Origin of the sequence: Reinekea blandensis MED297, assembly GCF_000153185.1 — a bacterium.
Taxonomy (GTDB): Bacteria; Pseudomonadota; Gammaproteobacteria; order Pseudomonadales; family Natronospirillaceae; genus Reinekea; species Reinekea blandensis.
This window is the reverse complement of the sequence record NZ_CH724149.1, coordinates 57672-115342: the sequence shown is the minus strand read 5'-3', so window position 1 is coordinate 115342 and position 57671 is coordinate 57672. Positions and strand designations below refer to the sequence as shown.

The 57671-nt window shown below is 52.8% G+C and carries 37 protein-coding genes (2 of these 37 cut by a window edge); 16 read left to right on the top strand and 21 right to left on the bottom strand.

What is annotated here, in order from left to right:
* Together argB and slmA are read left to right on the top strand one after the other, a co-directional pair.
* Positions 1 to 698: the 3' portion of an acetylglutamate kinase gene (gene argB, locus MED297_RS00640; RefSeq protein WP_008041409.1), read on the top strand. 208 nt of this gene lie to the left of the window's left edge; 698 of the gene's 906 nt are visible here — the last part of the coding sequence; its start codon lies off the left edge, out of view; the stop codon is at positions 696 to 698.
* A 2-nt stretch (positions 699 to 700) separates the two neighbouring features.
* A complete protein-coding gene (gene slmA / locus MED297_RS00635) occupies positions 701 to 1297 on the top strand; it encodes a nucleoid occlusion factor SlmA (protein ID WP_008041407.1) in 597 nt (198 codons plus the stop codon).
* A 7-nt stretch (positions 1298 to 1304) separates the two neighbouring features.
* Here slmA and MED297_RS00630 read toward each other — a convergent pair whose 3' ends face one another.
* Positions 1305 to 2330: a hypothetical protein gene (locus MED297_RS00630; protein WP_154650799.1), complete on the bottom strand. Its 1026-nt coding sequence runs from the start codon at positions 2328 to 2330 to the stop codon at positions 1305 to 1307.
* Positions 2331 to 2440: 110 nt separating this feature from the next.
* Between MED297_RS00630 and MED297_RS20930 the strand changes: the two genes are divergently transcribed.
* Positions 2441 to 3328: a GGDEF domain-containing protein gene (locus MED297_RS20930; protein WP_008041401.1), complete on the top strand. Its 888-nt coding sequence runs from the start codon at positions 2441 to 2443 to the stop codon at positions 3326 to 3328.
* A 24-nt stretch (positions 3329 to 3352) separates the two neighbouring features.
* Here MED297_RS20930 and MED297_RS00620 read toward each other — a convergent pair whose 3' ends face one another.
* Entirely contained in the window at positions 3353 to 4783 is a 1431-nt protein-coding gene (locus MED297_RS00620; protein ID WP_008041400.1) for an aspartate kinase, read from the bottom strand.
* Positions 4784 to 5382: 599 nt separating this feature from the next.
* Here MED297_RS00620 and MED297_RS00615 point away from each other — a divergent pair.
* Positions 5383 to 6081 carry an EAL domain-containing protein gene (locus MED297_RS00615; RefSeq protein ID WP_008041399.1) on the top strand — a complete coding sequence of 233 codons (699 nt, stop codon included), beginning with the start codon at positions 5383 to 5385 and terminating at the stop codon, positions 6079 to 6081.
* A 4-nt stretch (positions 6082 to 6085) separates the two neighbouring features.
* Here MED297_RS00615 and MED297_RS00610 read toward each other — a convergent pair whose 3' ends face one another.
* The 6 genes from MED297_RS00610 to MED297_RS00585 all read right to left on the bottom strand — a co-directional run bounded on the left by MED297_RS00610 (position 6086) and on the right by MED297_RS00585 (position 12328).
* Positions 6086 to 7297, bottom strand: coding sequence for a hypothetical protein (locus tag MED297_RS00610; protein WP_008041394.1), 1212 nt, complete (start codon positions 7295 to 7297; stop codon positions 6086 to 6088).
* Positions 7298 to 7362: 65 nt separating this feature from the next.
* A complete protein-coding gene (locus tag MED297_RS00605; protein ID WP_008041392.1) occupies positions 7363 to 7884 on the bottom strand; it encodes a disulfide bond formation protein B in 522 nt (173 codons plus the stop codon).
* A gap of 152 nt (positions 7885 to 8036) precedes the next feature.
* Positions 8037 to 10139 carry a RelA/SpoT family protein gene (locus MED297_RS00600; RefSeq protein ID WP_008041390.1) on the bottom strand — a complete coding sequence of 701 codons (2103 nt, stop codon included), beginning with the start codon at positions 10137 to 10139 and terminating at the stop codon, positions 8037 to 8039.
* Between the two features lie 216 nt (positions 10140 to 10355).
* Complete coding sequence (rpoZ, locus tag MED297_RS00595; protein WP_008041389.1) at positions 10356 to 10565, bottom strand: DNA-directed RNA polymerase subunit omega; 210 nt, start codon at positions 10563 to 10565, stop codon at positions 10356 to 10358.
* 98 nt (positions 10566 to 10663) lie between these two features.
* The gene (gmk, locus tag MED297_RS00590; protein ID WP_008041388.1) at positions 10664 to 11287 is read right to left on the bottom strand and encodes a guanylate kinase; all 624 of its coding nucleotides are present in this window, start codon (positions 11285 to 11287) and stop codon (positions 10664 to 10666) included.
* 144 nt (positions 11288 to 11431) lie between these two features.
* Entirely contained in the window at positions 11432 to 12328 is an 897-nt protein-coding gene (locus tag MED297_RS00585) for a glycerophosphodiester phosphodiesterase family protein (RefSeq protein WP_008041387.1), read from the bottom strand.
* Between the two features lie 201 nt (positions 12329 to 12529).
* Here MED297_RS00585 and MED297_RS00580 point away from each other — a divergent pair, with 201 nt between their 5' ends.
* The 5 genes from MED297_RS00580 (at position 12530) to MED297_RS00560 (ending at position 24319) form a co-directional block, all read left to right on the top strand.
* Entirely contained in the window at positions 12530 to 13903 is a 1374-nt protein-coding gene (locus MED297_RS00580) for an MATE family efflux transporter (RefSeq protein WP_154650798.1), read from the top strand.
* A 74-nt stretch (positions 13904 to 13977) separates the two neighbouring features.
* Positions 13978 to 16647: a TolB family protein gene (locus tag MED297_RS00575; protein ID WP_008041382.1), complete on the top strand. Its 2670-nt coding sequence runs from the start codon at positions 13978 to 13980 to the stop codon at positions 16645 to 16647.
* A gap of 370 nt (positions 16648 to 17017) precedes the next feature.
* Positions 17018 to 22153, top strand: coding sequence for an Ig-like domain-containing domain (locus MED297_RS00570; protein WP_154650797.1), 5136 nt, complete (start codon positions 17018 to 17020; stop codon positions 22151 to 22153).
* Positions 22154 to 22205: 52 nt separating this feature from the next.
* The gene (locus MED297_RS00565) at positions 22206 to 22688 is read left to right on the top strand and encodes a hypothetical protein (protein WP_008041378.1); all 483 of its coding nucleotides are present in this window, start codon (positions 22206 to 22208) and stop codon (positions 22686 to 22688) included.
* Positions 22689 to 22933: 245 nt separating this feature from the next.
* The gene (locus MED297_RS00560) at positions 22934 to 24319 is read left to right on the top strand and encodes a PPC domain-containing protein (protein WP_161599252.1); all 1386 of its coding nucleotides are present in this window, start codon (positions 22934 to 22936) and stop codon (positions 24317 to 24319) included.
* Positions 24320 to 24654: 335 nt separating this feature from the next.
* Here the strand turns inward: MED297_RS00560 and MED297_RS00555 are convergent, their stop codons facing one another.
* From MED297_RS00555 to MED297_RS00525, 7 genes are all read right to left on the bottom strand, one after another.
* Positions 24655 to 26232 (bottom strand): hypothetical protein, encoded by a 1578-nt coding sequence (locus tag MED297_RS00555; RefSeq protein WP_161599251.1) that lies wholly within the window; start codon positions 26230 to 26232, stop codon positions 24655 to 24657.
* Between the two features lie 131 nt (positions 26233 to 26363).
* The gene (locus tag MED297_RS00550; protein WP_008041373.1) at positions 26364 to 27929 is read right to left on the bottom strand and encodes a hypothetical protein; all 1566 of its coding nucleotides are present in this window, start codon (positions 27927 to 27929) and stop codon (positions 26364 to 26366) included.
* Positions 27930 to 27931: 2 nt separating this feature from the next.
* Positions 27932 to 31855, bottom strand: coding sequence for a hypothetical protein (locus tag MED297_RS00545; RefSeq protein ID WP_008041371.1), 3924 nt, complete (start codon positions 31853 to 31855; stop codon positions 27932 to 27934).
* On the bottom strand, positions 31852 to 32409 hold the full coding sequence (locus MED297_RS00540; protein ID WP_008041368.1) for a DUF4150 domain-containing protein: 558 nt from the start codon (positions 32407 to 32409) through the stop codon (positions 31852 to 31854). The genes MED297_RS00545 and MED297_RS00540 overlap by 4 nt, the downstream gene beginning before the upstream one ends.
* A gap of 263 nt (positions 32410 to 32672) precedes the next feature.
* Positions 32673 to 33536 (bottom strand): YicC/YloC family endoribonuclease, encoded by an 864-nt coding sequence (locus tag MED297_RS00535; RefSeq protein ID WP_008041358.1) that lies wholly within the window; start codon positions 33534 to 33536, stop codon positions 32673 to 32675.
* A gap of 1 nt (position 33537) precedes the next feature.
* Complete coding sequence (rph, locus tag MED297_RS00530) at positions 33538 to 34257, bottom strand: ribonuclease PH (RefSeq protein ID WP_008041353.1); 720 nt, start codon at positions 34255 to 34257, stop codon at positions 33538 to 33540.
* An 81-nt stretch (positions 34258 to 34338) separates the two neighbouring features.
* Positions 34339 to 35895, bottom strand: coding sequence for a hypothetical protein (locus MED297_RS00525; RefSeq protein WP_161599250.1), 1557 nt, complete (start codon positions 35893 to 35895; stop codon positions 34339 to 34341).
* A 154-nt stretch (positions 35896 to 36049) separates the two neighbouring features.
* On the opposite strand from MED297_RS00525, the gene MED297_RS00520 reads away from it, so the two are divergent.
* The 7 genes from MED297_RS00520 (at position 36050) to MED297_RS00490 (ending at position 48299) form a co-directional block, all read left to right on the top strand.
* Positions 36050 to 38098, top strand: coding sequence for a M3 family metallopeptidase (locus tag MED297_RS00520; protein WP_008041349.1), 2049 nt, complete (start codon positions 36050 to 36052; stop codon positions 38096 to 38098).
* A 328-nt stretch (positions 38099 to 38426) separates the two neighbouring features.
* On the top strand, positions 38427 to 39671 hold the full coding sequence (locus tag MED297_RS00515) for an AGE family epimerase/isomerase (RefSeq protein ID WP_008041348.1): 1245 nt from the start codon (positions 38427 to 38429) through the stop codon (positions 39669 to 39671).
* Positions 39672 to 39691: 20 nt separating this feature from the next.
* Positions 39692 to 42142, top strand: coding sequence for a glycoside hydrolase family 94 protein (locus MED297_RS00510; RefSeq protein WP_008041345.1), 2451 nt, complete (start codon positions 39692 to 39694; stop codon positions 42140 to 42142).
* A 425-nt stretch (positions 42143 to 42567) separates the two neighbouring features.
* The gene (locus MED297_RS00505; protein ID WP_008041343.1) at positions 42568 to 44631 is read left to right on the top strand and encodes a methyl-accepting chemotaxis protein; all 2064 of its coding nucleotides are present in this window, start codon (positions 42568 to 42570) and stop codon (positions 44629 to 44631) included.
* Between the two features lie 149 nt (positions 44632 to 44780).
* Positions 44781 to 45785 carry a LacI family DNA-binding transcriptional regulator gene (locus tag MED297_RS00500; RefSeq protein ID WP_008041341.1) on the top strand — a complete coding sequence of 335 codons (1005 nt, stop codon included), beginning with the start codon at positions 44781 to 44783 and terminating at the stop codon, positions 45783 to 45785.
* Between the two features lie 152 nt (positions 45786 to 45937).
* Complete coding sequence (locus tag MED297_RS00495; protein ID WP_008041338.1) at positions 45938 to 47302, top strand: MATE family efflux transporter; 1365 nt, start codon at positions 45938 to 45940, stop codon at positions 47300 to 47302.
* 19 nt (positions 47303 to 47321) lie between these two features.
* Complete coding sequence (locus MED297_RS00490) at positions 47322 to 48299, top strand: SDR family oxidoreductase (protein ID WP_008041337.1); 978 nt, start codon at positions 47322 to 47324, stop codon at positions 48297 to 48299.
* Positions 48300 to 48307: 8 nt separating this feature from the next.
* Here the strand turns inward: MED297_RS00490 and MED297_RS00485 are convergent, their stop codons facing one another.
* The 6 genes from MED297_RS00485 to MED297_RS00460 all read right to left on the bottom strand — a co-directional run.
* Positions 48308 to 49558, bottom strand: coding sequence for a DUF1552 domain-containing protein (locus tag MED297_RS00485; protein ID WP_008041335.1), 1251 nt, complete (start codon positions 49556 to 49558; stop codon positions 48308 to 48310).
* 14 nt (positions 49559 to 49572) lie between these two features.
* Positions 49573 to 52863 (bottom strand): DUF1592 domain-containing protein, encoded by a 3291-nt coding sequence (locus tag MED297_RS20925; protein ID WP_008041334.1) that lies wholly within the window; start codon positions 52861 to 52863, stop codon positions 49573 to 49575.
* Positions 52864 to 53190: 327 nt separating this feature from the next.
* Positions 53191 to 54735, bottom strand: a complete 1545-nt coding sequence (locus tag MED297_RS20920) for a carbohydrate-binding protein (protein WP_008041332.1) — start codon at positions 54733 to 54735, stop codon at positions 53191 to 53193.
* A gap of 523 nt (positions 54736 to 55258) precedes the next feature.
* A complete protein-coding gene (locus tag MED297_RS00470; RefSeq protein ID WP_008041330.1) occupies positions 55259 to 56155 on the bottom strand; it encodes a porin in 897 nt (298 codons plus the stop codon).
* Between the two features lie 567 nt (positions 56156 to 56722).
* Positions 56723 to 57352, bottom strand: a complete 630-nt coding sequence (locus MED297_RS00465) for a hypothetical protein (RefSeq protein ID WP_040556358.1) — start codon at positions 57350 to 57352, stop codon at positions 56723 to 56725.
* Between the two features lie 2 nt (positions 57353 to 57354).
* Positions 57355 to 57671: the 3' end of a LacI family DNA-binding transcriptional regulator gene (locus MED297_RS00460; RefSeq protein WP_008041328.1), read on the bottom strand. It continues 685 nt past the right edge of the window; 317 of the gene's 1002 nt are visible here — the last part of the coding sequence; the start codon falls outside the window, past its right edge; its stop codon occupies positions 57355 to 57357.

Below are 57671 nucleotides of genomic sequence, written 5' to 3'. Positions count from 1 at the left end.
CTCAGATTGGCTCCCTGCTGGAAAAACTCAATATTAAAAGTGAGTTTGTCGATGGTCTTCGGGTCACCACGTCCGAAACCATGGATGTGGTTGAAATGGTACTCGGCGGTCTGGTGAACAAAGAAATTGTGTCGCTGATCAATCAGGCCGGGGGTAAAGCCTATGGCATTACCGGTAAAGACGCGCACTGCATCAAAGCCCGTAAGCTCAAGGTGACTCGGGATAACCCGGGGCTGCAAAAATCCGAGATCATCGACATCGGCCATGTCGGTGAAGTCGAAACCATTGAACGCGAGTTCATCGAACGCATGAGCCAGGGTAATTACATTCCGGTTATTGCGCCCATCGGTGTCGGTCATGACGGCGCGTCCTACAACATCAACGCCGATCTGGTGGCGGGGAAAATGGCGGAAGTCTTGGAAGCCGAGAAACTGATTCTGCTGACCAACATTGCGGGGCTTCAGGATAAAGACGGTAAGGTGCTGACCGGGTTGTCGACAACGCAGGTCGACGATCTGATCGCCGATGGCACCATTTACGGGGGCATGCTGCCCAAAATCCAATGCGCGCTGGATGCCGTTCACAGCGGCGTGACCAGCGCTCACATCATCGATGGCCGCGTCTCTCACGCCACCTTACTGGAAATCTTTTCCGATCGCGGTGTCGGTACTCTGATCACCAACGGTCTGGAGGTCTGAGCATGGCGGATATTCAGGCGGCCACCTCACGTCGAGATCAGATTCTGCAGGCACTGGCACAGATGCTGGAGTCGAACCCCGGCCAGACCATTACCACCGCCAAGCTGGCGAAGCAGGTTGGCGTGTCGGAAGCAGCGTTGTATCGACACTTCCCCAGTAAAGCGAAGATGTTCGAAGGGCTGATTCTGTTCATCGAAGAGACACTGTTTTCGCGGGTTAAGATGATCATGCAGGAAGAAGAGGCCGTCTTGCCTCGCTGCGAAGCGATCATCACCCTGTTGCTGGCGTTTTCTGAACGCAATCCGGGCATGTGTCGTATCCTGATGGGCGATGCTCTCGCCGGTGATGTAGAGCGGCTACGTGGACGGGTAATACAGGTATTTGACCGTTTGGAAATGCAGATTAAACAGGCCATTCGCGAAGCTGAAATCCGCGAAGGGCTGCGCCCGAGCCTGACACAAACCCAGGCGGCCAATCTGTTATTGACCTACGCAGAAGGCCGCATCAATCAGTTTGTGCGCAGTGAGTTCAAGCGCAAGCCGACCGACGACTGGCCCGCCCAATGGAAGGTCCTGTCTCAGGCCATCTTTCCGTCCTGAATCCGGTTTAAAAGCCCAGCGACGCCCCCGCGCCTGTGTACAGAGTAAACGCGGGGGTTTCAGATTCCCACTTGGCTTCAGCAAAGCCGTACAATGAAAACGATTCGGACATCACCACCTGATTCACCAAGCTGCTGTAAAACGCCAGCCGACGTTCATCATCCTGATCCACAAAGTGATTTGCAGACAGCGTAAGTTTTAAGCGCTGAGATTGCTCACCGAGCGACCAGGGGTGCTGACTGTAGAGCATCACGGACTGACCCTGAGCCTCCGTCAACGTATTGTGGGTGGCCTGCAATAACAGTCCGAGCGTGAACGCCTCACTGCGGTACTCGTTAATCCAGCGACCCAATTGTGCATTGCCATAAGCACCATTCAACTCAATGCCGGCAAGGCTTCGAAAGTGTTCACCGAGCCACGACAGCGTAACGCTGTAGCCGGTTTCCCCACCTATCTGTTCCGCGGGCATCAACGCGCCACTCAGTTGAACCCGGCTCCCCACCAGCGGTGTTCGATAGCGCAGGCCATCAACAGCCGTGACTCCCTGCGGTAAACGCAGCGGGCTGGCGCCGGCAAAGTCCAGCGCCAGGGGCAGGTTATCCGGGTCTTGATGCATGAGCGTCAGCCATTGATTAGTTTCCGATAACGGTGTCTCGCCATAAAACAGTGCCACCGTTCCCCAGCGACCCTCTAAGGACAAATCACCGCGCCGCATATAGGGGCTCCAGCTGTCCAACAGGTTTAACCCGAGGTTCAGATCAAAGCCGGCTTTGAGCTCTGGCGTCACAGGTGTTGAGTTACGAAATCCCAGTTCGGTCAGATAACCCGTCACTTCCAACGCGGTGCCGTCACTGACCGTACGGGTCTGAGCAAAGCCATTGGCGTAACCATAGAGTCGGGTATTGGCCTGCGCGGACAAGGCCACGCACAGGCACAGAAGGCAAAAAGTTAGGTGCTTGATCAAAGGTTGTCGTCCCCGGTCGTTCACGCTGAAGCAGGCATCCAGCATAGAGGGTTTGACGTCAGAATTCACGATTCACCGGATTCAACTCCGTGATTCCCGTTTCGATCGACTCCGGTTCAGCTATACTGTGAACTGAATCTAAAAGTCGCGTCGACACCAAAGAAATGAAAGGCACTACTATGGCTCAGCTCTCCAATCACCCTGACGACGCCATGATGTCCACAACCGATGTAGCGGGCCTCGCCCGACTGACTCTGGATGGCCAGGCCCGAATCACCGAGGCCAACACCCAAGCCAAAATCTGGTTTCCAGAACTGGTCCCCGGCCAATCACAGCTGTGCGACGCTTGGCTGGTCGGCCAGGATCTGCAGATCATTGACCGCAACTATCGCCCGATACATCTGCCTTCTCTCGTACAGGGAGAACTGGCTGAACCCTACCTAGGCCTGGCCGGTGCGCGCGATACCCAATGGGTGCAATGGCATCATCATCGCCAAGGGCGAAAAACGATTCTGACGTTGGTGGACGTCAGCCCGTTAATGAACGAACTGTTCACAATGCAGGATTCCTTCGAAGAAGCCAGCATCCGCGATTACGCCACCGGCCTGTACAACCGACGCTATGCCATGGAACGCTTGGAGCAGATGTATCTGCATGCCAAGCGTTACCACAACCCGTTTACCATCGCGTTGGTCGACGTCGATCATTTCAAGCGCATCAACGACACCTTCGGCTATGCGTTCGGCGACAACGTCATTGAGCAACTGGCCGGAGTGCTGGTCCGAAGTCTGCGTGAAACGGATATCTGTGCACGCTACGCTGGCGAAGAGTTCATGGTGTTGATGCCGGAAACGGAAACGCAGGAAGCAATCCTGTCGCTGGATCGACTGCGTCAGCAGGTTTCGGAATTAAAATGGACCAACATGCAAAGACCGGTCACGGTCAGTTCCGGCGTCATTTCGTGGCAACCGAACAAGTCGGTCGAACAACTGATGTTTTTAGCCGATCAGCGCTTATCAACGGCTAAAAAAGCGGGGCGGAATCAGGTATGTGGTGACCTCGTCTGAGGCCACCTCGTTTCAATCTGGTTTTCAGGCGACGCTGACGTCGTACTGGTGCCCTTCAATCAACGCCTGGTGCAGAGCCATGATTGTGGTTTCATAATGATCTTCTTCCACCACGACGCGCACGTCCACCTGACGGATGCTTTGGTAGATGGCCATAACATTGATGTTCCGTTCGGCCAGCGCCGTCGACAGGTTGGCTAAAATCCCCGGGACGTTCATATCCGACCCGATGACCGACACCATCGACACTTTTCGACTGGTCATTTCCGCATTCGGGAAGTGCCGCTCCAACCGAGCCTGAATCCGCTCAACCACTTTTAAGCCCGTATCGAGATACAACGTTACCGTATTGGCATTGTGCTCCTTAGCGAGCAACGGAACATTAAACTCCTGAACCAACTGCTGAATCTCCAGGAACTGATGCGGTTCACCCACCATGTCCTGATCGAACACATTCAGGGCATAGACGTGTCCGATGCCGGCAATGATTTCAACACGCGGTGTAGAAGATCGGTACTCCGTGGTAATCAACGTGCCGTCGTGATCCGGTTCGAAGGTATTTTTCACACGCAACGGAATGTTCTTTTTGCGCAAACCTTTAGCCGCTTTCGGGTGAATCGCTTCCATACCAATCAGTGACAACTGATCGGCCACATCGTAGTTAGTTCGCCCAATCGGCTTCACATTCTTTTCACCGACGACACTCGGGTCAGCCGTCGACAGGTGGTATTCCTTATGGATGACAGCCTCACGGGCCTCGGTCAGTTCCGCAATTTTGGAGAAGGTGATTTCGGAATAGCCGCGATCAAAGGTCTGCATCAGGCCTTCGGCACATTGGGTATAACCCGTAACAATCGGCATTTCATTGGCGACATCGTAGCGGGAAAATACCGTCCGGATCTTATCATCGAGTGGCAGATTATCCGGTTCGCGCCAGCCGGACAAATCTACAAAGCGGGCATTAATGCCTTCGGATTGCAACAGCAACGCGGTGTTAAACGCACTGTGCGCTTCACCAACACCCGCCAGCATTTCACGTACCGTGGCCAGATGCTCATTGATCTGAAAGTGGCCGTAGGAACAGACGCGTTGTAAATCGAGCAGGCAGGAACGCACCCCTTCCATGCGCTCGGTAATGAACTGATCGGCCTGCTTCAGCAAATGCGGCTGTTCAAAAAGCGTCGCGTTAAAGGCACGCATGGCTTTGGCCGTGTCGGTCAACGCCTCGCTCCACTGCCAGTCTGAATCGTTATTGGCAAACAAGGCATACACACCCGGTTCACGGGTTTTCTTGTGCTCCAGCAATCGGTTGGTCATGCCACCATAGGCCGAGACAACAAAAATTCGATTGTACATTTGGGCCTGCGAACGGCTCGTTTGAATAATGTTGTCCCTGACGGCCGGATAGTTCGTCATGGACGTTCCGCCGATTTTCTCTACTGTATGCAATGCCATGGTTGTGTCTGTTCCAAGCAGTTCCGGGGTTGGCCGGAGGTAAGTCTGTTGCCGACAAAAATCGACAGGAGTTGGGATCGCAGGCCGGTTATGGCCCGGCACGAGGCTGAAAGTGTACGGTTTTTAATAGTCAGCGCAATTGAGGAAGGTCTAACCTTAGATGGTTTTTACGCAAGATGATGTTGAGTATTTTGCGACTGTTCGGCGTTCGACGCCCGTTCAATCCTTCGCCTTGCGACGGCTACCGCTGAGACCCCGGTTTCAGACAACAAGACATAGGGTTTCGAAACATCTTTTTGACGGCCGGCTATAAAGTTGTGCAAAAGTGTAACGCGACCTTCCATTTTGGGGTTTTACGGCTACCTTTCAGGAGTCAGTCAGGAACTTAAAGGCTGACAACCTGTGATGGGGACCACCCCAATAAGGGCGCGCGGGCTGGCTGCCGCAGTGACGCTTCGGTGCATGCGGCACCCGGCGCCCTAGCTTACACCGGCAAATCATGACTTCTGCCCAAACCCCGACTAGGCTTATAGGATATGCCCTTAACGGAATCTTAAGCTTGTATGTCTGCCCGTTGTCCCTGTCATCAAGATTTGCCTATGGCCATTGCCATGGCCTTTCAGCCCATAGTGAACTGCCGAGATCATTCCATTTTTGCCTACGAAGCGCTGGTTCGTGGCCCAAAAGGTGAGTCTGCCGGGAGTATTCTGAATCAGGTCACCGAAGGTAATAAGTACAGCTTCGATCAGGCTTGTCGCGTTGAAGCCATAAAAACCATGGCAGGTTTGGATCGATCGGCACGGCTCTCGATTAACTTCCTGCCCAATGCCATCTATAACCCGAATACCTGTATCCAGCGAACCCTGTCGGCCGCAAAACAGTATCAATACGACACCTCCAAACTGATATTTGAAGTGGTCGAGCATGAAGAACCCATTTCCCAACACAAATTGAGTGAAATCTTCACCGCTTATCGCGCCATGGGTTTCACCACCGCCATTGATGATTTCGGCGCCGGCTATTCCGGTTTGAATCAACTGTTGGACCTGAAACCGGACCTGATCAAGCTGGACCGGGCTTTGGTGGACGGCATTGATCAGAACCCGGACAAAAAGATTGTCGTCAAACATCTGGTGGCGATGCTCAAGGACATGCGTATACAGGTACTGGCAGAAGGCGTTGAACGGCGGGAAGAGTATGAACTCCTGCATCAGCTCGGTATCGATCTGATGCAGGGGTATTATTTTGCCCGGCCACTGTTGGGAGCGTTACCCGTTGTGCCGGAGAGCTGCTGGTAACCTGTTATTTGCCAATCTGAATCAAGCCACCACCGCCTAACTCAAGCTCGACGTCTTTTTCATCTTGAGCGTCAATGCGAACCGTCATCGGGATGCGTTGCGACGATTGGCCATTCCAGTGACTGACCGTCAGTTCAACGACCGCGACTTCGTCTGTTCGGTTACTGAAAGCCAACGTCCAATGTCCTTCACGGGTTTGACGACTGGTCATGGTCACCAAAGCCGACTGGCCTAATGAAATGCGCGCTTCGTTTTTCTCAGCCGGCTGATATTGGCTCTCTAATAACGCGATCTGACCATCAAACACGCCGACTTTCACCGGACCGGACAGATCAGGCAACGCCTCATCGGAACGAATCACCAAATTAGATTGCGCCCGCTGTAAACCCTGTTGCCGACTGTCCCAGTTCAGCTGGTACTGTCGCTCAACGTCAGTGAGTTCCGTCGATGACACCGGCAGCCAGACATTGGCGTTGGCCGAGAGCATGACCGGTTCATCCGACATCAGGGTTGGAACTCCCTGCGACTGACCGGCTTTGGGTGCGCTCACCATGGCATCGCTTTCCATACTGACCGATCGCGACAGCATCATCGGCCCCTGTGTGGCCGTCTGAGCGTAACTGTAACCAGCGGCCTCGTAATCGTTGTCGGAATGGTTGGTCACCACCAGCTCCTGCACCAAGGTGGACTCACCATCTATTTCCTGAAGGCGATAATGCACATCAGCACTCAGATCCGGCGTTTGCCAGGCGTAAAACAGATCCCCTTTGGTGTTCTGCGATTGCTCAACCGTCAGCGAAAGGCCCAGCTCCGCCGTTGATGTCCATTTAAGCAAATGCCACTGTGACTGTGGCCAGTATCGGACATTCCGTCCCTGTTGCAGAACCAGGTGGCTGGCGCTGACATCTTTTACCAGCCATAAGCCCGCCTCACCCTGAATCTCCACCGGATCGCCCTTGCCCGGTAATCCAAGCGGGTCTGGCTGTGACCAGACCAAACGCAGATCCGCAACATCCGATTGCCACCAAAACTGGTGCGCCTGCAACTGTTCAACCGGTAACTGAAGCTGGGTCTTTTCATTCAGTAATGAGGCGGTGCGCGACACCCAGGTTCCGTTATTGGACAAATACAGCCAGTCAGCCTCGAGCGCCTGACTCAAGGGAGTCAGTGCCGTCAACACCAGTCCCGACCATATCGATAAAGAAAACGTCTGCATTGTTTCACTCCTTTGCTGTGATTGGGCGCAGTGTGCCACCGCGCAACTGAACCGCGGCTGAAGCGTTATCCGCGACGGTTAAACCAGGGCCGAACTTGAAAAAACAGGCCGATCAACGCGACCAAAAGCAATATGACGGACCCGTATACCAGTCCTTCGCCCATGGTCAGCCCGAACACGAACCTCGGGGTATAGCCACACATGGTCCAGACTTCAAAGATCTGTGGAACCCAGACATCCAGCGCAAACCAGTCAGGGAAACCGGCATCCATACCACACTGGCCATCGTACTGACCGCGCTCGACCAGAACCGAGATCCAGGAGCGGTTGATCAGCATAATCAGTGCGCCAACAATCCCCACTTGCAGGATCACCGCGGCCAGGCGGTTTTTGCGTAAAAACAGACCAACCAAGGCCAGTACCATACCGACCAACACCCAAAAACGGGCCTGGATACAGAGCACACATGGCGGCTCGCCCAAAACGTATTGATAAAAAAGTGCGACACCCTCCAACGCCAAGCCAGTGCATACAATTGCCAGCCAATACCAGAGGGAATGAAAAAAGCGGTCGAGTTGAGCCATCATGGTTAGGAATGTCCGTCAGTTCTGAAAAAGTGGGCGTCAGACTGTCACTGAACACCCGGCACAGCGTTGACGCTCATCAAAGATAACAAGGCTGAGACTGTCGGTGCAGCACAGTAAAACGTAAAGGTGGACCGGGAGCGCCCGTTTACCGGTCAGACCCGTTCGATTTTTGCGACCGGCGGCAAGGCATGCAGACGTTTCAATACCCGGGCCAGATGTTTACGACCAGTTACCGCGACGGTCAGGTTCAGTCGCGACGTGGTTGCGTCCATGTCGTGCATCTGAATGCTTTCTATGTTGGCTTCCGCATGCGAAACGGCGTTGGCCACGCTGGCCAACACTCCACGTGCATTGCGCAGATCGACGCGCAGATCAACCAGAAACTCGCCTTCCATCGCTTTGTCCCAATGCAGATGAACACAGCGATCCGGATCGTTACGGATGTCGGCGATGTTGCGGCATTGCTCCACATGAATCACCATCCCTTTACCCTTGGACATGACGCCGACAATCGGGTCACCAGGTATCGGACGGCAACACTTCGCGTAGTTGATCAGCAGACCTTCGGTACCCTGAATGGTCAGCGAGCTGTGTTCAGAATTGACTTCCTCGGAGCGGGACAACTCCAATAATCGGCGGGCGACGATATAAACCGCTTTGTTGCCGGCACCGATCTCTTCAAACATGTGCTCGACCGAATCGAGATGCGATTCCTGGAGCACTGTTTCGATCGCTGACTCCGGTAACTCATCGAACGTGCAGTTAAAGCTTTCTAGCTGGTTGTTCAGAAGTTTTTTACCCAGCGCCATGGCATCCTGTTTTTCCATATGAGCCAGGAAGTGGCGGATATTGGATCGGGCTTTGGCCGTGAAAACGAAGTTCAGCCAGGCCGGATTCGGTCGGGCACCCGGGGCGGTAATGATTTTTATCGAATCCCCGCTGGTCAGCGGCTGCGACAGCGGCGCTAACTTACGGTTCACCAAACAGCCGACGCAGGCGTTACCGACATCGGTATGTACCGCGTAAGCAAAATCGACCGGTGTCGCCCCTTTCGGCAGTTCCATAATCTGACCTTTGGGCGTAAAGACGTAGATTTCATCCGGGAACAGATCGATTTTAACGTTTTCGATGAACTCCATGGAGTCACCGGCCCGCTCCTGCATTTCCAGCAGGTTCTTCACCCAGCGCCGGGCACGGGCGTGTGTTTGACTGCTCTGGGTTTCATCGGTTTTGTACAGCCAATGCGCGGCGATCCCGTGGTTGGCCATGTCTTCCATTTCTCGGGTGCGAATCTGGATTTCCATCGGCACACCATTGGCACCAATCAAGGTCGTGTGCAGCGATTGGTAGCCATTAATCTTGGGCACGGCAATGTAATCTTTGAAACGGTTGGGCACCGGCTTGTAGAGGTTATGCACAATGCCGAGAATCCGATAACAGGAATCTACTGAGTCGGTGATGATACGGAACGCGTAAACGTCGAGAATCTCTTTCAGCGACTTCCGTTTTTCACGCATTTTCTGATAGATCGAAAACAGATGTTTTTGCCGGCCATTGACGTTGGCGTTGATGCCTTCGTCCAACAAACGCGCCTGCAACGCGCCTTCGATATGAGCAACGGTTTCTTTGCGAGCCCCAATCTGTTTTTTAATGGCCGACTGGATACGGGAAGCGCGCAACGGGTACATGTTTTCAAACGCCAGGTTTTCCAGCTCAACCCGCATATCGTTAATCCCGAGTCGCAACGCAATGGGCGCGTAGATCTCGAGGGTTTCACGCGATTTCCGCCGCTTCTTCTCGGGCGGCATGGCCCCCATGGTGCGCATGTTGTGCAATCGGTCCGCCAGCTTAACCAGAATCACCCGGATGTCTTTGGACATGGCCAGGACCATTTTCTGGAAGTTTTCGGCTTGTTCTTCGAGCTTGGATTCAAACTCCAGATGAGTCAGCTTGGACACCCCATCTACCAGCTCGGCCACTCCTTCGCCAAACTGTTCAATAATGGCGTCTTTGGACACGGCGGTATCTTCCAGCACATCGTGCAGCATGGCCGCCATGATGCTCTGATGATCCATGTGCATTTCAGAAAGGATGTTGGCAACCGCCAACGGGTGGGTAATGTACCGTTCACCACTGCGACGCATCTGCCCTTCATGCGCCTGTTCGGCATAAAAATAGGCCCGTTTGATCCGTGCGATTTTTTCGTCGGACAGATACTCGGTTAATCGATCGGCTAGGTCGTGTACAGTCGGCAAAGTACGTTGGCCCCGTTTGGCTGACGGTTGAGTTACTCGTTAAGTGTATTCAAGTTAAGGTCGGTTAACACTATTTTCCTAGGGTCTGCTAACACTATTTATATCGGTTTTTTCTCCTGACGGATCGGCAAGCCTATCTCCGGCGACGGTCAAAAAGAAAAAGACAGGCACAAAAAAGCCGGGGCTTCCCGGCTTCTTTATGGGTCATCGAGAGATTTATTCTTCGATGTTTTCCAGAATCGACGCGTCGATTTTACCTTCAGCAATTTCACGCAGCGCGATAACGGTTGGCTTGTCGTTATCTTCCTCAACCAGGGTATCGGCACCATCGTTTGAAATCTGACGCGCACGCTTGCTGGCGACCATAATCAATTCAAATCGGTTATCAACCTTGTCCAAACAATCTTCAACTGTGACGCGTGCCATGGTGTTCTCCTGTATGCATAGCGTTGCAAGCCGGGCAATTGTACGGAAATTAGTCGGCTTGGCAAGGGGTTTAGCGGGCTGCAGGCCCAAGCAGACTGCTAGTTAAGCAGCTGCTCGATCAGCGAATCATAGCGTTGTTTCTGCTGATCAATGGTCACCCGGTTGGCCGTGAAGATCGTACACAGCTCGTCGAGCGCCTTATAAAAGTCATCATTGATGATCAGGTAGTCGAACTCTGCGTAATGCGACATCTCAGAGACCGCATCCCGCATACGGCGTTCAATCACGTCCGCACTGTCCTGCTGGCGTTTTTCCAGGCGCTCCAACAGCGCTTCTCTGGAAGGCGGCAAGATGAAGATGCTTTTACAATCCGGCATCAGTTTGCGTACCTGCTGTGCACCCTGCCAGTCGATTTCCAGAATCACGTCGTGACCGGCATCCAGCTGCCGCTGAACATAGACTTGCGACGTGCCGTAGTAGTTGTCGAACACCTGCGCATGTTCCAGAAACTCACCGCGGCCGACCATGTCCAGGAACTCGTCGGTGGTGGTGAAATGATAGTGATCACCATCGGTCTCGCCTGGACGAACCTGGCGGGTTGTGTGCGAGATAGACAAATACACAAAAGGCAGGCGCTTGATTAACGCATTCACCAAGCTGCTTTTCCCGGCCCCACTGGGCGCAGCAACAATATAGAGAGTTCCGGGTACCGTTTGAGTCATAAACCTTGTCCTGAGCAAATAATCATCATACCCACTGAAAGCGAAAACCTTTCGCTGTGCCTCGGCGCTCAGCGGGGCGCTGAATAATAGCCACCCTGCGCTCGTTGGCAATAGCTTTCAGCACCCTGTGAGCATAGACGCCCATCAGGGGCGTTGCAGGTCGATCAACCGGGCGGGCCGGTCGGTAATGATCCCATCCACCCCCAATGCGGTTAACGCCTGCATATTGGCGTCGTCATTAATCGTCCAGTAGTGCAGCAAGATCCCGGCATTGCGCGCGGCCTGCACGAATCGCGGCGTACTCAGGTCAAATCCACCGCTTTGCATGGGGATGGCAAACGCATCGATGTCATAAGGGAACAGACGCTCCATATACAGACGATGCAACACGTAGAACAGGCGAATTTCCGCTTCGGCACCATAGGTTTGGGCCTGTGGCGCTTCACGTCGAACGGCCTGCAGGGCTTCCTGATAAAAAGACGCCAGTAAGACCGAATCCCAGCGATCATACCGTTCAAGCAACGCTAATACCGCTGAGCGCAGAGTTTGACGGTCGCTTTTGAGCTCCACCACGAAGCGATGGTTGGGATAGGCCTCAAACATGTCAGCCAGTGTCATGATCTGTTCACCCTGCCCGCGAAACGGAAAGACAGCGTCTTCGGGGACGGCGGTTTTGGTCACATCGTCCAGATCGTGATACGGCCACCAATAGGCCGCGTCGAGGGTTTTCAGGTGAGCCAGTGTCATGTTCCGGATCGCGCCGTGACCATTGGTGGTCCGGTCCACCAATTCGTCATGCATCACCACGACGTGCCCATCAAGTGTCAGGTGCACATCCATTTCCAGAACATCGGCACCGGCTTCAACCGCTTCGTCATAGGCTAACCGGGTGCTGTCCGGCCATTCCAGGTTGCCACCCTGGTGAGCGATGACGTCCACCTGACCGGCGACAAACGGGCTGAGAGTCGGTACCGGCCAGAAGACCTGAGCCAGCATTAATACCACGCCGATAAACAGCAGTCCGCCTAGTGTTTTCTTCATCCCTTAAATCTCTTCATCAATTACGCGTTATCTGGCGATCCGCTCTGTCTGTATTGCCAGTGGCCGTCAGTCCTTGTCTTGGCGCCATCATAAAGGGCTTTGAACAGTCTGTTAACCGTCAACAGGAATTTGATCTACACCACTTGCCGCACCAATGAAAACGGTTACAATCCGATCCCTTTTGTCTTTGGAGGCTCGGCCATGACAACGCTCAATCAGCGTATGAACATTCGCACCATCGTCTGGCCAATCTTCATCGAGCACCTGATTCGCATGTCGCTGATGACGGTCGATGTGTTCATGCTGGCTCGCTATTCGGACGATGCCGTCGCAGCGGTCGGATTGACCGGTCATTTCATTTTCTTCCTGGTGCTGGCGTACATGATCGTCTCATCGGGCAGTGCGATCCTGATCGGCCAGCATCTCGGCGCTGACAATAATAAACAGGCTTTGGATTACGCCCATTCCGGCCTGTTCCTCTCACTGGTTGCTGGCATTGCGGTCGGAGCCCTGTTCTTTTTTGGCGCCCGTCACTTCATTGCCCTGTACGATCTGGCTCCACAAGTGGAAATCTTTGCCAATCAATACGCACTGATTGTCGGCACGTTGTCCATCGGCATGTCCATCAGCGTGGTGTTGTCGACCACACTCAGAGCTTACGGGTTCAGTCGATCACCAATGCTGATCCAGATGGCCGCCGGAGGTGTCAATGTTCTTGGCAACTACTTCGCGCTTTACCCGCCATTTGGCCTGCCTCAAGCCGGCGTCCCCGGGGTTGCAGTCGCCACGGTCTGCAGTCAGCTGTTCTCAGCCAGCCTGTGCTTCTGGATCATCAAACGTCATCGGATTGGGCTGTCTTTCCGACGCAGCCTGCGTTCCGATAAGTCCAAACTGAAAGACATTCTTAAGCTGGGACTGCCTAACGCCGGCGAAGGACTGAGCTACAACATGGCCCAGATGGCGATCATGTTTTTTGTCGCGCAACTCGGTACCGCGGCACTGGCAGCGGTTGCCATCGCGCAAACGCTGTCCCGCTTCATGTTTGTCTTTGCCATGTCCATCGGCAACGGCACTCAGATTCTGTCGTCTTACCTGGTCGGCCAAGGTCGCATTCAGGAACTGAAAAGCAAGGTCAATCGATACTGGATGGTCGGGACCACCGTCTCCTTTGCCATGGCCGCTCTGATTGCACTGTTTCGTGAACCGGTTGCGGCCTTTTTCAGCACCGACCCGGACACCCAACTGCTCATCGGCACGCTGGTTCTGGTCTCCATGCTGCTGGAACCGGGACGGGCCGTGAACCTGATTGTTATCCAGGGACTGAAAGGCTCCGGTGATGTGGTGTTCCCGGTAAAAATGGGGATTGCCTGCATGTGGGGCGTCGGTGTTCTCTTTGCCTATTTGCTGGGTATTCACTGGTCGTTTGGTGTTGCCGGAGTCTGGATCGGCGTCGCCATGGACGAATGGATTCGTGGACTGGTGATGATCGTCCGCTGGCAACGGGAAAAGTGGACCCGGATGAAACGCATCGAAAAAATACCTCCGGCCGCAGTGCTGGCCGAAACACTCGACTGAGCTCAGCGCCTCCCTTCTCTGAGTACTTTGCGTCATAATCCGTTTACACATGGATTTTGACGCAGGGACCACTCATGACCTTCCGAACCCGACTGCTGACCGGCTTTCTTTTATTGGTCAGCAGCACGCTGAGCGCTGGCAACTGGCAAGTTATCCAACACCCGCATTTTAATTTGATCTTTGATCAGTCCATTGAAGCGGAAGCGCGCCGTACGGCCAGCCGTCTGGCCGTCTATCTTGACCTACACCTGACTGAACTGCCCATTGAGCGCGGCCTGCCACCAACGGACATCGTGTTGATGACCGATGCCCATATTGCCAACGGCTTCGTGGGTATCTTTCCCTACCGCTCCATCTGGTACAACCGTCCGGCCCCCTTTGCCCAGCTGGAGTGGCTGGATGTTCTGGCTGTCCATGAAGGACGCCATATCGTGCAGTTCAATCAAAGCCGGGATTCCGCATGGGTGCGGATGGTCTCGTTTCTGTTTGGTGAGGCCGGGCAAGGAGCGTTCCTGTTGCTGCTGCCGGACTGGTATCTGGAAGGGGATGCGACCGTCAGTGAAACCACCCTGACTGAGGGTGGACGTGGGCGGGTGGCGTCGTTTGATCTGTGGTATCGCACGGATCTGCTGACCCAAGAGCCTTATGACTACGAACGAGCCATGCTCGGTACCGGGTTTGATCGGATCCCTTACATCGGCCCATACGTCCTTGGCTATTACTTCACCGGTTACTTGCGCCGAACTTATGGCGACGACCTCTTTGATGAAGCACTCGACGACATTGGGCAATGGACCGGCTGGACCTTTAACGCGGCTATTCGAGAGCGAACCGGTAAAAACCTCGACGCGCTCTACGATGACATGCTTAACGAACTGACCACTCAATGGCGTCATCAACTCACGACAGAGCTAACGACGGATGCCCCCATGTCGGAATGGAACAGTCGCTATCCGGTGTGGGCTGAAGGCGATCAGAGCGCCATGCTGACCTTAGGGCTGACGGAGCGCCCCCGATTAGTCTTTGAAACGGCCGGTCAGATCACGCGATCGATCGAAGTACCGACTCAGGTGGCTCGCCACTATCGCTCCGGTTCCAAAACCCGGGCTATTTCGGTACTCAATGAGCGCGCTTGCTGGGTATTGGAACGTGCTCATCTGAACCATCCATTTATCAGTTATGGCGACATCGAATGCGTCGAGCCCGATGACCGACGACATCGCCTAACCAACAATGACAAACTGACCAGCCTCATTCAAACCCCTGACGGTTTCAAGGCTCACCGCTTCGATGCGCAGCGGCGAAGTTCGCTGGTGCATTTCTCTGCCGACGGCACTGAACTGACCCAATGGGCATTGCCAACGCACACATTGGCGTACGACCTGTTCGCTCAAGGTGACAAGCTGTACTTTGTACTCAGTGGCTCAGACAGAGATGGCATTTACCGGCTTGACACCCGCTCAAATCAGCCACCGGCGCCTGTGGTGCTGGCGCAACAAGAAAGTCTCAGAGCTCCCACGGTGACGGATCATTGGTTGGTGTTCACCAGTGACCGGTCCGGGCGAGATCAGCTGATGGCCCAACACCGGAACACCCAGACACAATATCAGCTGACTGAAAGCCCCTTTGGTGCTTATTACCCGGTGTGGAACGCCAGTGAACAACAACTCAACTTTGCCGACTATCAGTCCGACGGCATGCAGCAACGCAGCCAAACCTTTACGGGCGATGAGCTGCCGGCGTCTCATTGGGTCTCAGTCAGCCCGATGCCTACCCGCAAGGTTTGGGTGGACGCACTGATACCAGCCACCCCTGCGCTTGCTGAACCCAGCCAATCCGATTGGGAGGTGAGCCAATATTCAATCGCCAAAAACCTATGGAACCCGTACTCCTGGGCCATTTTGGGTGATACCAGCAGTATCAGCGGCACCCTCCATTCACTCGATACCCTCAGTAAACTGGCGCTGTCGGCCAGCGCCGGATACCACTTTGAGGCGAATGACTGGTTCGGATCGTTAGCGGCCCAATACCGATTGGATTCAGGTCCGCGAATCAATGCGGGTTGGGCAAAAACCATTGATGAGACAACCCTGAACACCGGCATGTCTTTACCGATGGCAGTGCAGAACCGTCTTGGTCAGTCACAGTTCCTGTTGCAGGCAGGCGTGGAACAGCGCTTTCAGCCTGATAACGATGACACCTTCCTGAGCACTACCTTGTCAGCAGCCTACCAACACCAGCGCGCGATGCAGGCCATCGAAACGCCTTTGGGCATAGCCGAAACCATCAACACACGATTTAATCTTAACGACAACGAACTCAGTGCCTTGTCGGACACCCGCCTGGCACTGGCCGGCTGGCACAGCCGACACGCTCTGAACGCAAGACTGGGTAGCCAATGGCTGAACGACGAAACACCCCTGCTGCTCGACAGTCCTCTGTTTACGACCCCGGATGCTCAGGGTTTGACGCTCCAGGGCGATGTCGATTATCGAATCAATCTGGGGCCGGTTGGGGCAGGATTAGGTTCTCTGCTGTATTGGCGCAATACCGAAATATCTTTGAATGGTCGCGCTCAGTTGACCGACTCGACAACGGAGACGGCTGTTGGGCTCAGCTTTAGCCCGAACCTCACCTTTTTCCGTAACCCGGTCCTGACCACTTCGCCACAACTGTCGGTTTATTACTTACCAGGCGAAGAGGCATTTCAGGTTACGGCGTCGGTGCGGATTGCTAACTTTTAATCCTGAAAAAGCGGGCACTCTCATGAAACACAGGTTTTTTATTTGTGAATTTTTGCAACTGAGAATCATCCCCATATGCCAATTAATTGGCAACTTTTTACACGATTCAACTGACGCCCTTTTTACCACCTGATGTAAAAAGCACAGATAGTAAAGCACTTTAACGCTCATCCGCTGATCCGTTAAGTGTCATTCGAATGACGTTCAAAGAAACTCAGCGATACATTCAGCTCATGCATCATGCGCGAGGGTGAGGACGGCTCGCCATTGCGCAGCGCAAATTTCTATACGCTTCCTATACTTCTCGCCTTGGCGCGTCCGCTCGGTCAGCGATGTCGACGCATATGGAGATGTTTTGGAGGAAAAACGCATGAGAAAGTCAAAGTTGGCGTCGCTACTACCCATTTTGATGCTCGCAACGCCTTTGTGGTTAATGTCTTGTGAGGGCGGATCGTCTGGCGGAGACTCAACCGACGATGATGGCGGCGATACCGGCAGTACACAGAGTGCGCGTATCAGTGGGTCGGTTACGCTGTCCAGTGAAGTGGCCGGTGCGAACAAACCGTCACTGCTTATTCAAAAGTCGGCGGCATCGCAACTGCAATACAAAGTTACCGCCGACGGTCAGGTTGATGTTTTGAACAAACCCATGCTATCCAGTACCGACACCTCGGCGACCCTAATGGCAGTAGGCGACAAGCTCGCCAGTGCCTACATCTATTTGTACGACGCCGAGCATCCAGAATGGCTCGCCCCAGTGGCAATGGATCTAACCAATAGCTCAGGCGAATACGAGTTAGATGCTTATGGCTGTACCGATCAAGTTTCGGTGTCTGAATGTGCCTCTAGTGCCGCTTCGAATGACAATGCCTATGTGGACGGTGACCCGCTCCCCTTCGGTATCTATACCATGTTGGTGTATAAACCTTCGACATTTGATCCGGTTGCTGGCGTGACAACGGACCCTATCGTGGCTGTTTTACCGGCGTTTAGAGCCGAAACAGAAGAGTACGAAGTTGAAGAGGCCGAAGCGGAGGTATCGGACGCTGCGCCCAGCGTAATGACAATGTTCGGGCAGTCAAAAAATACCGACGGTACTCAAACTTGGGGATCTTCCAGTGTCATGGTCGCGGGCAATTCTGCGCTTCAAATAACCTTCGATATGGCGATGAGCCGCGGCACTATGAGTAATATTTCTGTCAGCAATGGATCAGAAGTGTCAGGCAAGTGGTCAATGTCTCCGGATTGGAAAACAGCGACCTTCACGCCAACTGCAGCACTTTCTGCGGGTGCCTATACGGTCACGGTCCCTTCCAATGTGGTGAATGTTTACGGCATTCCAATTGACTCCGGCGCAACAGGTACCTTCACTGCCGAGCCTGCTGATACTACAGCACCGACGGTGAGCATCAGCTCGCCAAGCACCACAACCAACGTCTCAGCGACCTCTCCTATTCGATTGACATCTAATGAAGTCTTAAAAACAAACAGTTTACGTGTCGACAGTACGCCAAGCATTGGTGACTACCCTTCCGTGACCTTGGTCAGTTCAGGCAGCGGGCAATATATATATGAAGTGGTGATGACTGAGGCTCTAACATTGGGGGCTCAGTACAGTATGACGTTCTCGAATGTTCAGGACGGCGCAGGTAACGCCGCTGCAAACCTGAGTACGACCTTCAGCGTCGAGAGCGCAGCATCTGCCGAGGGCGTTGATGATACAGCAACATCGGCAACGCAAGCGGCTCAAGTCGCAATTTCTGAAATATTCTCTAAATGGGTTCGTGCCGTAAACGAACGTAATACCGCAACGATTACCTCCTTAATGAGTGGTTCGTTCGTTTTTGAATATTCAGTGCAAGCCGAAGACGGCTTTATGGATCATGACATTAACCGCAATGGACGATTGAGCTTCAATGAGTTCATGAACATGATCCAAGAAGGTATGAATCATTGGGAATATTGCGATACCACCTTCGGTGGTCAGATTATTGGAAACGTTAATACGGTATCAACGGAGGCCGGTAATTTTGAATTCGAATTAACCCTTACGACCACCAATCAAAGCCAAGAGTGCTCGGAAAATAATAACGAGAGCATGTACGCGACCGTTAAGAAAATTAATGGTCTTTGGAAGTTAACGCGTATGTCTGAAGGCTTCGACCACCGTGGTACCAGCTTGGTGAGCTATGACCTAATAGAAGCCAAACTCTATGAAAATGACGACGCCAGTGCGGATGGTTTGAGCTTGGTAGCAAATCGCGATCAATTGGAGAACTACGCCGACAACGCCACACCACTGACCTTTAAGTTCGATCACATTCAAGGCAACAAGAGTTATATCTTCTTACTGGTGAACGAGCGCAATCCGGACGAACTGGGTTTCGCCTTTGCCATCGGTGCGAATCGTTTGGCCTGTGGCGATGACACCGACTGTACAGCCACGGCTGGTGATGAACTAGACCTTTCGGTGCCGGATCCGTTTGGTAATGAAGGCATGCCAAAAGGCGCCTATCCGATTTCAGACCTCTTCGACTTTGACGACGAACGCGATTGGGGCATTGGCAATCCAGGTGAAAGCTTCCTGTGGGAGGTGATTGGCATTGGTACTTACACTGCCCTTGAGCTGTATAACGGGGATGTCAGCGTGGTCGAACTGGTCCGCGATATTAAATCCGTATCAGCCGTTAAGCGCTTCAAAAACCCGGGCGATCTTGTCAACCTCGACATCGACGTTCAGGCCATCAGCTCCCTGGGAGGTGACGGTCAGCTCGGTGGTGGCGACGACGCCATGTCGCCGTTGACTTATGACATCTACAAAAATGGTTACGATGCGGGCAGTGACAGTCACGCCTACATTTCAGTCACCTCACCCGACCCGGAGGGTGACATTGTGGCCCTGTCCGGTGGCGAGGAACCATTCTTCTACATCAACAGCCCCATTGGCTTTAAAGATGTCCCGACCAGTATTACGGATAACGGCGACAACACCGCAACCCTGGAAGGTGCTTTTGAACTGTTCCAGGGCTGGAACTGGGTTGAGGTTGGCAACGGTGTGAATCGCTGGGAACAATTCCAGATTTATACCACCGGCGGCCGGGCCCCGGACATCACGGTGGACACCGTGGAAGCGTTCGACAGCACGACCGGTTCTATTGGTTTACTGACTTTGGATCAATGGAACTTTGCCGATGCTTCCAGTGATTCGCTCTCTGTATCCGAAGGCGCTGTGACTCTGGATGTTACCTGGAACATCGTCTCTGGCGATGGCGTTGGCAACACTTTTGATGTGGATGATGTGCTGGATCGACTGACCGACAGAAGCAACGGCGGTGCGGATGCCTGTGATCTACAAGCGCGTTCTCTAAATGGTTGGGTGAACTTAGAAATCTATGTTCATAATGAAAGTGGTGCCTTTGATTCGGTTCGCTACTGTGATGGAATCTCTCCGACGGGTGACATCACGATCAGCGGGGGATTGATCAGCCTGGCCGCTGATCTTCAGGTCTTCGAAGGTGATAACTGGATTAACCTGCGCTTGTCCGGTGATAACGGTGGCTCGTCCAGCTACGAAAGCCAGGCCAGCTTCGGTGTCTATACCGACGCGGGCTCAACCTATGTTGCTCCGATTTCTATCGCCACCCTGTCTACGACCGAAGGTGATCTCGATGCCATTGGTGACTGGGGACAGGGTTCTGACTGGGATGCCAGTGACGTCACCGCATCGACCAATACCGTCGATCTGGTCATCGATTTTGCCAACGCCCCATCCGCACCGATGTACCACCTCGGTGCCGACGGTATTGGTTCTGAACCGGTCGATATGACCAGTCCAGATTTGTTCACCTCTGCCACCCGAGCCGAGTTCAGCATCACACTGTACAACGGTTACAACTGGCTCAATATCGAAGATGGCGATGGCAACTGGTACAACATCAACATCTACACCGAAAACGGTGCCGAGCTACCGCGTCCTAAGTTCTCAACGGTCAATGGTGTCACCGTTGAAAGCAGCGATGATTTTGGTCAGCTTTCTGCCACAGTGGGCTCTTGCCAAGTCACGGTCGCGGGTACCGCTCCAGAGAACACCAAGCGTTTGATGGTGAACTGGGACGGAGGTGACCTCAGTAACAACTATTGGGAAGGACAAGAAATTCTGTTGCCAGCCTCCGGCGGCTTACAGAACTGGTCTGCGACTTTCCAAGTGATTAGTGGTGACAGCGCCTACAACAACATCAATGTGTTCGATGAAACCAACAACTCCGGGGCGTGGATGACGGTTGTTACCACCGCCAGTGGTTGTACTTACACCGAACCGCAGTTGAACGTATCAGGCGTGCGCCTGCCGAACGACACAGAGCTGAACTTAGGTTTTTCTGGTGTGGCTTATGGTGTCGGTTTTGACGGCGCTCCAGTGGAGTCTGCTACGTCAGTGATCGTATACGGTACAACCACCGTTCCGGGCCGAAACATCAAAGCCGACAGTCAACTTTGTGGATCAAGCGTTGCTTACAGTACGCAAGCCTCCACAACGGAAACCGCTGCAGGTTCGGGTGAGTACAGCTGGAGCCTGGAGGTTGAACTGTACGATGAAGATGGCATCGTCGGAAATGTGGATGACACCACGATTTTCGCGTTTGAACAGACTCTGTTTCTTCAGGATGGGTTTAATCAGGCTGAGGTTCGGGTGTTGTCTGACAATGGCCAGGCGATGCCCGCTCCCGCGATCAGTGTGACACGCCCGGTGTCATTAACATTAGGTTCTGAAGATTGTGGTTATGCAATGTGGGATGGCACTGCACAGGGAGTAAGCTTAACGTCGATTACTCTGACCGGATCCGTTGCCAATGTCAGTAATGATGTCGGCTCGGTTTTCTTCGGCGACAGCTGGCAGGACTTCGCGATCGATGCCAACGGTGACTTCAGTGTCGAAGTGCCACTGTACGACGGCTTTAACTACCTTGGATTTAACGTTGAACAGGCTGGTCACTTTGATGTCACCATTGAAACGGCCAATGGTATCGTTCCGCCTCAATATGTGTTTATCAACAGCTATACCGCTGGCGGCATCACGAACCCACTGTCAACAACAACCGAAGGTGTCAGCGGAACCGTCAGCATCGGCGGTGACTTTGATGACGGCGATGGCAACACGACTAACTTTGTCCCGGATTGGTTGTACGGCATGGTTCAGGTTTGCGACATCGTCTCTAACTGCACCGAACACAAGTACGATTCGGAACTGAGTGAGGTCAGTGAGTTTGGCGACCGACCAATGGCCTACGATGCCGGTGCTGGAACCTTCAGCCTGGATGTCGATATTTCGGATGCCAATGACACGGTCTATGTGGATGTCTATGGGTGCGGGGCAGATGGCTGCCATGGGCATTCTTTTACCTTCAACGACTTAGGTGATGACTCGGACGAGCAGTACTACAAACCCGGTCAGGAAACCCAGCCGGTGACGATGCGTTCACGCACGCGTCACATGCCAACGGCACCTTAGTCACGGTGAAGAAAGGGGCAGAGGTTCTGCCCCTTTTCCCTGAGGAGTACTCATGCATCGGCCATCTTTACGAGCCTGGTCGTTTATGTTGATGTTCTGTTTGCTGACCATCCCCTTGGCCAGCCCCAAGGCTTTGTTTTCAGTCAAACCCAACCCGGGCATGAACATCCGCATCCAGGTGGCGGAACCGGTTAATGCGAAGACTACGGTTACCGTGCTCGCGTCGTCGGAGGTTTCAAACCAACAGCACGAGGCAACGATCGTGCTTTTCTATCGTGATGGGAAAAATGAACAGCATCACTGGAGCGGTGTGTTGGCAAACGAGGACAGCCGCATATTCGAACTGCCCATTGCATCCTCGACTGAGTTAGTTCTTGTTGAAGCCACCCTGATTCTGTCGACCCCAGCCAGCACATTGACAGCTATGGAGACATGGTCTGTGAACTCGGGCATTGAGTCCCGCTCCCGTATATCGGACGACAGTGTGAAAACCCAACCAGGCGGGGAACACGTCATTCAATTGGAGCTGTTTTAATGCGCGCTCTGTGGATCTTCGTATTATTCAGTTTGGGATTATCAGGCTGTGATGTCTGGCCATCACCCTCTTCCTCTTCAAAACCTGCACATGAACAAAACACAAACCCTGGCTATCATTCGGTCACAGGTTCTCTTGCGTATCAGGATCGTCTCTACACACAAGACGGTTTTTTAGATTCAACGATCGTTTACAAAACCGTACGGCACGCTGAAATAGAACTGACCGACACCACCGGAAATCAGTTGAACACAACATACAGCGATTCCACTGGCGAGTTTGCGTTCGGTGACGTTCCCGAAGGGAGTTATTACCTTCGGCTCAAGGCTCGTGTACAACACCCTGACGGCCCGGAGTTTCAGATTGTCGATGGCCAACTGGCACTCTACGTGATTGAGGTGCCGATTCAGGTCTCCGCCGAGCAAGACCGCTTTGAGGTGCAACTGTCTGTCGGGGATCGTGTTGCAGGTCTGTTTAATATGCTCGATGTGTTTCATTCAGCAACGGATTTCGTCAGCGCGGTTTCTGATGGCAGTGTCACGGTTAATGATTTAACCGCACGTTGGCAATGGGGATTATCACCCGGCAGTTACACCTGCGATATCAGTCATCCCAACTGCCATACCAACCTGTCTATCCTGAGTGATCCCTACCAATCCGGGGACACCGATGAGTTCGATGACGATGTGCTGCTCCACGAGTTTGCCCACCATTTGGAAATAGGATTGGGGATTTCAGAGTCCCCCGGCGGCTATCATTCACTGCGCAGTACCGATCTGGATCTACGTCTGTCATGGAGTGAAGGCATGGCCAGTGCATTTGCTGCCTCAGTGAAAAAATGGTTGCGAGAGCACGACCCTTATCGGCTGTCTGTGCCCATCACGCAAGGGTTTGATCTGACCGATTTTTACATTGACACCGCCGGCAATCGTAACGCGGTAACACTGGACTTACGTCAGGCGAGCCCTACCACCTATCGTTATGCCAGCAATGAAGTGGCTGTGGCCTCTTCGCTGCTTGCACTGCAAAACGAAACCGATGCAGAGAGGGTTTGGCCGACGTTCTGGCACTATTTCTTGACCAATCAAACGGCTAAGACGCTGGAAGCGTTTTGGGACGGCATGGTCGGGTATCACAGCCCTTCAACTGAGGCTTTAGCAGCCTGGCAAACTCTATTGGCTCAGCGCGCTATTTTTTACCAGAGCGACGAGGCTGAAACCAACCAGAGTATCGCGAGCTCAAAACCCGTTAGCATCGATCGCCATAGCCTGTACCGGAACCATATAACTCGAGATGAAGACTGGCATCGACTCGAGGTCGTTTCCGGTCAACGCTATCGGATTGAGACCTATGATCTGACCAACGGCGCGGATACCTTTATTCAGCTTTTTACCAACGACGGGACCTTGATATCGGAAAACGATGACACCTTTGATTGTAGCGAAACCGCTCAAGGCTGTGTCCCGCTGCATAACGGTTTAAACTTCGCATCGTCCATTGAGCACACCGCTACTGAGACAGGATCGCTTTATGTCCGTGTCACAACCAGCAACGCCGTCTATGATGATGCTGATCTGTTTGGCTACATTGCCCGTTATGGCAGTTACCGGTTACGCATGATTGAAATTTAGTTATATATCGAACGACAACCCTGCCGAATACCCGTTAACGTGACCGGTACAGTTTGTCTGATCTTCCAACTCATTTCGGATCGACCACTATAATTTTTCTGAAGGCATTCATAAACAAAAGACCACTCACTATGGCTAGGTGACCGTGAGATTTGCTAACTCCTATAGGGTGTGCAGCGGACAACCTCACTAAAGCATCGCTCATTGAAACAACGACCGTTGGGCTTTATTCGCAATAGAAGATTCAAGCATATAGCTAAAAACCTGCCATTACTCAAAACATAAATCTATGTGATATGAATAAAACCAAATCATGATAGTGATTATCCTATCTCCTAGGCGGTATCGAGCTTAATGATATTGTTGTGCATCAGCTCGGATTTCGGTGTCGGTTGAGCATGTTTAAACGAGTTTAGATATTGCTCGTAGCTGATCTCGTTTTGGGATAACAAATCTTCTTTGCACTTGTTTAAGTCTGTAAGCGCATCAAAAATGTAACTTAAATGTACCTTTTTTTCTTTCATACGTAGATCAGAAAGCTTATCTGAAAATTCCTTGATCTTGCCTTTTCTTGAATCAAAGTCCTCACAAATCTCAAGAAGTAGATCGAAGCTTTGATGCCTTTCATTAAACGTCTGTTCTCTGATTTTCTTTTCCAAAGACTCGATTCCAAACTCAGCCTCAGCCGCCTGTTTCAGCTCCGCATCGATCGCATCGACGCTCATCGCCTCCCACACCGCCTTCAGGTAACGATTCAGCAGGTCTTCTTTTCGCATCACCTCACGGCCTTCCGCGGTCAGCTGAAACTTAAACGCTTTGTCTTTGGGGTCGAGCAAGTCGGCTTGATAAAGACTGTCGGCGGCGGTGTACTTGGGCAGTTCGTCTTCAGGCAGAGGGCGCCACGCCAAGTGCCACAAGGTAAGCTTGTGTTTGCGATGCCATTCGATGCTGTGTTTAATCGACAGCGGCATGGCCTGAGTATTGTTCTTGTCCATAAAGCAGTCCACTGCCCCGACCACCTGAGCCATGCTGTACCCGGTACTGCCAAGCCCGGTGTTTAGTGCCAAACGAATGGGCTTTTTACGACCTTTAGGGACGTACTGACTGTGCATAATCAGGTCTTTACTGAAATTGCGGACGTCTTCGGTGTAACTGGTAAAGAAGATGCCGTCAAAAGGCACGACCAGAGGCTTTCGGAACCAGCCCCGGATGAGCATGGCGGTTTGGGCATCACGGTCGAAGATCACGCCGTGGCGTATGGGGAAATGACATAAAACAAACAAGCCAGCGAAGCCTACAGAAAATAAAGTGGTTACCTGCCAGCTTGTATCGACAAAAATTAGACCGAATATTCCGATTACAATTGTAGGAAAGCTCACCATCACAAATAATAGCTTGAGTGGAGCATTTCCATTCAAAAACAAACGATGACCGTCACACTGACATAGCATAGCGGCTTTTTCCATTCCATAAGCTGTACCTTCTAATCGAGCTTTTGATTGCCGTTTTGTTTGGTCAACCTTGTGCAACGCTACCCCTGAGGACTCCCCCTTGATCGGTGGCAATGACACCCATGATTGCGCACCAGTCAACAGAAACAGTGGCTGAAAAAAGTACCAGTAGAACGGCGCCATAAAGGTATAAATCAGTAAGTAGCCAAGGTGTGCCAATGGGTCTACGTTAAGGCGCTCTCCGCGTTCTTCTTTCCGACGTCGCTCACCCAAATAGTGTGCTAGCTCGCTGCGTTTTTCCCAAAAGGTGAGCTCATAGTTGAACTTATCTTGATCGTAAATTATAAAAAATTCTGAAAAGAAGTGGCGTATCTTTTTAAACCATAGTCTAAAGCGATACCCCCAACCTGTGTTTTGCCCATGATCGGGAAGATAGTTAGCGGATTGTTGAGAACTTTTCATTTGGATCGCGCTATATTTAAGGTTTAGTACTGGAGAAACTATAGTCATAGCCATCTAAAGTGACCGTACCAATTCATGCGATTCTGATCATCCATCTACATTGGACAACAGCCAAAAATTTCACATGCAGATCAACTCGCCTCGCACGAGCTATCCATCTGAATGATGTTAGTGTGGACTAACTCGGACTGCGATGTCGGTTTGGAATTCTTGAACGATTTTTTATATTGATCATAGGTAATGAGGTTGCTACCTAAAAGATCTTTCTTTCTATTGTTTATGTCTGTCAACACTTCGAAAACAAAGTTTAGGTTTTCTTTGTTCTCTTTTAAGCTTAAATCATATATCAGATCGTCTAACTCGCTTAACATACGGTGATTTAAGTCATTTGCTTTTCGTAAGTCGTTTACTAAAAACAAGGTCTGGCATCGCTCAGAATATGCTTGCTTCCGAAGCTCCGCTTCAAGGGACTCAGCTCCAAACTCAGCTTCAGCGGCCTGTTTCAGCTCCGCATCAATCGCATCGACGCTCATCGCCTCCCACACCGCCTTCAAGTAACGATTCAGCAGGTCTTCCTTGCGCATCACCTCACGGCCTTCCGAGGTCAGCTGAAACTTAAACGCTTTGTCTTTGGGGTCAAGCAAGTCGGCTTGATAAAGACTATCCGCGGCGGTGTACTTGCGCAGTTCGTCTTCAGGCAGAGGTCGCCAGGCCAAGTGCCACAAGGTGAGCTTGTGTTTGCGATGCCATTCGATGCTGTGTTTAATCGACAGCGGCATGGCCTGAGTATTGTTCTTATCCATAAAGCAGTCCACTGCCCCGACCACCTGAGCCATGCTATACCCGGTGCTCCCAAGCGTCGTGTTTAACGCCAACCGAATGGGCTTTTTACGGCCTTTAGGAACGTATTGACTGTGCACAATCAGGTCTTTACTGAAATTGCGAACGTCTTCGGTGTAACTGGTAAAGAAGATGCCGTCAAATGGCACGACCAGAGGCTTTCGGAACCAGCCACGGATGAGCATGGCGGTTTGGGCATCACGGTCGAAGAGAACGCCGTGGCGTATGGGTAAGTGAGCCAATACCAGAAGAATCAGCAGTCCAAGACCAATTTGAAGACTGACCTGATTTGACAAGTTCATCACAAGTAGGCTGAGCAAACCAATGAAGAACAACAAGATTGTGACCCCGAACTGCACTAGTTTTAAAGGTGTATTTCCAAACAAAAAAAGCCGGTGCCCGTCACATTGGCATAGCATCGCCGCCTTTTCCATTCCGTAGATTGTACCACTTACTAGAGATTTGGCTTGGCGCTTGGTTGGCTTAACTTTTTGGATTGAAGGGTTTCTATCATCCGTGGTTAGCCTTGGTAGAGAAAATGCCGATTGCATGCCACACAACAATGCAAAAGGCATAATCAGTCGGAACAATGGAAACATAAACAACGCTAGGAACCATTGTGACAGTTCATGGGAAGGGGCAACTCTGGGCTCTAACCCTCGCCGACGTCGACCTAAATAGTGCCCTAAATAGCTTGTTTGCTCCCAAAACGTCATTTCATAATCAATTTTATCCTGATCATATAGATACAGATGCCCACGGATTTGTTCCGATAATTTAAACGATGCTAGCTTCAAAAACTGTTTAAGGGAGCGAATACTTGAGGCCTCCGGGATGACCAGGTGTTCAGTAGACATAATCAAAACCACTCCGTGTCAATGGTTTTTTTCTGGCAATACCACCAGTCATGGACTCCAGAGCGATGCAGATATTGATCCGTACGGCGCTGGTTACTTTTCCAATTGTCTATAACCTTACCATCATGCCCTATGGCAGGTGACGGTAGCGCACCTAGCAGCCCAGTCTCTTTTTCATTTGGTGTACATTTTACTAATAACCGAAGGTCATACGTATCATCACCCCAATAACGATCACGTATCCTTTGCAACAAATCAGCTTTTAGGATTGCCTGAAAACTTCTAGCATCTTCTGACAACTCAAGTTTAAAACCAGATCGCCAATCGGCCGCTTGAATCTTAAATGGGCCATAAATGAACTTGCCAGCAAATGCTGTATCGATCACGTACTCCGGCTCAGATCGGCTCTCCGTTGCCAAATTCTGCCATTCATGTTGGCCATCATTCTTTCTCATCTGCAACTTCCAATGCAAAGTTGTGCCTGGAGGGCTGGAAAGCCGAGTAATTATACTTATGTCATCGCCATCCATATCAATATGCGCTTTTGGGCGATAAATAAGACTTTGCCACTCTTGCCAAGCCGCTAGTCGATTTTCTTGCCAGTGTGAAAAAACATAAAAGTTATCATCACTCCACCAAGCACTATCATTACCGGTTGTAGAGAAGCGCTTGTCTGGATCGGCACCAAAAGGACCTTCCTCCAAATACCGGTCCCAAAGATCATCACTAAAGAACTCTTGAAAAATCCAAGCTATCAATACAGAAGCTAAAATGATGACAACATTAAGCACAGGAATGCCAACCCCAAGAGCCAAAGCAAATCCGGCAACCCCTCCGATCAAAATGGAAATCTGGGCGCCCCCCATCCAAACGTCACCCTTTTGAATAGCGCTAAACAGTTCAATGCTTGCTACTACAATAGTGATAATTGAAGCAGCGATTCCAAAGCCCTTAGCAAACCATGAAACTGTTTTCTGTAAAGTTCGCCCCCATTCATGAAAATCACCTATCTTCCTCGCTGTTGTTTCAATGGTTTCGCCTATAAAAGCAACTATATCAATACTAGAAGCCGCAAACTCAAGCATTGCTTTTGTCGTAGTTTCTTTGACGAAAGCCATCAGCTTTTGTCCAAAATTAAATAAGTCCAAAAAACCACACCCGACAACGACGGGCAATAGGTTGCCATGAATCCTCATATCCTGGCGGATCAAAGTCTTCGTCTTACTATCCAGCGATTCGATGCTGGCTTCTAAGGCACGTTTCTGCTGTCCCAGACTATCGAGAGTATCAGAGATTGGAATTGTACTGTCATTGGCTGCCTGCAATTGCTGGTTGAGTTCAGCCAATGCATCTTGATTAGCACGAATCGAGGCATCTTGAGCATTGAGTTTCTGATCGATCTGGCTCATGTCCGCTTCTTGTGTGGACAAATCCATGGCCATGATTTTAACAACACGATCATTCTGTTGGTTAATTTCATCGGCATTGCCAAGAACCCGTTGCAAAATAGGAATGACTTCTTCAGCCCGATCAGCGGCCATCTGGCCGTTCAGCCGTACTTTCCGGTTACCAACGGTGAGGGTGTGGGTCGTTTGGGTATCATGCGCACCATTAACGATGTCATCAATGAGCTGCATATCTTTGCGCAGTCGCTGTTTCAGTCGCTCGATATCCAGAGGAACAATGTTGGAGTCGAACCGCTGATTAACGAGATCGTCTACTGATATTTCAATTTCCCGAATAATTCCGCCTAATAGTTTTTCAGAGGTCCAGCGCGCCAGCTGTTCGTTTGACTTAAAGTGTGCACCTCGAAAAAACGGACTTTGGCCACCGGCTATACGATCGTTAACCTGCATCAACGTCCTTTGGTGGCCACGAACACGTTGGTTAAACGTTTGCAGGCGGCGTTTACTAAAAGAAATTTCGCGCTCTAGCCGGATGCGACTACTGCGTAAAACAGTAATGTCTTGATTCAACCTTTGCTTTTGATGCTGAAGGTCTATAGAGCCTACTTGATTCTGCTTTAGTTCTGCTTCTAACTTGGTTAAACGGCTTTGTTGTTGCTCAATGTTGGCTTCAATCTGCACTAGTAAACTTCGCTTTTCTTCCAACTCCGCCTCTATGGCACCAACCTTAATCTTATCCTCTTCAATCAACGTTTTCTGTTCACGAACCTGGTTGTCCAACGTTACCCGTTTTTCGCCGAGGTTTCCGGCAATGCGCTGTTGTTGCTCTGAGGATAACTCTGCCCCGTTTTTAACGTAATCAGCTAATTGATCTTTCTGATAAACCGTGAGCACCGACATAGCTCGAATGATCGTCTTGATGGCATTGAGGTGACGGTCTTCAACCGGTACATAGCCGTCATTTTCAATCGATTCGACAAGCAACTTGTTATTCGCCACGACCTGCTGTTCTTCAGGTGTCAGTTCATCAATATAACGTTTTGCGATGGCAAGGAGATTGCCATCTTCTTTCCTTTCTATCGATTTCATCAACCCACTTACCGTCAACTGGGCGATTTGGGTTGCCACAGGCTCAAGAGTCGGTTGTCCGGGCAGGTCCAATCCATTCAGGTGTTCGGTGAGACCCAGTAGCAGTGTTTCAACCTCATCTTCCTGATCGAGAATACGAGCATCGGCAATATCAACAATGCACCCTTGTAGAGTATCTATCGGGCGAGCAGACAAACCATCGAGAATGTTTGCCAGGACGGCCAACCCTTCAACACGCCGGAACGGCTGCTCATCGCTGCCCAGTTGCGCGTAATCCTGAAACAAGGTGACTATCGCCTCGGTTTTAAACAGGTCGCAGATTTGCTCGCGATAGGCATACAGCTCATTAACCCAATCCTGCAGCTGTTCACTGCCCAATGCTTTCTTAATATCGCCGAAGTGGATGCGGGACTTTTTCTTTTTCCGATCGTCCAGCTCTTCCTGCAAACTGCGTATTTTGTATTTACGACGCAGTTTTTCCCGGTTACGAGTGCGTGCTCGACCGAACCCAGTTGTTTCGGCATCCACCAGGCCATGGCCACGGTGCAATGCCGCCTCGACGGCGGTGGTCTCCAGGTTGTAGCGCAGGTTCAAATCTAGGGCGAGCTTGATGTCCGGATCATCACTGTTTTGGATGCGTTGGTTGTGCTCGGTAGCAAGGTGGAGAATCTGGTCATAAGTATCCTTGATATCCAGTGCTTCACCAATCAGGTCAGGTAACGCAAAAATGCTTTCTTCCTGAGCTTGGTACTTCAGGTAGGTGTGAACCGTGGCGTCAAGTTCTTTGGCAAGCGAGCCCTGAGTTGCGATCATCGGGTTATCGGTCTGTTCACCTGCAAAATCCAATAAGGTAAGTCGTGTGTCGATATAGTCGTTGTCAGGTGCAATGCTGGACAGCTCTTCAGGCAAGTCTTTATAACGAGGGTCTTCCGGGTTCATACCGCCCAGTTTCTGAATGGTCACCCAACTCCACTGGGTATCCGAAAAGGCCGCTTTAACCTCAATGAAATCGCCTTCATAACGATAGGGAATGACCAAACTGGATAGTCGTGTACCCGAATGAGGTCGTAACGTTTCCGATTTGCCGAAACAGCGCTGTAGATTGATATCGTAGTAATGCCCGTTCAGCACTTTAACTTCACGCCACAAGTAGCCATCAACAAACAGGTATAACCAGCCATCGCGCAAGGCGTCGCGCTGGGTCGGCTCCGTACCGTCATTACACCAGTCACGCAAATCGGTATGCCGGCAAAAATCGACGGGTATCAGCATCAGGGGCCAGGTGTCGGGCTTCTCGGCTTTGAGCACCGGCGTTTCCTTTCGCACGGGGATCAGATACGGCGTGTTATTCAACTGATTAATGTTCAAACTTAACCACACCGGGTCATTGGTGGCACTGCCGAGGTCGATATCCCGTAATTGCTCGGTCATGCGTCATCCTCCGCGTGAAAGTCTTCTTCCCGGGCACTCACCAGATCGGCATTCGCCAACACCGATGGGTCGCTTTGCGCGCCAGTTCGATACGGTCCGTCAACGGCTTCGATCTCTTCCGTCGTTTTCAGGTCTTTCGGTAAAGGCGGCAAGCCCATGTCCTGTATTAACGGCATTGGCGGCGTGTTTTGATTGTTAGAGACCATCATGTCCATGGCTCGGGCAGCGGGAACGCCTTCAATAAACACGTTACTGCTGCCCATGATGAACGACGCTTCACCACCTTTAGTGCCAGACTTGATGCCTTTCTTGTTGCCCGGTTCATCTCCGCGGCTTTTGGCGAAGGTACTGTCTTTTGTGCAAGCCGGGTTACCGTTAATAAAGACGGTGCTGGCGGTATTAGTAGCGTCTTTGCTTTGTGCAACGTTTGGGTAGGGGATGGGGACGGTTGAATTGCCAATGCGGGTTAAACAAACATCAACGGTATTCAGAACGCCGCCGCTGTCTTTATGCACGGCGGTACGGCCATTAATTAAAACGCTTTTCTGACTCATGAGAGCTCCCTTTCTTTTTCACCGGGGTGAGTTCACTATTCCTTAGTGAGTTATGGGCCTGATATTTTGTGGAAGTGCTGTTGAAGACACAAGGGCAAGCGGGGCATTAAGTCCGCCCATTCGGGGAGTTTGCGAGACAGCGCACATTCCATATGCCCGTTAAAAACGGAAAGGCGACTAAACAAATAAAAAACCCGCTATCGATCTGCGGCTTGCAGTCTCAATAACGGGCTTAGGGTTTAGCATTGTGAAAAGGAATAACGCTATTCGATGTTCTGAACCTGTTCGCGCATCTGCTCGATCAACACCTTTAACTGCACGGCATGGCGGGTGATGCTTTCTTTGGTGCTCTTGGAGCCCAGTGTGTTCGCTTCACGATTGAACTCCTGCATCAGGAAGTCGAGCTTACGGCCAATCGCGCCTTTTTGTTTCAGAATGCCACGGCACTCTTTAACGTGACCATCGAGTCGATCCAACTCTTCCGCAACGTCGGCTTTCTGTGCCAGCAACACAACTTCCTGTTCCAGTCGGTCGGCGTCCAGTTCGACACCCAGGTTTTGTGCTTTTTCGCGCAGGTTTTCACGAAAAGTCGCGACCCATTCAGGCACCTCCGCGCGAATGCCGGCAACAATCTCAGTGATGCCGTCCAGCCGTTCTTTAATGGCGTCAGCCAATACGGCGCCTTCACGTTGACGACCGGCGAGGAAGTCATCCAATGCTTCGCCAAACAGACTGATCAGTTCGGCATGAACCTGTTCAACATCCAGTTCCGCGTCAATCAGCACGCCAGGGTACTGCAACAACTCCATCGGATTAATCGCCGAGGTATTGTCGACGCGCGCCTGAATTTTATCGAGCACGCGGGTGACGGCATTCAATCGGGCTTCGTCGATATCCAAGGCCTGTTCACCAGTGGCGACATGGAACCGTACCGTCACTTCCAGCTTACCGCGCTTTACTTTTTGTTTAAGCGCTTCGCGCAGTTTCATTTCTACCGGGCGAAGGGTTTCATGCAGTCGGAACGTCGGCTCCAGGTAACGCTGATTCACTGACTTGATTTCAATCTGCAAAGTGCCGAAGTCGTAGCTTTGCTCTTTACGGGCAAAGGCGGTCATGGAATAAGTCATGTTAGGCCTCGGTCAACGCGCGATTCTGAATCTCGAACAGGTCGCGTCCACCTTTTTCCGCCAGATCCAACATGGCTTTCAGTTGATCAGGCATGAAGGGTTCGCCTTCGGCGGTACCCTGAATTTCAACGAAACCTCCGTTGCTGGCCAGTACGACATTTAAATCGGTTTCGGCGGTGCTGTCTTCGGCGTAATCGAGATCGAGCACGGCCGTATCCTGCCAGATACCAACGGACACCGCGGCAACATTGTGCTTAATCGGATTTTTCTTCAGCGTGCCCTCGGCCAGCATGCCATTAATGGCATCCGATAGCGCAACGAACGCGCCGGTAATCGACGCGGTGCGGGTACCGCCGTCGGCTTGAATCACATCGCAGTCGATGGTAACGGTGTTTTCACCCAGCAGTTCCATGTCGATCGCCGCGCGCAATGAACGGCCGATCAGACGGCCGATTTCGACTGTGCGGCCGGTCTGTTTACCCCGGGCCGCTTCCCGCTGATTACGGCTACCGGTTGCCCGCGGCAACATGCCGTATTCTGCCGTCACCCAACCACGGCCCTCGCCCTTCATAAAGCGCGGTACGCCGGAATCGACGCTGGCGGTACAGATGACCTGAGTGTCCCCGAAACTGACCAACACAGACCCTTCGGCGTGTTTGGTAAAGTGTCGCTGCAGGGTGACTTCGCGCAGTTGATCGGTCTGACGGCCGCTTGGACGCATGGGAGCTCCTCGAATAAGAATTAGCAAAACAGGCGCCGGAGTATAGCGAGGTTAGGGTAGTTTTTCACCCGAACGGCGGTGTCAGCGACATGCGTCAACGTCTGCGACCTGTAACCAGCGGTAGCTGTATCCCGGCAAGTCCGGATCCTCTGACCACGGCCGCCAAGGTAATAGTGCGATGTCCTGCCAGTTCAGGGTTTCTGCCAACCGGTCATCCACCAGCGTATAGCGACTGCCCAGGCTGGTTGACGTGACATCTAAATAGTTGGCCTGCTGCACCTGTGGCAAGGCGATCGCGACGGACTGATCGGTCAGATTTACGATGACCATCGACAACACTCCGGTCTGATCCGGGTGGCAATGCGCAACAGCACGGATCAAGCCATCACTGTCGGCGACCCGTAATCCGCGACTGCCCATGGTCCGCTGCCAAAGCAATGATGCCCAGAAGTCCGGGTTGGGTGAGTACCCATCGTTGTATCGCAGCAGGGCGTAATCCCCGCCAACCAGGCTCTGACGGATCACCGTTTGGTTCCCATTAACCGCGGCAATCCCCAGATGCGTCAGCCACCACAACGAAGCTCCAAAGCGATCCGTCAGCCGGGCCCGTCCGCCGCATTGAGCCGGACCGGTTTCACCCAGCCACAGCTCCGATTGGGGCGAATAGCGTCGCAGCCAGCGGGTGATAATACGGTTACGCTTTTCGAACTCGCGAATGGTTTCCATCTCCAGCAACCCATCCCAATCGGCCGGTTCCGTTTTGACACCACAGCGCGACGACTGGGTCGGATAATAATGCCAGGTAAAAATATCGGGCCGCGCGCCCGCCTGCAGGAAGTCTTTCGATGACCCGAACAACTGCTTCAGAGGCTCACCAATTTCCGGCCAAAAGGCGTTCGCCGGGCCGGCCAGCTTTAAACCATAATCGTTCACTTGCTGTTGCGCCTGCTGATATTCCTGAGCCAGCTGATCAAAGCGGATCTGATGGCTGCGCCCGAAAATCAGCCAATGCGCGCCGGGCTCGTTACCAAACTCAAGGTGTCCATTGAAATTCTTGGGCAACCAACTGAGTAATCGATCGAGTTGCAAAGGCTGCCAGACCGACTCTTGCCGAACCAGCGGCCCGGTACTGACGGTGATAAACGGACGCGCCCCGACCGCTTCGGTAAAGCGCAGATAGTCGTTAAACAAGGATTGAGGGAGCTGCGGTGCATCCGGCGCCACTTCGCCAGCCTCCGGAAGCCAGAGCTTATCGGCTTCGGTACCGCCCAGTCGAACCCAGTCCGGTGCCAACAGCTGAGTCCAGCGCAACAACGATGGGTCATCAAACTCCAGTGGACGCGGCGGCGAACCGGACTCCGACCACCATTCCCCATCCGTGAGCATGGCCGCATCAATGGCAACGCCCAGAAAGTCCTCAGAGACCTGATACTGCTCATGCGTCCAAACCAGCGTAACCGCGTCAGGCCGATCCCCGCGCCCCAGGACCAGCCACAGAGCCACCAGCAGCACCTCTAACACCATGATTTTCGGATGCGTCAGAACTGGATGCAGACGACGCCAATAGGGCTTGGTAATGTAGCTGCGGATGAGCCACAGAGTGTGAAGCCAAAGTCGTTTTGGCGTAAGGTGCCTCATGATGCTCATCTGGATTGAGGGTTCAGAACGCCTCAGCCTAACGGGCCGCCGATGACGTTTTAATGACAACGCCAGCGGATCAAGCTTCTCAGGGTTGAGCCATCATGAACTGCCCCCATTCTATCGCCTAACATGCATAAAAAGGACACTGTCGATGACTACCGCCAATCCGCTTCTGGAACCCCACGAACTGCCACCCTTTGAGCAGTTTACCCCTGAACAGGTCGAGCCGGCCATGACCGCTCTGATTGACGATGTCAAAGCCACCATCGAACAGGTTCTTGCGGATCCTGAGGCGGCAACCTGGGAGAGTGTGATTGCTCCGATTGAAGAAAAAGAACGGGCACTCGATAACGCCTGGGCATTGTTCAGCCATTTAAGTAACGTGAAGGATTCGCCGGAACTGCGCGATGCCTACGGCAAAGCGCTGGGGCAACTGACAGAGTTCTCCACCTGGGTCGGCCAGCACGCCGGCCTGTTCAAAGCCTACCAGAGCATCAGCGAGCGTGACGATTTCTCGGCGTTGTCAGAACCGCAACAGGAAGCCGTACGCCAGGCACTGTTGGAGTTCCGTCTCAGTGGTATCGATTTACCCGAAGATCAGCAGAAAACCTTCGCCACGCTGAAGAACGAACTGGCGCAGCTGTCACAGACCTTTTCAGAACAGCTGCTCGATGCCACCCAAAGCTGGACCAAGCACATTACCGACGAGTCTGAGCTGGCCGGTTTACCCGAAACCGCGAAAGCGACCCTGGCGCAATACGCCAAACAGAAAGACAAAGACGGCTGGCTGATCACACTGGAAATGCCTTCCGTATTGCCAGTACTGACCTATGCCGATAACCGAGCGTTACGCGAAGAGGTCTATCGCGCCAATGTCAGCAAGGCCTCGGACAAGGGGCCGGATGCTGGCAAGTTCGACAACGGTCCGATCATGACGCAGATTCTGGAAAAACGTCAGCAAGTGGCTGAGCTGTTGGGTTACCGACATCATGCCGATGTTTCCCTCGCCACCAAAATGGCCGACAGCCCGGAAGACGTCATTGTCTTTCTCGATGAACTGGCAGAAAAAGCCTTACCACAGGCAAAGGAAGAGTTTGCCGAACTGTCGGCGTTCGCCGCTGAAAAGCTGAACTTGCCGGAACTGCAACCGTGGGACGTCACCTACGCCTCGGAAAAACTGAAGCAGCAAACATTCAGCGTGTCACAGGAAGAACTACGCCCTTACTTCCCGGCCAACAAAGTGCTGGTCGGCTTGTTTGAAACCGTGACCCGCTTGTTTAACGTCACGTTTGAACCGGCGGAAGGCTACGAAACTTATCACCCGGACGTACAACTGCATAACGTGTACGAAGACGGCAAGTTAATTGCCCGCTTCTTCCTGGATCTGTATGCCCGCGAAGGCAAACGCGGCGGTGCCTGGATGGACGAGTGCCGCACCCGGATGAAGCTTTCCGATGACAAGGTGCAGATTCCGGTTGCTTACCTGACCTGTAACTTCACACCGCCGGTCGATGGCAAGCCGTCGCTGCTGACCCACGATGAAGTCACCACCCTGTTCCACGAGTTCGGTCATGGCTTGCACCACATGCTGACCCGGGTCGATGTGAAACCGGTTTCCGGTATTAATGGGGTCGCCTGGGATGCCGTCGAACTGCCCAGCCAGTTCCTGGAAAACTGGTGCTGGGAAGAAGAAGCCCTGGCCTTTATTTCCGGCCATGTCGACACCCGCGAGCCGCTGCCAAAAGATCTGCTCGACAAACTGCTGGCCGCCAAGAACTTCCAAAGTGCGATGGCCAAAGTGCGTCAACTCGAGTTCAGCCTGTTCGATATGCACTTACATATGAAAGCCGAAGGCTTCGATGTCGACGCTGTTCAGTCGCTGTTAGATACCGTCCGCGATCAGGTATCGGTGGTGCCCCGCATCGACGATAACCGCTTCCAGAACGGCTTCGGGCACATTTTCGGAGGCGGCTATGCAGCGGGCTATTACAGCTATAAGTGGGCCGAAGTACTGAGCGCCGACGCTTATAGCCGCTTTGAAGAAGAAGGCATCTTCAACGAACAGACAGGCGCGGATTTTCGCAACATCATCCTTGCCAATGGTGGCAGCAAGCCGGCCGCTGAGCTGTTTAAAGCCTTCCGCGGTCGTGAACCCAGTGTCGAACCGTTACTGCGGCACAATGGGATTAAAGCCGCCTAGTGACTGGTGGGTGTTTCAAGAAGAGGGCGCCTGCCCTCTTTTTTTTGTCTGTCCATCTCGTAACTTCGTCTACCGGTTACCCACTGAGATCATCGTTTTCAGTTTGTTCCAGTCGTTTGTAAACGCCGGTATAGAGGCCTGATCAAACCCGGCAGCGCCATCCGACTAACGTCCAGAGCCCTTCCGGCCACGCACCGGAAAACCCGATTCAGATCAACTGAGCCTGAAATGGTATTGCAACGCCGTTTTTTTTCGGTATTGTAACCGGTTACAGGATCTATCAAATGCCCCTTTATCTCACTGTTATTTGACCGGAGTGGAACGACTCATGAAAACACCCTCGCGTCCCTGCCATCTCCGGGACATCGCTCAAACTCAACTGAGCGAACAGATTTTGCCTGTCTGGAAACAGCATGCACGTCGCGCTGATCAAGGCGTTATGGGTACTCTAACCGCCGATGCCCAATCTCAAACCGATCAGCCAAAAGGTTCAATCATGAACAGCCGGGCATTGTGGAGCTTTTCCCTGCTGCATCGACTCGAACCACAAACAGAACTGCAAATGAGCGCTCTGCGGCTCTATCACGGGTTTTGTGATGAGTTTTTTGACGATGCCACAGGGCTGGTGCATTGGCAGCTACCGGTCGAGTCATCAGACACCTTTGCACTGCTCGCGCAAACCTATGCCATCTATGCATTAAGCCAGTTTGCCGTGGCCTGCAATCACCCTGAGGCGCTGCAACGGGCGGAGCAACTGACTGAGGTGCTGTTTCAGTCATTTGCTCGTGAAGACGGAACCTTCGCCGGCATCTACCAAAAAGGGGTTGACCCAAGCCGTCAGCAGCCAGACCACATTGAAACCTGTGGTCAGCTACACGTGTTGGAAGCACTGACGCAGCTGTACCTGGCGCGACCTTCCAGCCGCCTGAAGCGAGAGCTGACAGCCCTGGTTGATCTGTTTTTGATTCACATCTTTCCTGAACAGGGCGACTTACCCTTGCTGTTTAACCGGCAATGGCGGCCCCAGCCCTTTGAAACATCCATCGGGCATAACTTCGAAGCCCCTGTTCTGGTTGCCCTCGCATGCCGGGCGCTGAAAGATGACCAACGACGGCTTCTCACCGAACAGAAGTTACTGCAACTGACCGACCACAGCCTGCAAACCGCTCAACTGCCCTCAGGCTACTTTCTTTACGGCCAGGATGAGCAAGATCAGTGGCGTGAACTCCTGACGTGGTGGACCCAGGTCGAAGCCGCCAATGGGTTGCAGTGGGCCTATGAGATCACCGGCAAAGACAGTTATCTGACTGAGTTGAGCCGACTCTGGCAGGGCTTTCCCAATCATTGGGCCGATCGCGAGTATGGCGATTGGCACCCACAGCTGGACCGGTCTCTGCAACCGGCTGGCGATACGAACAAAGGCGACATCTGGCGCAGCCTCTACCACAGTACACGCGCCTGTGTGGCCATGAAATACGGCTTTTCTGCCCTGGATGGGCCAAATAACACGAAGCCGAACACCCCTGAAACGCATCCGGACGACGCGCCTGCGCACCCGGTGACTCCTTATTGATTCCTTGAGAGATGCCACTCATGACACAAACTGAAAACTCCTACGGCTATTTTGATGACGACCAGCGCGAGTACGTCATCACCGAACCGAAAACGCCCTACCCATGGATCAACTATCTGGGCGATACCGATTTCTTTTCACTGATTTCCAACACCTCAGGCGGTTACAGTTTTTACCGAGACGCCAAGTTCCGTCGACTGACCCGTTACCGTTACAACAACGTTCCGGTCGACACCGGCGGTCGTTACTTTTACATCAAAGACGGTGACACCACCTGGTCACCCGCCTGGAAACCGCTGAAAACCGAGCTTGACCAATACGAATGCCGCCACGGCATGGGGTATACCCGCATTCGTGGTGAAAAGAACGGCGTCAGCAGCTCAGTGCTGTTTTTTGTCCCCAAAGGCGAAAACCTCGAAGTACAACAAATGACACTGACTAACCACAGCCAGGAGGTAAAAACGCTCAAGCTGTTTTCCTTTGTTGAGTGGTGTCTGTGGAACGCCGAAGATGACATGACCAACTTCCAGCGTAACTTCTCAACCGGCCAGGTCGAAGTTCAGGATTCGGTGATCTACCACAAAACCGAATATCGCGAGCGGCGGAACCATTTTGCATTCTATTCGGTTAACGCGGACATCAGCGGCTTTGATACCGATCGCGATGTCTTCCTGGGCGACTACAACGGTTTCGATACTCCTGACACCGTAGCACGTGGTGAAGCCAACAACTCCATAGCCCACGGCTGGTCTCCGATCGCATCTCACGCGATTGAAGTGACCTTGCAGCCAGGCGAAAGCCGGGATCTGATCTTTACCCTTGGCTACGTGGAAATGCCTGACGATGACAAGTGGGAAGCACCGCAGGTCATTAACAAAACCAAAGCGCTGGCGGCTATCGAACGTTTCAATACCAGCGAAAAAGTTCAGGCGGCATTCGATGCGCTGAACCGCTACTGGGATGAACTGCTCGGTCGCTACGTCGTCGACTCAGACGATGCCCGTCTGAATCGCGGTGTGAACATCTGGAACCAGTATCAGAACATGGTGACGTTCAACATGTCCCGTTCTGCGTCGTTCTTTGAAAGCGGCATCGGCCGCGGCATGGGCTTCCGGGACTCGAACCAGGACCTGATCGGATTTGTGCATCTGGTTCCGGAACGCGCACGCGAGCGTATCATCGACATTGCGTCTACACAGTTTGAAGACGGCTCGGCCTATCACCAGTATCAGCCGCTGACCAAACGCGGTAACGCAGCCATCGGCGGTAACTTTAACGACGACCCGATGTGGCTGATTCAATCCGTTACGGTGTATGTCAAAGAAACCGGTGATTTCAGCATTCTGGAAGAAGACGTGCCGTTCAATAACGACCCGGACAACTCCGCGAAGCTGTTCGATCACCTGACCCGTTCGTTCAATCACGTTGTCAACAACCGTGGTGAACATGGCTTGCCATTGATTGGCCGGGCTGACTGGAACGACTGTCTGAACCTGAACTGCTTCTCTTCGGACCCGAACGAATCGTTCCAGACCACGGAAAACCAGGAAGGAGGACGTGCGGAATCGCTGATGATTGCCGGTCAGTTCGTCCTGTTCGGTAAAGACTACATCGAGTTATGCCGTGAGCTGGGCAAAGCCGATGAAGCCCGTCGGGCACAAGATCACGTCGACGCCATGGTTGAAGCAGTGAAAACCCACGGCTGGGATGGTGACTGGTTCCTGCGCGCATACGATGCCGCCGGTAACAAACTCGGTACGCACGAGCACGACGAATCGAAAATCTTTATCGAATCACAGGGGTTTTGTGGCATGGCCGGCATCGGTCTGGAAGATGGATTGGTTGAAAAATCCTTGTCCGCGGTGAATGAACACCTGGCTTGCGACTACGGCATTGTGCTCAACGCGCCTGCGTTCACCAAGTACCACATCGAATACGGTGAAATTTCAACTTACCCACAAGGCTACAAAGAAAACGGCGGGATCTTCTGTCACAACAACCCATGGATCATGATTGCCGAAACCGTGGTTGGGAATGGTGATCGCGCCTTCGATTATTACACCCGGATCGCGCCCGCGTATCAGGACGATAAGGTGAAGCTGCACAAAACCGAGCCCTATGTGTATGCACAGATGATCGCCGGTAAAGAAGCCGCCACACCGGGTCAGGCGAAAAACTCCTGGCTGACCGGTACGGCCGCCTGGAACTATGTTGCCATCACGCAATCGATTCTCGGTATTAAACCGCATTATCAGGGTCTGCAGGTCGATCCCTGCATCCCGAAAGCGTGGGATAGCTACCGGGTCACTCGAGTGTTCCGTGGCGTGACCTATCAGATCCAGATTAATAACCCGGCTCACGTCTGCCGAGGGGTCGCGTCGATGACCGTGAATGGCGACGCTGTGGAAGGCAACATCATTCCATTGCAGTCTGAAGGGTCGACCGTCGAGGTTGTAGTTACCTTGGGCTAACCAAGCTCAACCTGTTTAGCAAAGGCCGATCTGTTCTGATCGGCCTTTTTTTGCACTGGCCCACCACGTTATCAATGCCAGCGGATGGCAGCGTCGTACCGGAACAATAACGAAAAGGCCGGTCTCCAGCCTTCAGAGTGCCGACAGTGTCGTGGATAAAGTGATCAGCAAAATTAGGACACTGACTGGCATCACGGTTTGCCGCAAGGGGAAGCGGCTCTCTGCCATTTTTTTGCCAGTTACCCGGATCCATGCACAACGCAGGCTGGCAATTTTGACATCGATCGATGTTAGTTCCGGGTTTTACAGCTCGAACACCGTAAAGATCACCATTCCTGAAGCTAATCATTTACTTCACGGCATGTAACCGGTTACATTTGATTCATAAAAAATAAAATCACAGAGTATTTACAGGAGGGCTTTCCATGCCCAGTCTTTCCGGCCGTCTTCAGACGCTGCTGTTCCGGATTATCCTTGGTTTCAGCCTGATCACCGGGCTGTTCATCGCCATTTTACTGTTCAGCCTTAATAATGCTCGCCAGTCTCAGCAAGCAATTAATGCTATAGAACAGGATGCCGTCCCGCTGCTGTCGGTTTCTGCCGAACAGGCCACCCTACTGCAGACTCTCGAGCCGAAACTCATCGCCTTAATCGACGCTGGAACCGAGTCCGACCTGGCCCAAGCGCGCGCCGCCTTGTCGGACCAGCTTGTCCAGACGCTGCAAATGCTCAGCGACAATCAGGACCTGTCAGGAGGCGGATCGGGTTCAACCGCTCAGTCGATCCAAACCACGCTCAGCCAAGCCGTCGGCCGTCTGCAAACGGACTTAACCACGCTGGTAGAGCGACAGCAGCAGTGGCTGCAAACCCGACAACAGTTCATCGAAGCTTCACAAACACTCGACAAAGCCAATGCCGACTTCCGCACCGCCATTGACGACATCGTGTATGAAATTTATGACGACTATCTGATCAGTCTGATTCAGGAAATGTCGGCATCAGCCAACTATGGGCAAGTCCTGATCGAAAAATTAAAGGCCGCCACCGACCCGGAAAACGCGGAACAAATCGGCACCGAACTGACGACCTGGATACGGGATTTTGATGCTTACACCGGCATGCTGCCGGTCAGTATTGAGGAAAATAACGAGCTTTATCGTGCGTTTGTCGCCTCCGTTGCCGACATCTCTGAAACCATTCGGACCACGGCTCAAGGCGAATACAACAACGATATTAACGACTACGAAAACGGTCTGATTAGTATCAAGCACACACAGCTTGATTTGATGCAAACACAACAAGACAGCCTTGAAACGTGGTTGAGCTCGATACAATCGATGCTGGCGACAAATGAATCACACATTGAGGTCGGCTTGACCGAACTGCACCAGATAACCGAACAGTCGGCCATCGCATTGCGTCAGCAGGAGCGACTCGGCCGTCTGAGTGGTGCGGCCACCCTTCTGTTTGTGATCGGTATTTCGCTTTACCTGACACGCCAGTTCCGACGCTCGGTCCAGTCCATCCAAACGCCACTGGGCCAACTGGCTGAGGGCGATCTCAGTGGCGAGATGCCTGTTGCCGGTCAAGATGAGTTTGGTCGGATTCTCAGCGGCATCGCCCGGGTCAAAGCCCAGCTAACCGACATTGTTACCGGACTGAGCCGCTCTAATCAGGAAATCCAGCGCGGCATTGAAAACCTGGATGAGCAAATCAACAGTACACGCCAGAACATCGGCAATCAGGCCAACGAGCTCGACATGGTGGCCACCGCTCTGACCCAAATGGCCGGCACCGCAACAGAAGTCGCCCAACACGCCAGTGATACCCACCAACAGCTCAGTCAAGCCGAACAAACCGCTCAACAGGGCCGGGAGACGGTTATCGAAACACGCGAGCGGGTGCAGGCGGTTGACGCCCAGACGCGCAGCGCCGCCGACGCACTCAGCCGCCTGACCGGTGGCGTAGACCGAATCAGCAGCATTCTCAGCACCATTCAGGGGATTGCTGAACAGACCAACCTATTGGCCCTGAATGCCGCGATTGAAGCGGCACGCGCGGGTGAACAGGGACGGGGATTCGCCGTTGTGGCCGACGAAGTCCGACAACTGGCCGGGCGAACCTCGGGTGCGACCGATGAAATCCAACAGATGATCGACACCATGCAAACGGATTCCAACAACGCCGTCGAGGCCATGAACCAGAATCTCAACCGGGTCTCAGACACCTTAACCAGTTCGGAAAAAACCGAGGCCACCATCGATCGCATGACGGATCTGATGAGCGGCGTCATCGACCTCAGTCACCTGATCGCAACCGCGTCTGAAGAACAGGCCGCCACGGTGAATGAGATCAATCGAAACATCTTGCAGGTTTCCGGTCTGGGTGAGCAGACCCTTGAGGCGGCGGACGTGATGCAGCAGCGCAGCGAAGCCCTGAAAGTGTTGTCGGATGAGCTGAACGACCAGGTGCGGCAGTTCCGAACCTGAGACTGAAACTGAAAAGACCGGCTTGAACATTGAGCCGGTCAGGTTTGTTACAGGTTTTCAGGACATTTTCAGGGAAAATCGGTAGAATCCGCTTGGAAACCAACATGTAACCGGTTACATTATAACCAATCACCGCTGGGAATGCGCTCATGGCTACGATCCGACAAGTCTCTAAACATGCCAATGTCTCTGTTGCAACCGTCTCCAGAGTTGTCAACGGTAACAAATGGGTGTCGGATTCAACCCGCGAGAAAGTTCTGCAGGCCATGAAGGAACTGGGCTACAAACCCAACTCATTCGCCAAAGCGCTGGCCACCAACCGTTCTGACACGCTTGGCATGGTGGTCTCGGATCTGGCCGGTCCCTTCTTCGGTGAAATGATGCGCGCGGCCGAGGACACCGTCCGTAAGCAAGGCAAACATCTGATCATCACCAGCGGTCATGAATCGTTTGACAGCGAGATGGACGCGATCGAATTTCTGATGCAGCGGCGGGTCGATGCCCTGCTACTGCACGTTGAATCAATTCCGGATAACGATCTGATTAAGATGTGCGATGAGTACTCCATCCCCATCATTCTGATCAACCGGCGGGTACCGGAACTGGCCGATAACTGCATTTCACTCGATAACGACATGGGTGGCTATCTGGCCACTCAGCATCTGCTCGATCAGGGACATACCGCCATCGCCTGTATTGCCGGCCCGTTATTCAAAGCGGATGCCCGCGCCCGTCTGGCCGGTTATCGACGCGCCATTGAACAGGCCGGACTGCGGTACGATGAACGCCTGGTGATCGAGTCCGATTATCAGGAAGAAGGTGGCACACAGTCGATCGAGCGATTGAATCGTCGCAAGGCCGACTTTACTGCCGTCTTTGCGCATAACGATCATATGGCCATTGGCGCCATGAAAGCCTTAAAAGCCGACGGTAAACGAGTACCCGATGATGTCAGTGTTGTCGGCTACGATGACATGGTCATGGCGCGGTACACAGTGCCGGGGCTGACCACGGTGAACATCCCCGTCGCCGAGTTCGGACGTCAGGCCGCCGACCTGGCTCTGCTTAAACTGGGCGACCGGGAAGGCAGCGTGACCCAGAAATATCAGCCTGAACTCGTCGTTCGCCAATCCACCACCCGTCCCAAACGCTGAGCAGTTGGCCAAAAGTCATCTTTGTCCAGCCAAACGACTAATTAGCCGCCGCGTTCGTCTATACTCCCCCGCTGCGCCGCACCGGTGTGCAGAACCGCTTTTAGACGCCCTTAGTTTCCGGGCGACCTGATTCTCCTGACAGGACCCATTGAATGACTCAACAGACTGAACGCCTGGGCACTGCGCCCGTCGGCAAACTTTTTGTTTCCATGTCCCTGCCGATGATTTTCGCCATGTTGGTGAACGGCCTCTACAACATCGTTGATGCGATCTTTGTGACCCGCGGTGTCGGGCCTCTCGCCATTGGAGGCGTATCGATCGTCTTTCCGGTTCAGATGATTGTGTTTGCGTTTGCCGCCGTGCTGGGCAGCGGTGCTGCATCGATTGTCTCGCGTCGCCTCGGCGCAAAAGATCACGAAGCGGCACGGCATGCGGCTCAGACAACCTTAACCTTCAGCATTCTGTTTTCATTTGTCATTTGCGCGCTGGTCCTGTTGGCGATGAAACCCATCCTGTCGCTGCTGGGGGTGACCGAAGCGTTGATGCCCTACAGTGTCGACTACCTGTTACCCATCCTGCTCGGCTCCCCCATTGCCATCATGGGGGCGGTGTTTGGTGATCTGTTGCGCGCCGAAGGCAAGATGCAATACATGATGATGTTGATGCTCACCGGTTCGGTCCTGAACATGATTCTCGACCCGATCTTTATTTTTGTGTTGGATATGGGTGTTCAGGGTGCCGCCATCGCCACGGTGATTGCCCAGACCGCGGGCTTGTGCCTCGCGGTGAGTTTTTATCTGCGCGGCAAAACGGCCATTCACTTAACCGCTCGGGAATGGCGAATCGATTGGCGGGCACTGTGGCCGGTCGTGGCTCTCGGACTGCCATTTTTTATTTCCCATGCGGGAGCCTCATTCATGATTGCCACGACCAACAACGCCCTGTCTCAGGTTGGCGGTAACGCGGCGGACATTTACATCAGCGCATACGGTCTGGTCGGCCGGGTGCTGATGTTTGTTATCCTGCCACTGATCGGCATGATGATCGCGTTTCAAACCATTACCGGTTACAACTATGGGGCCGGCGAGTTAAGCCGTGTCCGAACCATGGTGCGTCTGGGTCTGACGTCCAGCTTGATTCTCTGCGGCAGCGTCAGTGCGATCATGCTGACCGTTCCTCAGGTATTTCTCGGCATTTTTACCAGCGACCCTGAGCTGCTACAACGCGCCATGCAAATCAGCCGTACGGTTTTTCTGTGCTTTACGCTGGTCGGTTCAACCTTCATCATAACCGGATACTTTCAGGCCACCGGTCACGCGCGCATGGCGCTGATTGCCTCCAGCGCCCGTGTCTATCTGTTCCTGATTCCGGCCATGCTGACGTTGCCGCGGCTGATTGGAATCGACGGCGCCTGGATGGCTTTCCCGTTGGCCGACGTCAGTTCAGCGATCCTGGCAGTGCTGCTGTTTGTTCCGTTTTACAAAGCACTGCGCTCGCAACCGACACCCGTCGCTTAAAAGGACACAAGGAGTCTGCATGCAACGTGTATTTATCACCGGCGCCACCGGTTTTCTGGGCACGAACCTGGTTCGACAGCTGATCGCTGCCGATGTTGAAGTACACGCCTTAAAGCGGCAGACGTCCGATACCCGAGAACTGGACAACTTACCGGTACATTGGCACATCGGGGATGTGACCCATCACCAATCGCTGCTGGCCGCCTGCCCGGAAAACATGGATGTGTTCTTCCATGCGGCGGCGGACACCAGCATGTGGAAACGTAAAAACACGACTCAGAATCGCATTAACCTAACCGGAACCGATAACGCCATTGCCGTGGCCATTGAGCGCCGAGCCAAGCGCTTTGTGCATACCTCCAGTATTGCCGCCTATGGCGTTCACGACACCTTGATCACTGAAGCAACGGAACAGCTCGGAGAGCAATCGTTCTGCAACTATTACCGAACCAAGCATTTATCAGAAAAAGCAGTTAAAAAAGCCGTGGCGGAACAACAACTGGATGCGGTCATTCTGAACCCTTGCCATCTGGTTGGCGCTCCGGATCATCACAACTGGTCACAGATGATCGATATGGTCGACAAGGATCGGCTACCCGGCGTACCACCCGGCCTTGGTAGCTTCTGCGATATCAAAGAGGTGGCGCGCGCGCATCTGTTAGCCGCCGAACAAGGACGTACCGGTGAGAACTATATTCTGTCGGGCAAGGATTTAAGTTTTGTGGCGTTTGTCAGTGAAATTGGCCAGATGCTTGGGAAAAAAACACCCAAGCGAGCCACACCCGCCTGGGTTTTGAAAACCTTCGCACAACTCTCCGTACTCGGCGCGAATGTTACCGGTCGCGAACCTGAACTCACGCCCGAAAAAGCACTGATTGTCTGCGACCAATTACAGGTCAGTAGTGCCAAAGCACAACAGGAGCTCGGTTACCGTGCAGATACCGACGTTCAGTCTGCATTGCGTGACTGCTACGACTGGATGCAGTCACTCTCCTGACGCGTGCCTCAGGCAATCACCTGAGACAACGCGCCGTTACCATACTGCGGTAACTCCTGTTGCAGGCCCAGCATTTCCACCGCGGTGTCAAACACGTTCATGTGTGAGCCTTGGGCATCCACAACGCTACCACCACGCAGCGCAGCTCCACCACCGGCCATCATGACCGGGGCGTGATCGGAGCTGTGTGCATTACCATCGCCCATGTCCGTTGATTGGATGATCAAGGTGCTGTCCAACAAACCGGCTTTATCGAGTTCGGTGATCAAGTAAGTCATCCGGCTCGACAAATAGGCGCGACATTCTTCGTAAGCGCCGGCCTGCCCACCGTGAATCGACTGATGATAATCCCCGGTGAAATTCAGCTCCGGTATGGCGTGCTCGGACTGGTGGTTACCGAACATAAACGACACCACATTGGTCAGATTACATTGCATCGCTAAAATAGCCGTGTCCATTTGCAGCTCTGATTCCAGCGTAAACTTCGAGTTATCGGCGGCGTCGTAAATAAAGCCGGTTTCATTCCACTCCGGATTACGACACTGCTCTTCCACCGTCTGCTCCAGGCGTTTTTCTATTTTCTCGACCGATGCCAGATGTTCATCCAACCGCTGACGTTCCGCCATGCCCAGTCGCTGAGTCAGATCGGCCAGCTCCTGTTTATGCAGATCCAAAACCCGGCGGGTGCGTTTAGTTTCGACATCCCCGGTGTTGATTGTCGAGCCGAACAACCGGTTGAAGGTCGCCAGCGGATTGTCCTGATAGTTAACTTCCGTGCCATTTTTTTTGGTCGCACTGCCGTGACCATTGCTCTGCACGCCCAACAACAGGGATGGAAAAGCGGAGACCGCGCCCAAGGTGCGTTCCAACTCAACATCGAAGGTGTTGTAAAAACCGGCGCCACCAAAGGCTTTATTGGTATTGCCGTGTCCGCCAACACCGGCACCGTCTTTATTCGCGATGGTGGCATTGCTGAAGAAAATGCAATGTTGCTTCACGCTTTCCAGAGGGGCGGTTGTGACCGGTAGTGTCAGGTCATTAGATGGCAACCACAGGTTGGTGCCGTTCACCGGCGCCCCGTCCGGAATGTATACGCAGATGACGCGTTTTATACCGGGCACCTCGGCGGCTTGCGCCGCTCGCGCCGCCATCATACCTGCGGTAAAGGTGGCGCCTTTCAACATCGGTACGGTTAAGCCGGCCTGGCCAAGCGTTTTCAGAAAATGGCGACGATTCATGTTTGCAATGGAGTGAGTCATGTTCGCGATCTCCCTTATCGTTGTTTGCGATAGCGAACAAAGTCGCTGACACCGAGCTCACGGAACGCCGCTCTCGGATTGAGGTTATTGGCCGACATCGATGAGACCATCTGATCAATACCGCATTGATAACCGGCTTTCTCATCGGGTTCGAGTTCCGGCGCGTTTTCGGCGACATGATCAAACCAGTTGTGCCCGGTTCCCATTACAAAACGAAATCCCTTTTCCGCCAGGCAGGTTTGTGTTGCCGGCAATGTCATCAGTTCATCGGACAGCGAACGTGCGCCGGTAAAGGAGATCTGATTGCCATCCGTCATCGTCTCGGTTCCGATCAGCGCACCGGAGGCGTCGATGATTTTTCCGTTAACGCCATGACTGCGCAGCAGACCTACGGCATCAAAGTTCTCCATGCCAAAACCATGAGGGTTAATGATTTCATCGTGGCAAGCACTGCAGGGTTCGTCTTTGGTCAGGAATGCATAACGCTCCCGGTTGGTAATTGATCCCTGTTGCTCGATGTAAGCTTCGAGTTGTTCGGCAACGTCTTCGCGTGCCGCATCAATGTCAGTCGGCATCGGCGGCACCGTATGGCACAGTAAGCGCTCACGAACAGCAACCGCCCGCTTAATTGGCGACGTTTCCTGCTCGTGGGCAAAACCGGCCATAAAGGCACCGCTGGTCAGAATACCGCCTCGATTCGCAAGCTCAGACACCTTGCTGAACTCATTTGACGAAACGCCCTCGATACCATAAAACGCAGCCAGTTCCTGGTTCAGGAAGGTGAAGTTGCTGTAGAGGTTACTGACCGGTTGCTCACCATCAAACATGACATGCCGGAAAATCTCCCGCACTTCCTGGGCCATCAGTTTGCGTATGCCGGTTGTGAACTTAGGATACAGCTCAGCATCTTTCGCCGCCGACAGGACGTTATCGGTCGCCAGCCATTGAGCGGCAAACTCACCGAAGTGATGCCGGGCCGTTTCCGTCTGCAGAAGGCGCGCAATCTGATACTCAAGCTGGGCATCGGTAACCAGCTCGTTGTTGGCGGCCGCCGCAAACAACTCAGCGTCCGGCATGGTTCCGGTGTAGGTGTAAGACAGGAACGACGCGATTTCATGTTGAGTCAGCACATAGGCGTCATCATCAAGCTCTTCTGGTGGCTCGGGCTGTTCTACTTCAATCGCCGGTGCAAAATCGATCTGTTTGATATCGATACTGCCGACACCTTCCTGCAGGAACTGCACGTACACACCATGCACATCGGGTGTAGGCGCGTCTGGTCCTTCGAGCACAAACACGTAGGTTTTCTCGAGGCTGGAGTCGAGCGTGACACGAAGATCGAATGCATTGTTATAGGCACTTAACCGCAGAGTCGGGTAATCATCGTTTACCGGATTGGCTTTCGCCGTCACCATGATCAGGTCACTTCCGGAGTATTGATAATAATTGGCGCTTTCCATGTAACGCCCCCAGTTGTTGTTACTGTTACTGAGCGTTTTATAGTCGCCGGTTGCGCCCATACCTTCTGCGGTGAGCGTGTAGCCGATGTCTCCCGGTTGATAAGACTTATCTCCGTTAGAGACCCGATCACGCAAGGCGGTTACCGGCTCGCCCATTTCAAAGCGGTACAGGAAATAAGGCGACGTAATGGCGGCACGCAGAGCGGCCTTGATACCTTCGGCATTGCTGCCACCACTATAGGTCGGTGAAAAGAACACCTGAAAGCGAGCTTTTTCGTCATCCGTTAAGGGGCGTCGATACGCTTTCCAGGCAAAGTCATTCACAAAGGCTTGCGCACAGGCAGTATTGGACAGGCCCTCACAGTCGGTAACGCCCGCGAAGCCATCCTGCTCGGCAAACGCCACAGCGCTGTCAGCAATGCTCATGTAGGCATCCATATAGGCTTGCGTCACCGAGGTTTGCGTCTGGTTACTGAACCCTTCGACAAGCGTATCTGCCGGCACGCCGCGAGCGTTCGACACCACTGTGTAGCCCAACAGATCGTATAACGTTGCTTCGTACTCACTTTGCGTCAGCAGGCGCATTTGTCGTCGGCCGTAGTTGACCTCGGAAGGCGCACAGGCAACGCCTGTATCGTCCGGTCGCCAGGATTGAATGTAGGCGGCAATATCCCGAGCACAGGCCTCATCACACAAAGTGGGCGTCGTCGGCATATAAAGGTCGATATAGTCGGCCAGGCTGTAGGTTTCGCCAGGAGCAGAGCTGTGTTGATACACGGCTTTAAAAGGGTCCAGATTTGGGACATTCGGCAGTTGTGCCGTCCCGTCTGCGCCGTGACAACCGGAACAGCTCAGTTGAACATTTTCGTACAGCAGCTTGCCATTGGCGGCATTTGGTTCACCACCTGAGTCGCCGCCGGAATCGCCACCAGAGTCACCGCCGGAATCACCACCAGAGTCACCACCGGAATCACCGCCAGAGTCGCCACCAGAGTCACCACCGGAATCACCGCCAGAGTCACCACCGGAATCACCGCCAGAGTCACCACCGGAATCACCGCCAGAGTCACCACCGGAATCACCGCCAGAGTCGCCACCAGAGTCGCCACCAGAGTCACCACCGGAATCACCGCCAGAGTCACCACCTGATCCATCGTCTGTTACCCAGGTTTCAATAAAAGCGGCCACATCGGCGGCACACTGCTGCTGACATTTCGGTGCATTACCCGGCCCCATATAGGAGTCGATGTACTCGGGCAAAGACATGCTCAAAGCGGGCGCAGACGAATGCGCGTAAGCTGGCCGATCGGCGACCAACGGATACAGTCCTCCGCCTTGCTCGCCATGACAGGTCTGACAATTTTTAGCAACAAACAACTCGGCGCCTCTGCCCGCATCGCCGTTCAGCGAATCAACATCGCCACCGGAGCTTCCACCGTCGTTACCACTGTCACTACCGCCATCTGATCCGCCATCACCCGAATCGTCATTACCGGAGTTGTCATCGCCATCGGATCGCTCCCAGGTTCGGATGTATGCAGCCACGTTCTCGGCGCAGTCACCTCGGCACGTGATGCCTCGCTGCATATTGGCTTCGATAAAAGCCGCGAGCGTCTTACCGCCATAAGTGCTTCGAGTCGGATCAATAGCCGGCAAAGCCGATGAACCCAGCCCCTCACCTTTGACGCCATGGCAGCTGACGCACAATGCCTCATAGGCTCGCTTGCCGGCATCAATGCCGCTTTCGTTTCGGGTGTTTTCAAAGTTGGTGTTACCGCATGCAAACAGCAAAATCGCTGGCAGCAAGATACTGAGCGCCCTCTTGGCGCGATGATAGATTTCCATGTTCAATCCGTCCTCTCTCGACCCGGACCTCGTTGCAAGACAGTGAGGTAATTCCCTGGGTAACGGTTTGGGTGTTGTGAATGAGGCATTTGCCTTCGTTATCGGTAACACACCCTATCGGAGTTTTTACGGTTTTTTAGGAACGAGTTCGCAGCAAATCGGAACAATGGTCGTTTTTTAGCGCTTGTTCACAAGAAAGCTGTAACCAGTTACAGGAAATGAGACCTGTGTCATATAGAGAATGAGAATTGGTATTGTCAGAGAGGACATTTAAAACCGTCTGCAGGGAGCCACGCCGACTGACGTCACTCCCTGCCTTTGTGCTACTTAGCGTATGAGTTCGATCCAGTTCAGGTTCCAACCGCCTTGTGCGGCATAGACACCCAAGGTTACTGGGCCTTGTTCAAGCTCGACCGTCGTCGTGACAGTCTGCCAGCTCTGCCAACCGCCTGTGGCCGGAACCTCGACCGTTGCCAATACCGAGGCGCCGGCGTCACGATCCAGCACCAGAGTACCGCCGTTAGTACTGGCAACCCGCAATGTCAGCTCATAGGTTCCTGCCTGCGGAATATCGATGGTGGGATAGGCCATCCAATCCCCCGTGTCGACCCAACCCACGTTCTGACCACCGCCGGTATCGGTCGTTGCCTCAAGCTGCACACCGGACATGCTTTGATAAGCCTCGGCTTCAATGCGTAACTCGAAGGTGTCGGGGTTATCCTGTCCATCTTCAACACCGTAGGGATCCGGCAAGGTCTCACAGGTCAACCGGCCGACACAGTCCGTATTGTTCTGCCAGCCCCAACCTGACTCCACATGAGTACAAATCGGGTATCGGGTGCCCCACCAGTTACAGACATCACCGGTTGTTGGAGGCTCGCTGCCGTTGTCGTCATCATCGGAGTCCGGTACCGGACAACCATTGCTTTCAGAGCTTTCGGTGTCCACAAACGACGTGCCGTTTTGACGAAAACAACTCACCGTCTGTTCGACGTCGTCCGTTGATAGCTGAGCGTCTTTTTCAAAATACACCCAATCGACATCTTCCCAGTATTCCCGCGAGTCCTCTCGGTTCAGATAGCCTCGTCGCTGGCAGGCGGCATCGAAGCAGTCATTGCTGAACCAGATCTGAAACATCAGATACATCGGGTAATCCGGAGCAACGTCACCGCTGAACTCGGTTTGGAACTCACCGTCGATATAAAAACTGATATGCCCGTCAGTGACATTCATGACCAGGGTGTGCCAGCCTTGCAGGCTGCCGACCGTTTTGGTGACACCGTGATTGGCCGGGTCAGACCAATCCACGATCCGATAGGTACCAGACCACATAGCCGGCTCATCGCTGCCAGACCACCAGCCCCCATTGGGCAAATATTCAAAGTCGATTTCGCTGTACGGCTCGGTCAGCTCGATGTAATCCGTTAAACCAAAAAAGGTTTGAATAACCGTATCGCCATCAGGTCCTGCTGACGGTGCATCGTTGAAATACATCCGAGCAGCCCAAGTCCCGTTTTTGTACTCCTGTTCTGAACGTGCCACTTCGGCCTGAACACTTTGACCTCTTAACGCCTGATTGTTCTGAATGTTAGTGCCGCTGATGTTGGTTCCAGCCGACAAACGCATCGACGTTTCACCCTGCGCGTCGGTGACGAAACGCACGTTATCCGCACTCCACTGACCATTACTCAAACCAGGCCCCCCTTGCCAGGTTCGCACCTGCCAACCATTGCTGCTGAGCTGATTCACATTCTCGTAATGAAAGTCATCAAAAAGTCGCTGCTGCGCTTGGGCCGTAACCGCTGAAACACTCAACAGGCACATGGAGAAAGAGGCGATGCCAAACGCTCGCCCTACGGTAGTTGCTAACATGATCTTTCCTTATTCTTTATATGAGACAAATGACCTATTGGTCATGCACTTGCTGTCCTCTGATTTCACTCGACGATGACCATGATAAAGAGCACGAAGCGCAAAAAAATCTGACTCAGTCGCAAGAATGCAGTGCTGGATAATTTTGAAGACTACGATCGATGGGTGCAAAAGATGAGAACTTTATCGTTCAGATAGAGAGGATGCAGGCAGATAGCAAAACAAAAATGGAAGGCTAAAAAAAGCGGCGGCGAACTCGTCAGCACGTGGCAGTAACCGATGAATCGCCCTGATGCCGCTAAACGTTTTTGGGAAATCATTGAAGCTAAATTTAAAATTCAAACTTCAATTGCCAGGACTTGCCACAGACCTGGTCATTTGCCAACGTTACCAGCGCTGGCAAATCTGGTTGAACGCGTACCCACTCCAGTGAGCCCACCTTCATGAAAATTTGGCATGGCCCAATCAATGATCGGGCCTTTTTTTGGACAGGCAACACATCAGTTGCCTGTGTCGTCTGAGATTAGAAGCTCAGAGACAGACCGGCAGCAAAGCCCAGGTCATCTTGGGTGTCGGCATAACCGTCACCACCATACTGTGCAACTTCCGCAAAGGTTGAAGCATTAGCGGTCAGGTCATAAGAAGCGTTTGCGTACACACCCCATGGGGCTTCATCATTTGCGTCCGCCAGCTCCATGCCATAACCGGCTGCCACAGTCAGTTTGTCAGTGGCCGCGTAAGAACCGGCGACTTCGAGAGCAGACACTTCGGTTTCCGTTGAATAGCTGTATTCAGCACCCACGGTTAACGCGTCAAGGCTATAGGCAGCGCTGGCACCAAAGAGAGTGTCATCGGCACCGGAAATGCTGGTTGACTGAACAAAGCCCGCTACGGAAACACCCTCCAGATCTACGGAGGCATACAGATCGTAAAGTGAATCTTCAGCATCGGTCGCCGCATACTCGGTCGCGGCCGCAACACTGATGCCATCTTTCTCGTAAGCCACTTTAATAACGTCATCGCCAGAAGATTTTGCGATCACGTTACCAAAACCAAACCACTGGTCTTTACCGATGCCAAAGGCATCTGCTGCTGTGGCATGCTTACCAACAGTCAGAGTCGTCGCACCGTAAGTGGCACCGACATAGTTGTCACCCAGCACACCACTGTCCAAAGAGAAGTAACCAAACAAAGTTACATCGTCGTTCAACTCAGATGCAATTTTGAAGTTTACGTCAGCCGCGTCTTTGGACAGCTGAACGTCAGAATCGACCGTATTGCTTTTTTCAACAACCCAGGCCGCGTCGGCACCAACAGAAAGAGACAGACCTTCGTTTTCATAAACAGTTTCTGCAGCCTGTACACCAGCGGCCGCGAGTGCGATTGAAGAAACCGCAATGGAAAGTGGCAATTTTTTCATAGTGTTTTCACCATTGATTGACTTAAAAATTTTTATAAGAGCTTAACCAGCATCCGAAAACTGATGCCGGATAAGCCGAAAGCACGCGCAATGTATCACCGGTTTTTCGGGTCAACAACGAGGCTCAAAAAACGATGACACCCTTGCGTAAACGTTGTGAAAACGCCCTGGCAAAAACATACCGACAACAACTGCTTTGGCAATAAATAGAATATTTACTCAATATGACGATAGTCATTTTTACAGTGTTCAATAATTATTTAGAATATTTACTCAAGGTGTCTTTGGTCATATTTACCGATATAACCCAACCCAAGATTGTAAAGATCAGATGATTTTTTAAGCACGTTTTTAAAGTGCTCGCGATAATGTTTTGATCGTAAAGAAACTGCAAACGGACATCCGTCTTTTGGCACTTGACGAGTCCGACGGACTTGCTCCTCATGATTGTTCATCCGCCGTGGGAAACAAATAGAGCAGTCTCTGGGCCGCCAGAATCAAGCACGGTAAGCCATTGTCTTAGGGTAAGGAACGAGGGAGGTTGTAATCAGTGAATGCAAGCAGGGGTCAGTTCAAGGCGCTCACGGGCATTAATCCAAGCATTAACGCAACAGGTACCACGCCGGTCGCTGGAATGATGATCATCAGAAATCGCCACCAGGGCATCATGAGCACCAGGGATGCCAATAATGCGACACCGCCACCCCCGCCGATGACCCAGTTACCCGGTACATTCAGAGCCACAGCAACAAAAAAGACCGGACGCCGACGACTGAGAGAGACCGCCCGTGCGACCAATCCAGGGTCGGACGAGGTTTGCTGTTGCTGGTAGCGGTTTTCTACCTGGGTTAATCGCTGTTGATACCAAGCCGTTTTTCTGAACAGACGACCTGCAAAGAATCCGGTCATCAGGCCTACCCAGGTTGCTATCCAGGCACCGACAATACCCGGCAAGCCGAACATCGCCATGATCAACCAGCCCACTTCGACACTGGGCATAAACGGGATGGCCAAGAGCAGGGCATAAAAACACAGCGTAATGATCAGCCACGAAACACTCGGCTCAGAAGGAGTAAACATGTCCAATAAACCATCGCCACGTTGAGACACTAAAATGATCAGAGAGATCAGCGTCACCATAGGCAACAACCAGCGACGCACTCGCCAGAATAATGCGACGTCAGTAGGCCGATTCATCACTACCGACTCGGAGGAGGCGCCACGCTATCTCGGATCACAAGCGACGGGGTAAACTTCAGACCGGAGGCCTTTTGCTTGTGGTAGATCTCCTGAATGGCCGATCGTGCACAGGCTTTGGCCATATCGAAGGCAGGAAAGTCAATGGTCGTCAGCTTGGGACTGACATACTGCGCCATCAATTGATTATCGAACCCGATAACAGACAAATCTTTAGGAACCGAAAGGCCTTTTGCCCGGGCCCATTCCAACGCCCCAATGGCCATTTCATCACTGCCGGCAAAGACCGCGGTAAAATCCAGGCGCTCTTCATCAAACG

Excerpts from the sequence above, each read along its gene's own strand:
- slmA (WP_008041407.1), top strand. The coding sequence starts at position 701 with ATGGCGGATATTCAGGCGGCCACCTCACGTCGAGATCAGATTCTGCAG.
- MED297_RS20930 (WP_008041401.1), top strand. The coding sequence starts at position 2,441 with ATGGCTCAGCTCTCCAATCACCCTGACGACGCCATGATGTCCACAACC.
- MED297_RS00620 (WP_008041400.1), bottom strand. The coding sequence starts at position 4,783 with ATGGCATTGCATACAGTAGAGAAAATCGGCGGAACGTCCATGACGAAC.
- MED297_RS00615 (WP_008041399.1), top strand. The coding sequence starts at position 5,383 with ATGGCCATTGCCATGGCCTTTCAGCCCATAGTGAACTGCCGAGATCAT.
- MED297_RS00610 (WP_008041394.1), bottom strand. The coding sequence starts at position 7,297 with ATGCAGACGTTTTCTTTATCGATATGGTCGGGACTGGTGTTGACGGCA.
- MED297_RS00605 (WP_008041392.1), bottom strand. The coding sequence starts at position 7,884 with ATGATGGCTCAACTCGACCGCTTTTTTCATTCCCTCTGGTATTGGCTG.
- rpoZ (WP_008041389.1), bottom strand. The coding sequence starts at position 10,565 with ATGGCACGCGTCACAGTTGAAGATTGTTTGGACAAGGTTGATAACCGA.
- gmk (WP_008041388.1), bottom strand. The coding sequence starts at position 11,287 with ATGACTCAAACGGTACCCGGAACTCTCTATATTGTTGCTGCGCCCAGT.
- MED297_RS00585 (WP_008041387.1), bottom strand. The coding sequence starts at position 12,328 with ATGAAGAAAACACTAGGCGGACTGCTGTTTATCGGCGTGGTATTAATG.
- MED297_RS00580 (WP_154650798.1), top strand. The coding sequence starts at position 12,530 with ATGACAACGCTCAATCAGCGTATGAACATTCGCACCATCGTCTGGCCA.
- MED297_RS00575 (WP_008041382.1), top strand. The coding sequence starts at position 13,978 with ATGACCTTCCGAACCCGACTGCTGACCGGCTTTCTTTTATTGGTCAGC.
- MED297_RS00570 (WP_154650797.1), top strand. The coding sequence starts at position 17,018 with ATGAGAAAGTCAAAGTTGGCGTCGCTACTACCCATTTTGATGCTCGCA.
- MED297_RS00565 (WP_008041378.1), top strand. The coding sequence starts at position 22,206 with ATGCATCGGCCATCTTTACGAGCCTGGTCGTTTATGTTGATGTTCTGT.
- MED297_RS00555 (WP_161599251.1), bottom strand. The coding sequence starts at position 26,232 with ATGAAAAGTTCTCAACAATCCGCTAACTATCTTCCCGATCATGGGCAA.
- MED297_RS00550 (WP_008041373.1), bottom strand. The coding sequence starts at position 27,929 with ATGTCTACTGAACACCTGGTCATCCCGGAGGCCTCAAGTATTCGCTCC.
- MED297_RS00545 (WP_008041371.1), bottom strand. The coding sequence starts at position 31,855 with ATGACCGAGCAATTACGGGATATCGACCTCGGCAGTGCCACCAATGAC.
- MED297_RS00540 (WP_008041368.1), bottom strand. The coding sequence starts at position 32,409 with ATGAGTCAGAAAAGCGTTTTAATTAATGGCCGTACCGCCGTGCATAAA.
- MED297_RS00535 (WP_008041358.1), bottom strand. The coding sequence starts at position 33,536 with ATGACTTATTCCATGACCGCCTTTGCCCGTAAAGAGCAAAGCTACGAC.
- rph (WP_008041353.1), bottom strand. The coding sequence starts at position 34,257 with ATGCGTCCAAGCGGCCGTCAGACCGATCAACTGCGCGAAGTCACCCTG.
- MED297_RS00525 (WP_161599250.1), bottom strand. The coding sequence starts at position 35,895 with ATGAGGCACCTTACGCCAAAACGACTTTGGCTTCACACTCTGTGGCTC.
- MED297_RS00520 (WP_008041349.1), top strand. The coding sequence starts at position 36,050 with ATGACTACCGCCAATCCGCTTCTGGAACCCCACGAACTGCCACCCTTT.
- MED297_RS00515 (WP_008041348.1), top strand. The coding sequence starts at position 38,427 with ATGAAAACACCCTCGCGTCCCTGCCATCTCCGGGACATCGCTCAAACT.
- MED297_RS00510 (WP_008041345.1), top strand. The coding sequence starts at position 39,692 with ATGACACAAACTGAAAACTCCTACGGCTATTTTGATGACGACCAGCGC.
- MED297_RS00505 (WP_008041343.1), top strand. The coding sequence starts at position 42,568 with ATGCCCAGTCTTTCCGGCCGTCTTCAGACGCTGCTGTTCCGGATTATC.
- MED297_RS00500 (WP_008041341.1), top strand. The coding sequence starts at position 44,781 with ATGGCTACGATCCGACAAGTCTCTAAACATGCCAATGTCTCTGTTGCA.
- MED297_RS00495 (WP_008041338.1), top strand. The coding sequence starts at position 45,938 with ATGACTCAACAGACTGAACGCCTGGGCACTGCGCCCGTCGGCAAACTT.
- MED297_RS00490 (WP_008041337.1), top strand. The coding sequence starts at position 47,322 with ATGCAACGTGTATTTATCACCGGCGCCACCGGTTTTCTGGGCACGAAC.
- MED297_RS00485 (WP_008041335.1), bottom strand. The coding sequence starts at position 49,558 with ATGACTCACTCCATTGCAAACATGAATCGTCGCCATTTTCTGAAAACG.
- MED297_RS20925 (WP_008041334.1), bottom strand. The coding sequence starts at position 52,863 with ATGGAAATCTATCATCGCGCCAAGAGGGCGCTCAGTATCTTGCTGCCA.
- MED297_RS20920 (WP_008041332.1), bottom strand. The coding sequence starts at position 54,735 with ATGTTAGCAACTACCGTAGGGCGAGCGTTTGGCATCGCCTCTTTCTCC.
- MED297_RS00470 (WP_008041330.1), bottom strand. The coding sequence starts at position 56,155 with ATGAAAAAATTGCCACTTTCCATTGCGGTTTCTTCAATCGCACTCGCG.
- MED297_RS00465 (WP_040556358.1), bottom strand. The coding sequence starts at position 57,352 with ATGAATCGGCCTACTGACGTCGCATTATTCTGGCGAGTGCGTCGCTGG.